We start from the raw sequence: 57432 nt of genomic DNA, 5'->3' as shown, positions 1-57432 counted from the left end.
TCTGCGGAAAACTATGTTCACCAGAACGTCGACCCGTCTCCAGCGCAAATACACCTGGTCAGCCATTGAGTTGACGTAAACGTCTCTGTTCGGGTTGACTTTGACCGGTAAAAAATTGTTTCCCTGGCCTTCAGCCAGGGAGGCGAAGTCGGCGGGATTGGCGTCGCCTACGGCGACCCGATAGCCTTTTTCTATAAATGAGCGCGCCAAACAAAGACCAACAGGATTTGACGCGCCTATCAAGACACAGACTTTTTCCCCAGGAGAAATGTTGGCGTCACTGTCACGTTCAACCAGTACCTCGGTCGATGGAGTATGACACGCCTTGTGAGTCAGAGACGCTTGTATCACGCGCCGGTCGCCGCTTCCGGCAGATTAAGAAGGTCGACAATTTGTGCATTTTTGGCCAAGTTTAGCACTTATAACTCCCGGTCCGTCGCTGCGTCTCCCGCGAACAAGCAATGCGCGGGCGATATAGTAAAATTTTTGTCCGACAATCTGTCAATTCCTTTTTTGCGATTTTCGGCGGACACATGTCGAGACCGGCGTCATTTTGAGGCCTCATGCACGCAATGCCGTAAGCATCGGTATTCCGACACCCGGTTGAGTTTGATGTGGTCTTTCCTGTTAGTCTTCTCTCGCCGCCACGTTCCGATTTGATCGCGCTTTTCGCGTTCGCGCGGCACAGACAACAGCACGCCTATGGCAGCACAAGCTGTTTGACCATCATCAGGTTTCGTCCTTAAGCTCTTCTTTTGCCCAATCAGACGCCCGGAGTCCGTACCCGCTAAGAAGAGCGCAAAGTCAACTCAATGCGACGAGGCGCGGCTTACGCATTGATATTTGCCGCGACCGCCTCGCTTAGTAGGCCAAAAGAACTCGTCGACGTCTTTGCGTCTCCGAGTGTTGAGCCTGGAGCGTGCCTCTCTTATACGTCATAACCGAAGTATGCTGATGCGCAGGTTAAGAGGACCAGCGCGTGGCGAAATCGTGGGGCCATCCTACAGCACAATCATTTTTCTCCGTGTCGACTCAACGGCCTCCAAGGTCGGTTGGCGTAGGTTCTCTCCCACTCATAGCACTCCCACCCTTCCCGTGACGGGCTGCGATCGAAAGCAGCCCGTCACCCCTCGCCTTGGGAGGCATCTTTAGATTGATTTGCCGTGCGGGAACTCCACTAGAACCGTGGCAGATTTCCCTGATGCGTAAACGGCAAGCTGAGACCGTTCAGCGCGCGTAATTCCACGGCATGAGTGCATCGAGATCGCTGCTCGGCCAGCCGTTGGCGATCCGCTCAAGTGTTTGGGTGAGCCAAGCCTGCGGGTCCACGTTGTTCATCTTCGCCGTCTGAAGGAGCGTGGCGATAGTCGCCCAGGTCCTTCCACCGCCATCGCTGCCGGCGAAGAGACTGTTCTTTCTCGTGATCGTCTGGGGCCTGATGGCACGCTCAACGATGTTGCTGTCGAGCTCGATGCGGCCGTCGGTAAGGAAGCGTTCGAAGATGGAGCGACGCGAGGTGGCATAGCGGATCGCTTCTGCGAGCTTCGACTTGCCGGAGATCCGCGGCAGGGTCTTTTGCCACAGGGCGAAGAGCTCAGTGACAACTGCAGCAGATGTCGCCTGACGTGCCGCGACACGCGCGTCAGGGCTCTGCCCCCGGGCCGCCGCTTCCACCTCCCAGAGCTTTGCCATCAATTCCACCGTCTCGCTGGCTATCTTGGAGCTGTCCGAGGCGTGGAGTTCGTAGAACTTGCGCCTGCTATGGGACCAGCAGCCGGCCAGCATCACGCCGTCATTGCCGCCGTCAGATCGGGCAAGCTTGTTGTAGGCACCATGCCCGTCCACCTGAAGGATACCGCGATAGCCATTCAGATGCCGGGCGACGCGATCGCCAGCGCGGCTATCTTCGAAGCGATAGGCGACCATCGGCGGGCCACTACCGCCAAAGGGTCTATCATCCCTCGCATAAGCCCATAGCCAGGCTGTCTTTGCCGATCCGGATCCGGGCGCGAGCGTTGGCAATGTCGTCTCGTCCGCAAAGATGCGCTCAGCCTTCTTGATCTCGGCGAGGATGTAGTCGGCCAGGATATCGAGCTCGTAGCCGAGCTTGCCCATCCATTGGGCCATCAGCTTCCGGTCAAGCTCAACCTTGTCGCGTGCATAGATTGCCTCCTGTCGATAGAGCGGAAGGCCATCTGCATACTTCGAGACAGCGATCTGGGCGAGAAGCGCTTCCGTTGGAATGCCACCCTCGATGATGTGCGCGGGCGCGGCTGCCTGGATGACGCCGTCTTCGTTCTTGAAGGCATACTTCGGCCGCCGGGTGACGATGACGCGGAACTTCGCCGGCACGACGTCCAGTCGCTCCGAGACGTCTTCTCCGATCAGCACCTTCTGTTTGCCGATGTGTTCGTGCAGTTCATCCGGCTCGATCACCACTTCGACTCGTTCCAGATGAGGTGCAAAGCCCTTGCGCGGCCGGGGTGCACGTTTCGCATCGGGATCAGCGGCACCCTTGTTTACCTTGGCTCGGATTGCCGAGATACCGGTCTCGATTTCCTCGAAGACAAAAGCCTGCTGCTCATCATCGATGCCCGGAGAGCCGAGCTTTTCCGATTGCCGGCCGAAGCGGGCGCGATCGAAGGCTTTCAGGATCTGGGTCAGTCGCTCGATGCGTTCGTCGGCATCGGCGTTTCTGGCTTTCAGGTCTGCGACCTCGCTCTCGAGAGCATCGGTGCGCGCTGCCTTCTCGGCCATGGCAAGGACCATGGCTTTCAGGGTCTCTACATCATCCGGGAGCTGTAGATCGGGCGGCGTCATGAGGCCTACCAGAGCACAATTTGCTCCGGTTTTCCTGCCTTTTCAGGCGGTTGATTCACTTCGCCGCAGCCCTTTACCCAACAATCTCCGGCGGCTTCACCGCCACTGAGCGCACCCGTTTCCAGTCCATGCCGTCAACGAGCGCCATGAGCTGAGCGTGATTGAGCTGCACCCGGTTGTGGCCGATCCGCGGCCAGCAGAACTGCGCCTTCTCCAACCGCTTGGAATAGAGGCAGACCCCTGATCCATCCCACCAGACGATCTTGACCCGGTCCGCCCGCTTCGCCCGGAAGACATAAAGCGAGCCATTGAACGGATCACTGCCGGCGTCGCGCACCAGCGACAGCAAACTGTCCGGCCCTTTACGAAAGTCGATGGGGTGACTGGCGAGGAAGACCTTTACACCTGCGGGGATCATGCTGAGCGAACTGCCCGGATGACACGCTGCAGATGAGCTTCGTCCACATCGGCGGGAGCGCGCACGACGACATCGCCAATCAGAACTTCGATTATCGCGCCGTCGGCAGATGGCGTGACTGCCTTATGACCGATCGGCGCTATGTTCTCCTTGTGAGAGCCCAGGGCGGCGCGACGCCAGCCAAACAGTTGTGACGGATGGATATCAAGCCGACGTGCGATCGCTGACACGCTCGAGCCAGGCTCGAGTGCCTCTGCAACTGCACGCGCTTTAAAATCGTCCGACCAGCGCCGCCGAAGCTGCCGAGGCGCGCCCTCAAATCGGTCCGCAACAGCCTCGATCATATGAAAAGTTCTAGTTCCAGAGCTAGGCGCAGACATAGAAGCTCACAGCAGTTCATCGTGTCCGCTACCGATAGCCGACCGCTAAGCTGCTTCGCCAGATGGGGTCTGCTTGTCGCTTACCCTGATGCTGCCTTGCCTTTGATCAGGAATAGCATTAACGTATATCAGACAATCTGTCAATCTGTTCGAGGCTTGTGGAAGCCAGTCATCGCATCATTAGAGGCTTCCCAACTGCAGCGCTGAAAAACTAGGAGGCCATCTCGAGCGGGAGAACGTGGATGTCGGTGCTGGTGATGATCCGCCATGACGAAAGCCTAGGGAATGAGAGATTCAACCGGCCTCCACAAAGGTCCGAATCGGTCATGTACGCGATCAAAATCGCTCGCACGCCATCCGGTCTCGAGCTTTGAAGGTTTGGAAAACTAGTCCCGGCATGTGCGAGTTGGTGTTCATAGATAGGTTTATATTGGATGACCGAAAGTTTGTTCAGCAAGCCCGATGAAGGGACCTTAGTGAAAGACAACTTTATCGAGGGCTCCGATCCCGAACGTCTTTTGCCTTTGATATCATCGCCCCTGGCGTCCTCTGACCTTGCTCAACACGACAGTAGATCGCTTAACTCTCGCTGCAGTCGAATTTCCCTTGATGGTTTTGGCGTTGCGGATGCCCATCATGAAGGGGCGTTCTCGGTCATGATAGATTCCCCAGTTGACGTCGTAACGGTCTTCCTGCCGGCGTCCGGGAATGCAGTCTTTCATTGGTCTGGGCAACAGGTAGAGTCGCCGCATGTTGCAAATGCTCCGCTGAATGCCCGACAAGATGGCATAAGATCTCAACTGTCATTGACGATCGATACGCAATCCTTGCGTGACAAGCTTTCTCGCATGCTCGATCGGACGATCAGCGGAAATCTGCAAATTCAGCCGACCCTTGATCTTGCATCGAGCGCGGGAACGCTCATGCGAGAACTAGCCCTGTCTGCCCATCGCGGCCTCAGTGCCGGGGGGGCTCTGCGACAATGCCCGTCGGCCTATAGCTCGCTCCTCGACGCGATAGAGTACCTTTTGATCGAAAGCTGTATGCATCGCTATACCGATGAACTTCGTCGTCCGTCTCCGTCTCCCACGCCTCGCCACGTGAAACGGGCAATGGAGTTTATGGAAGAGCATATGGCTCAACCCATTTCCCTTAACGATATCGCCGCTGCGGCCAAGGTCAGCGTGCGGACTTTGCAGCACGGCTTCCGACAATTTCGTAATACCAGCCCCACAATGCACCTCCGAGACTTGCGTATGTGCGCAGCTCGACAGGAACTGCTGCAAAACGGCGCTAAAATCAGCGTTTCGGAAATAGCGCTTAAGTGGGGCTTCACACACCTCGGCCGTTTTGCTGCAGAGTACAAGAGACGTTACGGCGAACTGCCATCTAAAACAGTGCATATGAGCGATGTTCTGCCGCATAGGCGATCTATGTGTGCTTCGCAGGCCTCTCCGCCCGAAAGCTGACCCGGAAATAGCCCTTCGCGATGGCGCTGTGGTTCGCAGCGCTCCACCGGGCTATACCATCGCTGCGCCCTTAATTTTTCGGTCTGTCGCCACAGACGGTCAGCAGCCGAGCGTACAGTGCTTCAAGGTGATTGGTGATTTGGATCATTTGCAGCCGCTCTTGCTCCAGGCGCTGCGACTGTGCATCTTCGTGGCTTTCTAAGTGGGTATCTGTCTTAGCCTGTTGCCCGAAATTGATTGCGATAACTTTGGACATCTTCGAACTCTCGTTGAATTTCGTTAATACTCCGCGTCTTGAAGGAAGACAGTCGCGGAAGGTGAAAAAGCAAAAGTCTGCTAGGCAGCTGCGATGCGTCCTGATTGGTGCCAAACCTTTGCTCAAAACTAAGGAAGCATTCCATCCCTTGTTCAAGCGGAGTGATTCCGTAGCTGAAGGTTGGGTCGAAGTCGCGCCTAAGTCCGAACCGGTTGGATCCGATCGCCGTTGATCGATAGAATGCCAGAGACCTGATCGACGACCGGGCCGATGATACCATCTGCTACCTCAACGACGACAATGGCGCTGTGGCTAGACCGATGGGATTGGTTATCTCGGCAGCAAGCTCTATCACCGGAATGACAGAACCGGCAGATCCCTGAACCGAGAACATGCGTTAGGGGCAGCGGCGTCGCCTCTGCTAACCCCCGGATTTCCGGGATCAACGTCGTCTTCATGCAGAACTGCTGGCTGCCAGATGGAAACCGATAATATCCTGCGGTGAATTATGACATGATTCATTAAAACTCTTCCCATTCCTTAGTCGCGACAGCGGCTGTAGTACGTCCGCCGAAGGCGCCGGCAAGCTTCTGGGAGAGGGCACGCGCTGGCGAGGCGGCCGGCTTACCGTTCTGGTGGGCAACACGCCGTACAACAGTCGAACCGTCGAGCCTGAAGCGCGCAATAAGCCGCGCCAGATTGGAAGCCTCATCCGCCAACCGGTTGGTGGCCGCCGTCGATTCTTCCACCATCGCCGCATTCTGCTGGGTCGTCTGATCCATCTGGTTGACCGCAGTGCTGACTTCCGCCAGCCCGGTCGATTGCTCTCGTGCCGCCGTCGAGATCGTATGAACGTGCTCGTTCACCTTGATCACGTGGCCTCGGATTAGACCAAGGGCATCGCCTGTGGCCGTTACCAGCCTGACCCCAGTTTTGACCTCGTCGCCGGACCGGTTGATCAGCGCCTTGATATCCTTGGCGGCAGTGGCGGAGCGCTGTGCCAGTTCACGCACCTCCTGAGCCACAACGGCGAAACCCTTTCCAGCGTCACCCGCACGCGCCGCCTCGACGCCGGCGTTAAGGGCCAAAAGATTGGTCTGGAAGGCGATCTCGTCAATGACGTTAATGATCTGGCCGATTTCATCCGAGGCCTGCTCGATGCGGCCCATGGCGGCGACCGCGTCTTTGACAACCGCGCTCGACTGCTCGGTGCTTCTGCGTGCCTCATCGACCATATGGCTGGCTTCCGTGGCTCTTTCTGTCGAGCTTTTTACCGCCACCGTGATTTCCTCAAGCGCCGAAGAGGTCTCCTCCAGGGCCGCGGCTTGCTGTTCCGTGCGCTTTGAAAGGTCGCCTGAGGCGATGCGCATCTCGCCGGCTCCGCCGTTGATCGTGTCGACGGCGGAGCGAACCTCGCCTAATACGGATCGAAGGGCTGCCATGGTGGCGTTGACATTACTCTTCAGTTCACCAAAGGCTCCCTGAAACTCGCCGCACATGTTTTCCGTCAGATCCCCATCGGCAAGCGCTGAGATAACTCGGCGAGTTTCGGCGATGCCCCGGTCAACAGAGGTGACCAGCTCGTTGACGCTTCCTGCAAAACGGTCGAGAGCCGCATCGCCGTATTTCTTGGTGATGCGATGGGTGAAGTCACCGGCTACGGCGGCTGACACCACCTCGGCAATGCTCGACTGCAAGTCGGCGCTCTTGGCCTGCAACGCGGCCTCCTGCGCGTTCAGATCGCGGGCCTTGATGCTGTTTTGCTTGAATACCTCAACGGCTCTCGACATCTTGCCGATTTCGTCGGCGCGCATTGCGAAAGGAACCTCAGTGTCGAGATTACCATCTGCCAGTACGCCCATCGTGGTAGTCAACCGCGAGATCGGATCGGTAATCTTCCGGATGCAGTAAAGCAGGGCTATAATGCCCGTCGTAGTTGCCAGCGCCATGGCAAGAATGGTGACCAAAACCGTCGATGAAACGGCGCCCATCGTGTTTCCGACGGCCGCGACTCCACCACGCTTGTTAACTGCGACATCCTGGTCAAGGAGCGCTCCGCTATCATTATACAGTTTCGTCGTGGCGTCACTCGTTAGAAGAGCAAATGCTTCATCCTTCTTGCCTGCCTGCATTAGTTTAACAATCCGCTCGCCATCCTCCTGATATTGCGTCCACAAAGCGGAGAACGCGTCATAGGCCTGACGCTCCTCGCCGGATGTCACCATCGGCTCATATTCACCACGGGCATTCGCGAGATCCTCCATCTTCTGGCGGAAGGTGGTGATATTATGCGCAAGGCTCGTCGAATCTGATGAGTTTGTCACCAGCCTGAACTGCAGGATGCGGTAGTCCGCGGTGATCGTATTGATCCGATTTATCACATCGATCGATGGCAGCCAGTTGCTGGCAACTTCGGATATATTGCTCCTAATGGACAGCAGCTTGACGATACTCACGATGCCCTGGCCCGCCGCGAGAAGAGAGAGCAGAACAAATATCAAAGATAAAGCGAGTCTAATGGACTTGGGCATAAAGGCAAACCTTTTAGGTGAGGTGGACGATCGACTTGTCTACTCAAATCTTCCAATTGCCGTTTCATTCATTCGAACGGCAGATCAATCTTGTGGGTCTGTGACATAGCTGAGAATACCTATTGGTTGCGTTGGTTAATGAAGCCTTTCCTGCCCGTCTCGAATGCAAAAAGACGACGTTTTAAGGATAGTCAGGCGTCCAATGGATCGTCCGCGCTTACAAGGAGGATGCAGCCGGCAAAATTTTATTTGGCGCCGTTCGAAGAGCATCATCGTTTTCAGCAACCGAGTTTCGCCCCGCCACGAGCGACCTAGAGCCTTTCATGTTTTGACGGAAGCGTAGCCAGCATTTGAGAAGTAGTTGGCGCATTCCTCTGGCTTGATAGTGTCGGCGAGTATGCCCAGATAGCGCCAGGTTTCCTCGATGGTTCGCTTTTGGGCCTGGCGCATCCAGTGCTTGATCTTGGCGAAGGCCTGCTCGATCGGGTTAAGGTCGGGGGAATATTTCGGCAGGAACCAGAGCCTGGCGCCGACGGCCCTGATGGCATCGCGGATGGCCTTGGCTTTGTGAGAGCCGAGATTATCGAGGATGACGATGTCGCCAGGTTTGAGGGTCGGGATCAACTGCTGGCGGACATAGGCGTGAAAGCATTCGCCATTGATGGGACCGTCGAAGACGCAGGGTGCAGTGAGCTTGTCGCAGCGTAGGGCGCCGAGGAAGGTGAGGGTGCGCCAGCGGCCATGCGGGGCAAAGCCGCGTAATCTTTTGCCCCTCGGCCCCCAGCCGCGTAACGGCGCCATGTTGGTGCGGATCCAGGTCTCGTCAATAAAGACGAGCCGCTTCGGATCGAAGCGGTCTTGCCAGGCTTTCCAGCGAGCTCTGCGGCGGGCAATGTCGGCGCGGCCCTGCTCAAGGGCGAACAGCGTTTTTTTTAAAGCTCAAGCCCTCGCGGCGCATGAATTGCCAGATGGCATTGTGGGAGACGCTCACACCGCGGGCGGCTAACTCATCCTTCAGCCGATGTAGCGTCAGATGTGATGTCTGCTCGATCTGCTCGACAATGAAGGCGCGGTGCGGCTCCAGCACACGTCGGCGATGGCCGCCCATCTTACCGGGCGACACACTACCGGTGGCCCGATAACGCTGCGACCACTTCACCACGGATGAGATAGCTATGTTGAACCGCTCCGCCACCACCCGGCAGCTCTGACCGTCCACAACCGCTGCAATGACTCGCTCGCGAAGATCATTCGAATAGGGTCGCGTCATGGATGCTGGCCTCCATTCCAGCATCCATCATGAATCACAAATCTGCTGATTTGGGAATCCCGCACCGATTCCGATAAGAAATGATCCGCTCTAGAGCAAGTCCTGCGATCGATGAATCGATTGTGATGTGACGGCGTCCATCGAAGCTGATTCAACTCCACAGAGAAGAGGTGGATGATGGGACAGGCCCTGAGCGATGATCTTCGAATACGGGTTTTGAAAGCGTCTGCGGCGGGCATGTCGGCTCGACAGGCTGCGGCTCGTTTCGGAGTTGGGATTTCGACGGCGATCCGCTGGATTGCAAGAGCGAAAGAGGGTGAGCTGACTGCTCGGCCACAGGGCTGGAGACGACCTTCGGCAGTGGATGCACACGAGGAATTCGTTGTCGCGTTGATCAACGAGCGTAGGGATGTGACGCTCGATGAGATGGTTGAGCGCTTGTCCGTCGAGCGGCAGGTGAAGATCAGCCGCAGCGCACTTGGCGCTTGGCTTCGAAGCCGTGGGTGGACCTTTAAAAAAGACCGCACACGCACTGGAGCAGGACCGACCGGACGTCCTGAAGCGCCGGCGCGCCTGGTTCGATGGTCAATTGGACCTCGATCCGGAGAAACTGATCTTCATCGACGAAAGTGTGCTGCAGAGGCACGGAAGGAGTTCAGTGTGAGCTAACCCCGTAACGTGAAGCTGCGTGAATGATGGAGGATGGCCCTCCGGGATCGGCTTTCAGGAGCGGGTCTCAAACCAGTCCGAGCTGCTGCGGTAAAGAGCCGTGGTGGTGAGCGCCGGATGAAAAGTTCGGACGAGATCCGAGCAGGTGCGTGTCCGAAGACGAACGAAAGTGAACCCTCCGAAGACGCGCCGTTATGAATATAAGCGTCGTCGAAACCAGGACTGTTTCGTCATCCTGGGACAAGTCCGCCGGGTGCCTGATGATTGGGCGGGCGGCGACCGGCGTAGAGGGGGCGTGAGTTGGACACAGGCTTTCACCCGGAACTGCAGGAACCAGGCTCCTGATGCCAAGGGAGAAGCCCAAGCGGAGAAACCGTAAGGCGAGAGTACCGATGCAGGAGACTGGGGCGGACCGATCCGTATGAGCGTTGAGGGCCCTGTAATGGGGCAGGAGCAAAGGGATCGGATCAGGTGGTCGTATTGTTTGGAACAACTGGAAACAGGATGACTTCGATAGGTACGACAGACAAGCCGTTTCGGATTGAGAAGCGGCAAGTGTACGAAGCTTACAAAGCGGTCAAAGCCAACCGTGGTGCAGCCGGGTGGACGGTGAGACCCTGGAGATGTTTGACAAAGACCTTGCGAGAAATCTCTACAAGATCTGGAACCGGCGGTCAGTGATCGGATCGCGCAGATGGTGGTCAAGCAGATGATTGATCCGGAATCCGACATCAAAGCTGTTCGACAATCTTCCGCATGATCTCTTGCTGAAGACGGTCAGAAAAGACGTTAAATGCAACTGGGCTCTGCTCTACATCGAAAGATGGTTGACCGCGCCTATGGAAAAGAACGGAGAAGTCATTGAGCGGATGCGTGGTACCCCGCAAGGGGGCGTGGTCAGCCCGATCCTATCGAATCTCTTCCTGCATTACGCGTTTGACGTCTGGATGACCCGGACGCATCCGGATCTACCATAAAGGCCTGGCGCCGGCGAAGATCGGCGGCTACGTCAAACCGACACTGAGGGTGCGGCCGCCGACAACTACACCTTGACGCGTCGCTGGTTGACGCGAATGGCTTTCGCTTGACCCTCCACGCTGGCACGTGCAGCATCGTCGGCCTGATCGATTTCAGGACGAACGCGTGCATCGATCGGGTGGTGATCATGCTCCTGCTCAGGACTCCGATACGTTGAAACGACAACGCCACGGTGCAACAGCTCGTTCATGTCGTGTTACCTCTTCGAAGGCTACAAGCTATCTGGGAAAGACTTACCTTGTAGGGCATTGGCGGAAGGATCGACAATCGAAAAGACAGGCAGAAATCTCGTCTGCAAGGCCGGCCCCAGAAGGGGTCGGAAGGGAAGATCCGTAGGACAGCTCCCGCGAAACCTCTAGAAAAGTCCAGCCTTTTGAGACCTCGCAACCGGCGGAGAGGATGTTGCTGTCCTGCCTCTATTCAACAGACCTCTCCCCCTTTAAGTTCAGTCGGCGAGCGACCCTTGGGCGATCGCTATGCGCCGATCCCGCCCATGCAGACGTATTTCATGGATAAGAAGTCATCCATTCCGTACTTTGAGCCCTCTCGGCCGAAGCCGGATTGCTTGACGCCGCCGAATGGCGCTAATTCGGTGGAAATCAGACCCGTGTTCACGCCAACCATGCCGTATTCCAGCGCCTCTGTGACCTTCCAAACGTTCCTGAGGTCGTTGGCGAAAAAGTAGGCTGCCAAGCCGAATTCCGTATCGTTCGCGAGTTCGATGACTTCCTCGACAGTATCGAACTTGAACACCGGAGCCAGAGGCGCGAAGGTTTCCTCACGCGCAACCTTCATATCCTTTGTGGCACCCGAGAGAAGCGTTGGTTGGACGAACGTGCCTCCGCGAGCATCGCGGTCACCACCAACCACGACAGTCGCACCCTTGGTCACAGCGTCATCGATATGACCATAGAGCTTTGCTACCGCTTCATCGTTGATCAACGGGCCGATCGTCGCCCCGCTCTCAAACCCGTCAAGAACCTGCAAGGCACTCACGCGCATTGCCAGCTTCTCGACGAACCTGTCATGGATCCCGCTCTGTACGTAAATACGGTTCGCGCACACGCAGGTTTGACCCGCGTTACGAAACTTAGAAAGCATAGCCCCCTCGACCGCCTGGTCGAGATCTGCATCGTCGAAAACGATAAACGGCGCATTGCCGCCGAGTTCCAGGCTCAGCTTCATGATCTTCTGGGCGCCTTGCGCCATCAAGATACGGCCAACTTCGGTCGAACCGGTGAAGGTCAGTTTCTTGACGACCGGGTTGGAGCAGACCTCCTCGCCAAACATTCTTGCATTATCCGTCGGGAGGACGCTGAACAAGCCATCGGGTATTCCGGCACGCTCCGCGAGGATCGCCAATGCAAGCGCCGATAACGGAGTCTCGGCAGCAGGCTTGAATACGATCGCGCAGCCGGACGCGAGCGCCGGCGCGATCTTGCGGCACACCATCGCCGACGGAAAGTTCCAAGGAGCGATGGCGGCCACAACGCCAACCGGCTGCTTGATGACAAGCAGTCGCTTGTCGGCCTGGTGACCTGGAATGGTGTCACCATAGACACGCTTGGCTTCCTCACCGAACCATTCGATGTAGGAAGCGCCGTAAGCAATCTCGCCACGCGCTTCCGCCAGTGGCTTGCCCATTTCCGATGTCAGAATTACGGCCAGGTCTTCAGCGTTAGCTACCACCTCTTCGTAGAACTTCCGCATGATCAGCGAGCGTTCCTTCGCCGAAACCTTAGCCCACTTCTTCTGTGCAGCCTTTGCAGCATCGATAGAGGCTCGCACTTCAGCAAGGCCAGCGCTAGGCAAAGAGGCAAGGACGTCCATCGTGGAGGGGTTTAGCACGTTGATGCGTGTGCCGTTTACCCCTTCGCTCGACCACTTTCCTCCAACCAGCATCTGCTCGCGAACGAGAGTCTGGTCCTTTAAACGGCCTAGCAGGGTGCTGGAGATTGCCATGGATCTTCCTTTCTATGCATTGATCATATCTGATTTCGAATGTGTGGTGACCGTGCGTATATCGCGACCATCGGAACGATGAGCAGACCGACGACAGCCTGCTGCGCCGGAAAGTTCAGTCCGAGGCCAACTAGAAGCGAGGTCAGTACAGTCAGGACAAGAACACCGAGCACTGTCGCGCCATAGCCGCCCGCCCCACCAAGAAGCGACGTCCCTCCAATCACCACCGCTGCTACGGTGGTGAAAAGATAAGGGTCGCCCACGCCGACGAAGCCACCACCGGAAAACCCTAGTAGCAGCATGCCCGTGATTGCAGACATGGCACCGCTGACGCTATGGATGACGGTCCAGACCTTGAATTCGGAGATTCCGAGGCGGGCGGCCGCCGTCCGGCTTCCGCCGACGGCGTAAATGCTGCGGCCAAACCAGGTGTTGTACATGAACCATCCAAGCGCGATGGCGACGATAGCCCAGATCACGATGACCGGAGGCAGCGACAGGCCGAAAAACTTTCCGTTGAACGCCGAAATGTTCCTCAGCCATTCGGGTACCGGAGCAAACACTGTACCACCAAACGCCGAGCCGAGTGAGGTGTAGATCTGGACCGCACCGACGGCCGCGAAGCCAACTCCGAGCGACATGATCAGCGCTTGCCCTTGGAGACGGAAGCTCAGGGCGCCATTGGCGGCCCCGACAAGCGCACCGAGGAGCATGACAACCAGCATCGCGAGGGGAGCGGGAATACCTGCGACCATAAGGCTGGGAAGGAGGATGTTCGCGCCTCCAATAATATATGGTATCGAAAGATCGAGCGCACCGACCAGAGCGCACAGGGTCTGGCCAATGGAGGCAAGCCCCAGAAACGCTGCGAGAAGAAGGATTGAACGCGCGTTTTGGGATGATACGAAGCCGGGGACCAGCAATGCACCGAGTGCTAAGAGAGAGGCCAGAAGAACAAAGCCAATGACGATGCTCCGATGAGCCTTGAGCGGGTTAGACTTCTGAGCCGATTTGATTTCGGAATTCATAACTGTCGCGACCATTATCTTGCTCCTTACACAACCGCGCGGCGACTGATGACAAAGACGTTCACGAGAAGTGATCCGACGAGGATTAAGCCGAATGCCATCTGGGTAACGAACCCCGAAACCGTGCCGAAGTTGAAGGTGGAGAGGAGATAGGAGATGAGGAACATGTTGATCGCGCCAAGCGTAGATCCAAGTGCTCCACCACGACCACCGGAGAGGCTCGCACCTCCGAGAACCAGGGCCGTAACAGCCTGAAGGGTGTAGGTGCTGCCCTGCGTCGGATCACCAGAGGAGATCAGCGCCGTGTAGCTGAGGGCGGCAAGTCCAGCGAATGCTCCACCAACAACGTGGGCGATGATGCGGACTGCGTCCACTCGAACGCCGCTCGTATACGCCATGCGCTCATCCGCACCCGTCATGCGAAGGTTGCGGTAAAACATCGTCCCCCTGAGAAGGAGCCATAATGCATACGCTGCAACCAGCAACAGCAAAACAGGTGACATGATGTCGGTCCCCGCCCCCCAGCTAAGCATCCAGTCGGGCGCGACTCCACCCGGTCGGGACATCACCATCAGGTTCAACCCGGAGAGGACAAGAAAACCCGACAGCGTAACGATTATCGGAGCGACACGCACATAAATGATAACCAGCGCCTGGAGTAGCTGGAATGCCGCTCCCAGGCCGACTGCCCATACTATCACTGCGATAGGGTTGGTAATTCCGTTACCCACAAGCCAGGTAATAAGGGTAACGTTGATGAACCCCATCAAGGGGCCAACTGAAAGGTCCACTGCTCCACGACCCGCCATGACAATGGGGGTGAGGGCAAGCGCCGTTAGAATCAAGGGCGTGGCGACAAGGATTGCACCTGCGAGGCCGTTGTTCGTGAATAGCCCGTGTCCGCGTAGGGCAACGGCGACCAAAAGGACAATGAATAGGCCGGCCGGCACGAAGAGGGAACGGTCCTGGGTGATTTGACGGAATGCGATTCCAGACATCATGCAGTCCTTTCCAGATCGAACTCGATGGAGGCGTTTGGCGATTTTCCAAACATTGCGGCCAAGATTGGCTCTTCCGCTATGTCCTCGCCTGCTAGCGACCGGAAAAGCCTTCCAGCAAAGAAGACGTCGACGCGGTCCGCAAAGCCGATGAACTCTTCGATTTCGCTTGATAGATAAATCACGCTGCCACCCTTCTCCGTGAACAGGCGCAGTTCGCGGTAGAGATCGCGCTTCGTTCCGAGGTCGACACCGCGAGCGGGATCGTTAAGGACGATGACGGACGGTTCGTTTGCAAAGGCACGGCCGATCAAAACTTTTTGCTGATTTCCGCCCGACAGTGAGGTGATCTTGTTCGCCGGACTTCCAATCTTAATCCGGAGCCGATCCACCTCGCGTTTGAACATGGGTTTGAGGCCGGCCTTATTGATTATACCAAGAGGACCGAGGTTCTTGCGATAGACGCCGATGGCAAGATTTTCGAAGATGCTCTGCTGAGGGAAGATACCTTCACGCTTGCGGTCGCCGGAAATATACGAGATTCCTGCTTTGGTAGCGTCTTCGAGCGATGCGACCTTTTTCATTCTCTCGGTGCTGGATGACCAGACTTGGACATTACCACCAAAAGGCTGGATGATACCCGCAACGGCGCGTACGAAAGCGTCCTGCCCCTGCCCGTCGAGTCCTGCAACACCGATGATCGCTCCTTTCGGTAGATCGAAATCGAAGGGCGCTGCCGCGCTGTGAGTAACGAGGTCTCTTACCGCTACCACGGCCGGCGCGGCGGCGCCTACTTGCTTTGATTTGAACGCCTTCGCGTCGTATGCGTTTCGGTCCGCGGGCGTCATCATTGAAAGCAGGTTCTCTTCAGTTATTTCATGCTTCTCGAGCGTACCAATCGTGACGCCGTCGCGAAGGATCGTGGCTCGATCGGCGATGCGGACAAGTTCAGCGATCCGATGCGTTACGATCAGCACGGTCGCACCTTCCCTACGGAGACGATCAATTTCCTCGTGGAGGCGGATCGTGGAATCGAGGTCTAATGCCGCAGACGATTCATCGAGGATGAGGACCTTCGGCCTGCGCAAGACCGCTCGCGCAATAACTATCCATTGCTTGACGCTCAGAGGCAATGCCCCAACGTTCTGATCGAGATCCACGGGCTTGCCGACGAGGCGTTTCAGGATCTCCTCAGCCTCGGTACGCCGACCACTGCCGCCCTGCGAGCGGAAGATGCCGTCGCGCCCGACATACAGGTTTTCCAATACACTGGCCTCGTCGGCCACCAGCACTTCCTGGAAGATCGTTGTCAGCCCGATGCGCTTGGCGTCAGTCGGAGTCGAAATCTCTTCTCCAAGGACCGAAACGCTCCCGGAATCTGGGTGCAACACTCCAGACATGATCTTCGCCATCGTGCTTTTGCCACTTCCATTCTCTCCGACGATGGCGTGCACTTCTCCGGCCCGGGCTTCAAAATCACACTTCTTTAAGGCCTTAGTCTCGCCGAAAGACTTGGCAACATTGATCAACTTGATCGTAGTTTGGTTTTGCATCGGAGATCCTCTAATCCCAACGGCCGCGCGAGGCGGTCCTCCCACAAGAGAAACTTCTGTCCGGTGGCAAGACCCACCGGGCAGAACAGTTTCACTTCGACACAGGCTTCCAGGGATCAGCCGGGCGTTCGAAGTAGTCTGCAGCAATCGCAGCAGGAAACCACCCGTCCGCCTTGGGCTCCACGAAGTCTGTCGAGTTCAAGTCGCAATCTTCTGGTATTGCCGCGCGGACTTCATCGATGGTGTAAGGCAAGACGGGTCGAAGGAAGGACTGAACCTTAGGGCCTTGTCCCTCCAATGTGCGGAGCATGATCTCCCACATCTGTTGCATCTCGCGACGCGGCGGCCAAATATGGAAACTCCTGTCCACAAACTCGGGGTTCTTGCGCCAGTAGCACGCGGCGGAAGCTTCCCCCCCGAGAGTAATCGGGATCATGTCTCGACCTGACTGCAGCATTGCGTTGAGAACGCCGTTCTCTTGGGCCCCCTGCGTGAGGATCCCATCAATCTTCGTCGGGTTCGTCGCAAGAAACTTCTGAACTTCGACCTGGGCCACCTGGTCGGTCCACTTCCCTGCAACTTCACCGACGATCTTTATGTCGGGGTACTTAGCAAGTGCTTCCTTAGCCGCTTTGTCAAAGCTGTCCGAAGAAGCGAAACCGGGAATACCAGAAACGAGAAGGATATTGCCCTTCTTTCCTATTTTTTCCGCCAGCCACGTCGCCATCTCGGCACCGCCCTGCGCGTGATTGGCCGCGCCATTGATGGCGTATGGCGACGTCACGTAGCCCGAAAATGAGAACACCGGCACACCGGCTTTGTAGGCATATTCGATCGTCTGATTAAGAGCCGTGACGTTCGAGCAGCAGATGATGATTGCATCGACGCCTTCGTCCACCATCTGACGCATCTGCTGGATCTGAACGGCGTCTTTAAGATCCGACTGGGTGACCACGACATCAGACACCAGGCCCGCAGCCTTTGATCGCGGTAAAAGATCGCTCATGACCGCATCGAGAGCTGCGGCTCGCCAGGTGTTGCCAGCGTAGCTGCTTGCATAGCCGATCTTCCACGGAGGACCCTTTTTGGGCTTGAAGTCTTTGTAGGCGCTCGCCCCCAATGGAATCTGCGGATCTACAGTTTCATAGATCTTCTTTTCTGTAGCCGGTAGCTGATCGACACCATCCGCGTAAGCGGTTGTCGCCAGGGCGCTAACCGAGATCAGCGCCCCAAGTGTGACATTCAGAATGCACCTCATTGAAGTTCTCCTCCCGAGAAAAGGATCAGGCAACCTTAGACCGAGCTGCTGATGACTGTTGGATCTCCTCAAGAATCGGCAACAGATACTTCCGGAACTCGCTATAGTCCTCAGTAACGGGAAAATGTCCGAGCTTTTCCATTGTCCAAAACTTGGAGCCTTTGACCAGGTCTGCAGCAATCTTGGTATCGGCCGGGGACGTGTTTGGATCGTATTCGCCCGTGAGGAAGTATAGCATACATTTCGACGTATCGATTTTGCTGGCTTCCTCTGGCGACACATCGTGGTCGTAGTAGTAGTAATAAAGATCACCCGCGAAGATTCCCGGTCCACCGCAGCTGTATTCCCACTGGATTTCACGGACATTCGCTTCTGGCGAGTACGGTGAGATATTCAGCATCATCGCCGCACCGATGGAGGTGCGATTGACGTTTGGATTGTCGAACTCCCTGCGGATGCCAGCCATACCGACGTCGACGTACTCCGCCGCCGAGCGCAACGCACCTTCGACCGAGATCGTGGCGCGGAAGTTGTCCGGATAGTTCGATGCCAGGTCGATCGCGAGATGGCCGCCCATGGAGCTGCCCAAATAAACGGGGCGGTCTAGGTCGAGCGCTTTTGAGAGTTCGAGCTGGAAGTCCATCATGAACTTCTTGGTCATGTTGTATTCCTTCTCCCACCAGCGAACGCCGTAGGGGGGAAGGGACTTGCCGTGATACGGCAGATCGAACGCGATGACGCGAAAATTTTTTGTCACGTCGGAATCGCAAAGCATATGACGGTATTGGCGACCGTCGGACCCTGCCGTATGACCGACGAGAAGCGGAATCCCCTGGCCCGCTTCTTCGTAATAGACGCGGTACTCGATACCTTCTACGGTGAGATAGAGATAACGGCCGATAATGGGGTCAAACTTGGTCATGCTGCTGCTCCTTCAGAACGGGCATTGCGCATCAGGGTGGTCATGCGGTTGAGAGCAGGCAGATACGCGAAGGTTTCGTTGTTACTGCTAAGGTAGAGGCCATGCTTGATGTTTGATGACTGCAAGCACTGATAAAACGGCAAGGGTTTGTGCTGAAGCAGCGCCTCCCACTGTGAACCGGTCCCGCGTATGACGATAGTGCACTTGTCGTCGTCGTATTCGGCCTCTTCCACCTTTAGCAACGTACCGTCCTCGAAATGAAGCGCTACACTGCGGGTAGGGAAATCGCATTTTAATATACCGTTAAGATAACGAGTTTCGCGCTTGAACTCGAAATCCTCCCGCACGAATTCTATGAATTTCTTGAGATCTATCGCCATTTTAGGCTCCTCCCTTGTTGATAAGCGCTGAGAACTCCGCGCATGTTGTACATGCCCCCTCACGGGACAGCACATTCTCAAATGCCCATTTCGGTGAATACTTCCTGGGCATGCCTGAAACTGTCGATGCCTGCTGGCACACCAACGTAGATAGCCACCTGAAGGAAGATCTCCTGGATCTCCTGTTTCGTAACACCGTTGTTGATGGCGCCGCGGATGTGGCCTCTGAGCTCGTGCGGTCGGTTTAAAACCGCTATCATTCCAAGGTTGAGGATCGATCGAGCGCGACGGTCGAGGCCAGGTCGGTTCCAGATATTGTCCCAACAATACTCGGTGACGAGTTCCTGCATCGGCCAGGTGAAGTCGGTCGCCTTTCCGAGGGCCGCATCAACGTAAGCGTCCCCCATCACCTGCCGACGAGTAGCAAGTCCGCGCTTGAACTGCTCCGATGGAGCTGTTCGCTCGCCGGCCTTAGACCCCTTATCTTTCCTGTCCAAAGTGGCCATTGGGTTTCGCTCCCTTCATCATATTTGACAGATTATCAGACAATTTTCAACTGTCAGTTTGGCGTAGTTTTTCGCGGTCAGGCCTGATCTTTCACGAACTGCGCAATTTTCGTATGGTCGACATCGGGGCCTAAAGCATGCCGAGCAGCATCCCAGGCATCAGCGGTACCGGCCAATGTCGGCAGCTGGAGATTGAGCGCCTTCGACAAGTCCGCTGCAATCCTAATGTCTTTCGCCATAAGCCCCAAAGCAAAACCAGAGCCAAAAGTCTCCGAGAGGATGAACTGCTTCATCTTCACTTCTGTTGCGTTGTTCTTGCCAGACGACGAGTTGAGAATATCGACGATCGTTCTAGGATCGAGACCAAACGTTCGGCCAAGAAGAACGCCTTCGATAGCTGCCAGAACCCCGGCTCCCGATACGAAATTGTTGATGGCTTTCATGGCGTGCCCTGAGCCGATCGGGCCTGTCCTAAAAATCTGGCCGCCCATGGCGCACAGGATGGGATCAGCTTGATCGATATCGTCAGAAGCACCGCCTGCCATGATAGTAAGAGAGCCTTCGACGGCTCGCTTCACTCCGCCTGACACGGGAGCATCGACCAGCCGCAAGCCCTTCTGATGCAAGCGCTCTGCGAGCTCACGAGTATCATTGGGCGCCGATGAGCTCATGTCGATGACAAGCGCGTCAGCACTCAGGGATTGCCAGGCCCCATCCTTGAAGAGCGCGTCTTGAACAATCTTGCCGTTGGGAAGCATGGTAACCGCAACATCGGCGCCATTGAATGCTTCCGCTACCGTCTCTGCCGGAACGCCGCCGACGGCCGCGAACCTTTCCCTAGCCTCGGCCGATAGATCAAAGCCAGTGACTTCGAATTGAGCCGACAACAGATGTTGTGCCATCGGCCCGCCCATTGCGCCGAGACCAATAAAGGCGACGCGCAGATTTTTTCGTGGTGACAACGTCCCGCTCCCGAATGTGAGGCAAGCACAATCAGCTACCTCCGTTAGTGAGGAGTAGTTAACGACCTATCAGACAATCTGTCAATCGGAAAATTCATGCTTGGGCCGGCCCTCCCTCGCTACGACGCCAATTTTGCCGTCGCTTCTTCAATCACCTCACTTAAAATGACCGTGCAAGCAGCACCCATCTTATCGTCCGATGGACACCAGAGAGGTTGTTGCGTTGTCAAAAGCACCGTGCCCTGAAGGATTTAATTACACCCGGCCACCTCCAGCATCAGACAATCTGTCAATTTTCGGAAAATCTTATGGCATCAGCCTGAGGTGTTGTTGCGCAGGTACTCGAGTGCGACTTTCGCAGCCATATCAATGTGGTGCTTACAAGCGGCCGCAGCCCTGGGTCCGTTGCGATTTTGGATCGCTTCGGCAATCTCTTTGATTTCTGCAATGCTATGTTTGAGGCGCCCCGGTTGTGTCATCGAAGTCATGCGCAGAAGATTGATCCGGTTGTGCAGCGATGTTAGCATTTGCCTGACGAAGACGTTTTTGCTGCCATCCATCAAGCAGTCATAGAAGGCGTTTTTGGCAGCGATGAGCCTGTGTCCCACGCCGCTTTCCGCCGACGCTTCGAATTCTCTAACGGCATCTTGCAAAGTGGCAATATCTTCCGCCGTTCCATTTTCGGCGAACTGCTGACCAGCAAACCCCTCGAGCAGCGCGCGGACGGTGTAGAGCTGAGCGGCCTCCTCATAGGTTATGATACTGACAACTGGACCCTTGTGGGGGAAGCTTGTGATCAATCCCTCTGCCTCAAGCTGCCGAAGCGCTTCACGGACGGACGTGCGACCCACGCCGATCATTTCGCAAAGCTCGCGCTCGACGAGCCTTTGCCCCGGCTTGAACTTGCCCGTCGCAATAGCCTGTCTGAGCCTTTCTTCGACTTGCACTCGAAGAGAGGCATTTTGCCGAGCGACCTGCAGCTCCACATCTACCATGATCAATGTCCTACGTAGCACTAATGAATTTGAGCTAAATATATGGCTGCTTCGCGGGGAACTTTCAATCAGATTGTCTGATGAGCGGTCATTAGCAACTATTCTAGAGGATTGAGCCCGCTGTGTAGAGGTCGGCTTCCCGATCCATGAGGAACCGATCGGTTGGCGCGCCATAAGTGGAAATTCTAGTCCAAATGGCCTAGTTCAATTGGTGTCCTGATGGCCGACAATGTCCGCCCGCCGATTTCTCAAAACCAGCCACGGTTGCGACCCTGATCGACGAGGTGTCCACGGTCACCGACACCACCGCATCTTCCAGGAGCACCCGTTCGACTAAGGGCCGGGTGCAGCTTGGCAATCGGCAAAAGCCGCATCAGCAGACGATAGTGGTTCCGATCGCGCTTCCAGTCCGGAGGCGGCATCGATCTTGAGCACCTCAAGATCCGCCATCTTTCTTCGCCTGCCAGCCTGGCTCGTACTTGCGCTATCGCTCCCGCGATTCCCATTCTAACCACTTTTCTCTCTGACCATCTCTCTTGAAAAATTGTAACCTTCGTGCTACATATCTAGTGCAATCTGTAGTGCGAAGGTGACAAATTCCGACTCCTCACAACGCTCCGGCCGCTGTGCGGCGCGCGCTGCGCAAACTGGGCGCAGACATCCACGACGCACGTCGACGTCGCCGCCTGCCTATGGCGGTAGTAGCCGAACGTGCCTTCACCTCACGCTCAACGCTTCAAAAGATCGAGGCCGGCGACACCAATGTCAGCATCGGCATCTATGCAGGCGTCCTCCAGGCACTCGGCCTGCTAGATGGGCTGAGCCAAGTCGCCGACATCCGTAACGACAGCGTCGGCCAGTCTCTGGCCAATGCAGAGTTGCCCAAGCACGCTCACCCAAGGCGATCACCGGGATCGTCACGCGATGGCTGATTTCGAAGTTCATCTCGACCTTCACGGCCGCACACGTCCCATCTGGCCCGGAGCAATCGCGCCCGTGGTGCCGAAACAATCGTGTTTGAGTATGATCGTGCCTGGCTCGAGGACCCCGGCCGCTTCTCGCTGCAGCCCGCTCTAGCTCTGAGCTGGGGAGAAAAATCACGGCTTTCTGTGGCTCAATAAAGCCAGCTGGTCGTTGTCCCCTGCCTATGACCTCAATCCAGTGCCTACGGATGTCAAGGCGCGCGCGCTGACGACAAACATTGATCTTGATGAAGGCACCTGCTCCCTTGACCTGCTGGAAGAAGCTGCAGGGCTCTACGCCCTAACGCTCGCCGAGGCTCGCGCGATCATTAAGGAAGTCGCGACACCGCAAGGTGGCGCGAGACCGCCAAGGCGGTCGGTGCGCGGTCAGCCGAGATCAACCGTATGGCCAGTGCGTTCGATCACGATGATTTGCAGCGAGCGCCAGCCCTATGACGAGAGCCTTCCTCCACAGTTTCAATCCGCCCTCTGCCGGCCCGATCACTGAACCGGATTACGGCATCGTTGCGTTGTAAAGGACGGATGTCCAATGGCAATTTTCCGATCTGCGGTCCTGGCTGAATTTGCGATGGAATTGTTTCAAGCGCCTCCGTGACCAACGAGCGAAAACCAATAATTATGTGATTCGGTGAGATCGAGACGCTACTCTACGAACAAACTATGTCACTGCCAGCGGATCCTCAATCACATCGACGATCGATGGCTGGCCAAGCACGTCCGCGAAGCGCTGTAGCATGGCAACAGTACTCGATGACATCTCCGCCCTGGAGCCCGGGATATAGCAAGCGGCTGCATAAGCGAGTTGCCGTTGCCTCGGTTCCGTTAGCAACAGCGGCAGCGTCTCCATTGCTTGCTCCGGCTCAAAGGTGACGATAGCCGTCTGCACGCGAGTGATTTCGGCCAAATGATCAGCGCTTAGTGAGCGGAAGGGCTCGTCCTCGGTCAGCACCCGTGACCAGCGCGCCAGGCGGTCGCGTCGGATCCCGCCACGATCGCTCACCAGGAGTACGACCATACGGATGATGGCATCGGCGAGTCCGCCGATCGCGATCCTCCTGAGCGCATTGGCGATGTCCGGCTGCCATCTCATATCGTCAAGTGTCGTCCCTTTGCGGTATGCTTCGTGGGGATTGTCAAAATATCGCTGCCAAGGGTTGTTCCAGATCATGTGAAACGCGAGCTCATAACCCATGTCGCGCCAGTCGCGCATGACCACGATCGCCTGTTCGACAGCCTTGAAATAGAGCGCTTCCGCAGCCAGGAAAGGATTTTCCGCTGCTGCGTTCGCCCGGGAGTTCCGTACCTGCTCTGAAATTGACTTATAGCCAACCATGATCGGATTCTGAGAAGACAGCAGCGATCGCTCCAGCCGCTTTGGATGGAACATTCGGCTGGCGTCTGCTGAGATGTCTGTGACCGCGGCCTGCACAAAGGGGCGGGCAACTGTGTGATAGATCTGCGCTTGCAGTTCAGAGACGCGGGCGACGGCAGCGAAGGGACCTCCATCGTCATGGCCATCGTTAAACTCACGGATATTCTCGAAGGTGCGCTCGATCAGTTCAACACTATAGCTCTTGTGTCCAGCATCTTCTTGAATGTCCGTGATGCGCATCTCGTAAAGGCCAGGCAACAACGCCTCAATTGCCTCGAGCGTGCTTGCAACCTCATTGTATTCTTTGTTGATTACTCTCGAGGAAACGAATGTACCGAGGTGACCGACGTCGTTGTGTACCATATAAATAATGTGCTGGCCGAGAAGGCGGATTTCCTCCTCGTTGTCATAGATTTCGGGGATCCAATTCAGCGCCTGCTGCGGCGGCGTGACATTGTCGCCATGACTGGCAAATATGATAATAGGCGCCCTGATCTTCTTAAGGTCGAAATGCCGCCGGTCCGGCTCCCCATACGCCTTGTTGTGCGCCAGTCGATTACCAACAAAGAGGTGCTCAACTATCCAGCGGATCTCGTCTCCCCGCATCAGGCAGAAGCCGCCCCACCACTTCTCAGCCTTAAGGAAGGCTTCGCTCGCCGCATCCACATCTCGGAACAGTTCGACATACTTCATGAATAACTGGCGCTCGGGATTGAGCGTTTCGAAATTCTGTACGAGATGGGCGCCGTCGAAGATGCCTCCGCCCAGATCTGACAAAAACATGGTTATCCAAGCTCCCCCGAAGAGGCCCGCCATGTAGCGGAGGGTATTTTCACCGATATTTCCCGAGGTAGGTGTCACCGGCGATCCGTTGAGGATGATCGGGCCAGCTAAGTCGAGATTTGTCGCAACCATCAGAAGGGTAGCCCAGCCAGCTTGGCAGTTGCCGACTACGACTGGAAGGCGGGCAAGCGGATGCAGGCGCATGACCTCACGAACAAAGGCCGCTTCCGCATACGTGACATTAGAGAGATACTGCCCCCCCTCTGGCTCTCGGCGGAAGGACACCAAATAAACCGGGTGACCTTCCCGGAACGCTACGCCGACCTGGCTGTCTTCTTTGTGGCCACCGACGCCGGGACTATGTCCGGCGCGCGGGCAAATGATTATGAAGGGGCGCTTCGTGTCATCGACGTTAACACCTTGGGGCGGGATCATTCGAAGTAACACGTAATTGGATTTCAAGGGCAGATCGTTTCCATCCATAACTGTCTCGTAGTCGCAGAAGAAAACCGGCGGACAGCCTGCCGCTTCATGTTCGAGGAAGATGTCGCCGCGCTGTCGGAGAAGATCCATGCACAATATGGCGCGCTCACTAGCGTCGCGCAGGTATTCCGCCCAAGCGTAGCCCAAATTCCCATTGCCGTGCACCTCGCGTAGACTCTCGGCAAGACGTTCGGCCTCAGTAAAGAGCTTTCCCTGGCGGGTAGAGTGGCTGTCGCACATGACTTGCACGCGGCGCAATAAGGCAACCTGCAGAATTTTAGCGGTTTCAGCGCCCGCTTCCGCCAAGCGTTGGAACATCGGGAATAGACTTTGGGTCACTTGGCTCTCCAGTTCCGTGGATGGCGCTTCAATCCACCGGAGCGGGTTTAGAGATGTAAGAATATCCGCCATCGTTTCAACTCCTCTATGGTTATGATCCCGTACGCATACATACGTGCCAGATCGATCGTGCTTCCGTCTGGCGAGGTGCTCGGTAGGCAATGCCGACGCCTAGGAAAGCAGTTTGACGACTTCCGACCCCAACGAGTTACCGCCGCATTCATCCCCTGCAATGTCTATGCCAAGCACTGGGTCAGCCAGCTACGCCGGGAGAGGGGCAGCAAGCTCGTCGCCAGGGAATGCCACACAAAGTCTTCATTCAGCCTGGATCAGCAGTTTCTCCCAGCTCGTTGGAGACTATCGGAGGACAGGAGGTGATGGATTCGCCTGCGGTGTGGGATCCCACCAACTAGGATGTTTCAGCGGCCGTCCGCGTGGCTTTGGTTGGGGCTAAGGCTGGTGGTGGCATGGTTTATAGACGATGCCTTCTGTCTGACGCTCACCGATGACGGCAGTCTTCATCCGGTCGCAAAGCACTCCCGCGGAGCGCCGCCGAGAGCCTCGAAGGCCGCGATGTGGAAACGCAGGCCGGTCATCTCATGCATGACGAAGCGTGCCCAGATGGGACGGCTATGACCCGGCACTATCGTGAACTGCCAGATGATCCTCGGCGCCAGTTAAAGTGCCGACCGCGTGACACCGCCATTTTCGCTGGCGTTAGTGTTGGTCAGGTTTACAGCAGATCACCGATAACAGTGGACAGGTTAAACGGAACGATTCCGATCTCACCACGCGGCATCCTGTCGAGCAAGTCGACCGTGCGGGCAAAGGTTTCGACTTGCTGAAAGGCGTAATCAGGGTCGAGCCGGTCCAAGCCTCCGCCCGGCAAGACCTGGCAAAGATAGTCCGGTATCGGACAGCTTGATATCGTCGGAATTCCTGATGCGTATAATGGCTGTCCTTCGCCCAACATCACCTGCGCCGCCGCTGGGGCGACTATCAGCGCGCGTACCTTTTTGCGCCCGCGTGCGGCAGCGATGTACACGCCACTCATCGACTTATTACTGGTATAGATCAAATCGAGTTCCGGCTTCCCGGTGGGCGCGGGGTGCCCTTTTGCAAAGTCATCTCGCCACTCGGTACATCCAAGATGCTCAATCGTAGCTCCTGCAACGGCTTTAGCATGGCCGGGTTTGCCGTCCCACAATTCTGGATGCATTTCGAGCCAGGTCGCCGTCGCCTGATTCCCGTGGCGGCCGAACTGGGCAAGCTGGAAATGACCCGTGACGAGTACGAAGACGAGGCTTCGGTTGCGGGCAGATTTCGGTAGCGAGGAGAAATAATGCGCCAGAGCGAGTACCCCAGCACCGCCGTTCTCTTCGCACGCATTAGGTCCATCGGTGTGGGTGTTGATGATGATTGTCTCAAGCAGGTTGCAGCCCGGCAAAACCGCATAAATCGTATCGGTCGCAACGTCTTCCAACGTGCCATCCAAGGTCAGGCGACCGCTCAAACCGTGCTTGATCGCGGCTTTGATCCGCTCTCCTTCAGATTGCGCCACCCATATTGCAGGTAAGCCCCAATACGGTGTGGTGAATGGCAGCACCTGCCCCTTCAACTGCACTTCCGAGACGCCTTCGAAAATGCAAACGACGGCTAAAACCCCTGCTTCACGCGCCTTGTCGATCGGTACGCCAAGCAAACCGGTGATAAGCGGCGTGGTTACGGCTTTGGGAAAGTCTATGCCTTCCGGCAGGCTGCCGCGTCGATTGGTCACCAGTTCGAGGAATGCCGCCAGATCCCGACGCTTTACCGTCACCACCGCAATTTTGCCGCGGGCTTTCTCAAACGCCTGAACCCGACCGTTGAAAAGAACCATCTTACCCGAGATACCGCCGGGAGGTGTAAGCCCGGAATACGGGAACGGCGCCGCTACCTCAATTACTTCACCATTTGACAGTTTGAACGCGGTGGTTCGTGGCATCCACCGGCGCATCGTGAGTTGATCGCGCTTCACCTCAAGGCCCATCCCTCTCAACTCACCAGCAAGATAATCGATTGCCCGTGCTTGCGCCGGGCTGCCGGTCAATCGGGGGCCGAAACTGTTGAGCCTTTTGATCCAACTCCAAAGTTTCCGCTGATCAGGGAGTGCGGGGATGGACGGCTTTCGCTGCTCACTGAATCCGGTGCTGGGAAAAGCCGGGAATACGATCCCGGCGAGAAGAGCAGTGAGCCCAACAGTCGAAAAATCTCTTCGTTTCAAGACTAACCTCCGCGCCTCTCTATCACGAATGGAAGCGATACCTATGGCCGCACGCCGCCCGTGTCCTTGCAAATCCAGTGCCATTAAAAGCACACGTCTAATCTTCAGTTTTGAATTGAACGCGCAGTCTGAATCGGTTTTGGACCGCGTGCGAAGTCAATGCAGCTTTCGGACAGACTCCGCGCAAGCATCTGAAGTGGTTGAAGAGTCACTTTACTGATCTAGGAACGCGTCGTTGGTTCAATGCCTTTAAGAGCGACTTTATCTTGAGCCTAGTCTCGGGTCGGCCAAAAACCTTTGCCTGCTTGCAGACGACCATCAGTCGCCGAATGCAGCGGCAAGACTGTAAACTGTTGACCACGATAGGCGCTGCGCGTTGGACCTTTGTCACAACAACCTATCAAAACCCTCTATTTTATCCGGCGGACTTTCATTGCCGCCAAGGTTCTGGAGCTAGCGGCAAATCAGCCCCGACTGCCAATCTATTCGATGCTTGCGTCGCTGATAGTGATGCTGGCGCCCGAACCGCCGCCTGTTTGAGGCTCCAGCCGGATAATGACGGTCTGTGGCTGACGGCAAGACGGGTCATCGGGCAAGGGAAACCCAAATCGTTGAGGCTTTGCCCCGTCCAATACCGAAAACGCCTTGTTCGGAAAAATACCAAACCTACCAATTTCGCGAACGTTACTGCCGCAGTCAAGCGAAACGACCGTCGTCACTGGTCCTGAAGTCGACGGTTCATAACCAGTGACAGTAAGGACGACCCGCGCACTGGTATCAACCGATGAGTGGACTGCTCTGCTCGATATGGTTATCGTCGCGGGCTTACTGGTCGTTGCCCGCATGTCGCTCTCGTTAGCTTGAACCGGGCTGACGATGCGCAGCATCGATAATGCCGCCGCACGAATAGCGATAAGCACCCAACGATGATAGCGCATCGATGTCTCCACAACCCAGCCAGTCCGGATGTTAGGCGGACACTATGGCTATTTCTAGCTTTGCGGGCTCTACGGCGCCGGGTTTGCCCGCTCCCGATCCGACAGGAATGAGCTGCAGGTCGATGGCCTCGCCATCCGTCTGCCCCCTTCCGCCGTAAACCCGCTGGATCGCGTCCGTCAGATCGAGGACGAAGGATGGTTTGCGATGATGGTCGCCGTCATGACCGAGAACGGCGAAAGAACCGACGTAATGGGGATCGGTGACGGGCGTATCGGCCTTAAGGTCGTTCTTGCCGAGAAACACCCGAACGCTGGTCGTGCTGGCACTGGTGATCTCGACATCGCGCAGGAATGCCAGCACACGAGGAGCGGAGGCCGCCTGCTCCTGTGCCGCGCCGAAATCCATTGTATCCATGCCGGATGGCAGAGGCGGTTGGCGGACGATCTCCTGCAATGCGCCCGCCGGGATCTTGATCGGCAGCGAAAGCGGCACGTTTTCCGTTGCCGCCTTGCTGTTGTCCGTGGAGGTGGTCGTCACGCCGGCGATTGCAGCATCGGTCGCCGTCGCCGCGATCACGGACGTGAGTTTATCGTTCAGGGCCAGCGTTTTGGCGCTCGCCGCCGCGACCTTGAAGTAGGTCCGGAAACCATAATTGTATCCGAGTTCCTCTGGAACATAAAGGTCAGAGACCTTCGGGGACCAGAAGTTGCCGTCGACATCGTAGAAATTGTCGGTGAACGGCATGTCGGCCCAGAGTCGATCCGTGCTGTTGGCGTTGCGCAAATTCCAGGTCGCCCAGATGCGGTCGATGTTGCAATGATGCATGAAGAAGATCGGATCGCGGGGCGACGACATTTCCGGCATCCAGCCACCGATATTGTTGTGCACCTGATTGTGCGGTGTGTATTCCAGCGCCCCCTGCGTGCCGCTGCTGGTGGTGACCCAGGAAGGATCGAGTGAGTTCTGTCCCTCGGGGCGGGTGGTGCCGAAGACCTCGTATGGCTTCGCCGTTAGGATGGTGTTGAGAACCTGTGGCCCAACTATATTGTCCGGCATCGGCTGCGTGATTGGCCAGGTGCGCGACGAAACATAAAGTGGATTGTCCTTGCCGTCGGGCGTCTTTTGCATTGTGAACACTTCGGGCAGGTACGGATTGTCGGTCCAGTCCCAGAACGGCATAGCGAAATCGTTGTTCTTGGTCACGTGCCGAACGATGCGCTCGTACATAGCCGTATAGGCCCTGTGCCACGGCAGGAAATACCAGTTGCCATGCGGGCAGTATTTGACGACGTCACCGCTGCCGTGAATTTTCGAGAGGTTGACCCAGTTGAATTTGTCGCTGGCGGGAAGGGCGTTGAGAAGGCGCACTGCGTCGCGATAGGTCTCGATGATCGGGTCGTTCCAGGCCAAGCCCTGCAGTGAGCGCCGCCAAGGGATTGACGGTATCTGCGCGAAGGCTTTTGTCCCCGGTAGGCCGCTGGCGAGCAGGCCTGCTGCAATGACGCCACCCTGAACGATGACATGTCTGCGTGTGATGCTCATCTTACTCTCCCTTGGATTTGAATTGTCCTTCGCCAAGATTAATGCCGCTTTTAGGCCGGTTCCGCGCCGTCTGGGCGCGGGAGCAGTGGGCAATTCGCACCACCATAGAGCTTGCGTTGGCTCTTTCTGAGTTTCGGTGAATCGGCGGCACGAGAAATGAAGCAAGCGACGTGCCACTCGAAAATGCAGCGTAAAATGCGAGCTAAAAACGCTACTACCGATCGTATTCCTGCATTCCAGTTGGAATCCAGATTCCGGAAAACTTAGTATCGCATTCCATGATCGTTCGAGCGACGGCTTGCCGACCAGCCACGGCAAGCACGTTCGGTTGCGAAAACCTCAAATGATCAAGCTGAAACAGTTGTTCAGACCGGTGAGAGGGCCCAAGATGCTGAAAACGCCCTGTGCGACGATAGAGAAGCACGCATCTCGAACAGGCTTTCCCTATCGGACCCCCAGCAATGACGGAGCCGTAGCCCGCTCGCTCTCAAATTCAAAGCTGCGAAGCAGGCACCACTCCGTGGCTTGACGGGTGCGTAGAGCAGAGCGGGACAAACCGATTGTCGTGATCTCGACAAATGCGACAAAGGGCGGCGGCTGTCCGACATTTGCGAGAATAGCGGCGGGAACTCCGCGCGGGAACAACGGGCTCACCAAGTGATCCCACTTTCAGTCCCATTGTGCCCACTCATTCGGGCTTACTGTCGGACCCTATCGAGACCTCGCCGCAGCTGCGAAGCCCCACTCATATCCGTTTGAATTTGGCATCAAGGCTTGACGCTTGCCGTCCACACGGGGCAATTCGGGCAGTGTATTAGCCTGCTGTCCCGCTCGTTTCCTGACCCGACATCACAGCGGGGCAGGCTGATTTGGGGATCATCGCTCATTTGGGCCATGGTCTCAAGCGTCATATACCTGGCGCGTTGAACGGCCCATTCATCATTCTGTTCGAGCAGCAATGCACCGACGAGACGGACGATGGCTTCGTCGTTCGGAAAGATGCCGACGACCTCGGTGCGTCGCTTGATTTCGCCGTTGAGACGCTCAATTGGATTCGTCGAGTGCAGCTTTGCCCGGTGCTCTTTGGGGAAGGTCATGTAGGCGAGCACGTCCTCTTCAGCGTCGTCCATGATGGTGGCAAGCTTCGGCACTTTCGGCCTGATTTGATCGGCGACACTGCGCCATTGTGCGCTTGCTGCCTCCGGGGTCTCCTGGGCAAAGGCCGTCGCGATGAAGGCGGATACGACCCGCCTGCCGCTCTTTCCAGCATGCGCGAGCACGTTCCTCATGAAGTGAACCCGGCACCTTTGCCAAGTGGCATTGAGAACCTTGGAAACGGCGGCCTTGATGCCCTCATGTGCATCAGAGACAACCAACTTCACCCCGCGTAGACCGCGGCGCGTTAGCCTGCGCAGGAATTCCGTCCAGATCGGTTCGGCCTCCGAGGTGCCAACTTCCATACCCAGGACCTCGCGCCGACCGTCGTTATTGACGCCGACCGCGATAATGACGGCGACTGAGACGATGCGGCCGCCACGCCGGACCTTGAGATAGGTCGCATCCACCACAGGTCGTCGACAGAACGAGTCGAGATTCCCTGGATATACGCTTCCTGGATAACGGCCGTCAGAGCTTTCTCTGCCATGCGGCGCGGTTCAAGGAAGCTCGGAAAGTAGCTGCCTTTGCGCAGCTTCGGAATGCGAAGCTCGACGGTGCCAGCCCGCGTCTCCCAATCGCGGTCACGGTAGCCATTGCGTTGAGTGAGCCGCATGGGGTTCTTCACACCGAAGTCAGCACCCGTGGCCGAGCCGACCTCCAACTCCATCAGCCGCTCGGCGGCAAAGCCAATCATCTCACGCAACAAATCTGCATCGGCACTCTTCTCAACAAGCGAACGCACGTTCATCATGTCATTGGTCATCGGTGATCTTTCCGTCAGGTTGGTCTTGAACAACCCGACCCTAGCGGAAAACACTGATGGCCGCCCGCAAAGCCGATCACCCGCTACAGCGCAACGAGAAGCGCGCGGGCGCTCGGCTTTACTCCCTACCGTCAGCTACACCAGGTGCTGGGACACGATCCGCGTTGCCGGTTGCTCACACCGCGCCACTTGGCGTATTCAAAACCGCCGAGGCTCTAATCGCCGCTGGATGAAAGTTCAGTGGCAGGTCACGCAGGCTCAAGACCCTCAAGGGCCTCACACTACGAGTTCGTCTGCAAGACATAGACTTCGCAGCCTGAACGTTTCACCCTCGATCCGCTCCATGAAAATGCCGGGACTGAACAACGACGGCTGAGTGCAGGCATCAAGACTTAAGTCTGTCGTAAAGCAGACAAAGCGAATACAAACGTGGTGCGAACTGTCGGCTATTGGCTGACACGAAGATGCAGAACCCTCGACGTGCTGGAGGTGCCCCAGGCACCTGCTATCATCGCAGGTTGGGGCCAAGGCTGGCCTGCTCTGATCCCCGGTAGTGGGCGGGGTACACCCTGCCGATTTCAATGAAGCTACGCCTTTTTTCCCGGCTGATCTCGTCCACCGTTCAAAGGCCCAACCGCCACGTCAGCAGCGTTTAGGCGAATATACGCTCCAGCATCTCTCTTAACTGCAGCGCTTCGCCGCCATCTGAGGTTTCGCGACCGCACGCGCTTGCCATGGCAGGTCCCGCAATCCGTCGCCCAAAGCCGTTATGGATGCAATACGAAATTTCCCGGCAATCTGGACATCTGCCGCGTGAGACCTGGAATGCAATATTCGAGTTCTGGTGCCTATTCAGCTCCCATTCGTGCTGCATGTCCGAGTGGCACGTCCCTTGCTTCACTTCATGCTACTGATTCACCGCAGAGAGCGAGGATGAACTGACGTAAACTCTATTTCTATCGCCCCAGTCGCTTTGTCGGAGATGGGTCACGAGCCGCATCGACGGGGCAGGAAGGCCTCAGATCGGGATTTAGCCCCAACGAAGCTGAAACCAGGGAGGCGCTCGGCCGTGCTGGCCTTCGCGCCAAGGGCCGGCGAATTCTCCTGCGATATCGTGGCGCGGATGCACTCTGAGCCTCGAGAGGTAAGTGCTACCCTGCTCGTCAACGAGACGCCAATGAGCGTGCGGCGTCACGGAAACATATGGCACGGATTTTTTCCACGGTAAACGTCCGTACTTTCGAAAGCTGGCAATGGTGAATCCTTCAACATACTCTGCGCAACTCGCCGACGGCACTATCTCGGTTCACGTGGATCGAAGCCTTGTACCCCCCATCGAGATGTTCGGCTTCGGGCAGCGAATCAACCCGAACCGCTCGTTTCTGTTTGTTTCCAAGGTTCTTGGTCGATTCCTGCCGATCCGCCCTTCGGTCATGGGAAATGCATTCGACCTCCTTGCACGTCAGATTCCTGCCGATATTCCTGGTCCGGTTTTGTTCATCGGAATAGCCGAAGCGGGCATTGGCCTTGGTGCGGGTGTCCATCGGCGGTTCCGCGAACTCACTGGTCGCGGCGATGCAATATATATCTGCTCCACTCGCCATGATCTTAAACTGCCGCTGCTGTGCGAATTTGAGGAAGAGCATAGCCATGCCCCGCGGCACCTCCTGCACGAACCATGCGAGGCAAGGCTCCGCGACTTGGTTCATGGTGCGACCGGCTTGGTACTCGTTGACGATGAGGCTTCGACAGGTAAGACATTTGCCAACATCTTCGCTGCCCTTCCTGCAAAAATTCGTTTGAAGCTGAAGCACACAGTCCTACTTACGCTTACCGACTGGTCAGAAGGCGCTGCCCGCGCGGAGATCACGGGAACAGTCAGTGAGGCTACTATCGTTTCCGGACGGTACAGTTGGACTCCGCGTGGGGATTTCACGGCAGCTACTCCGCAGGTCCCTTCCTGTGACCGTCCTAAGCGGCCCGAGGTCTGTCCCGACGTCGCTCGAGACTGGGCGCGTCTCGGCGTCGTCGATCACTTGCAGGGTCTCAATGCAAACGCTGCCGATGACGGGATTACCCTCGTACTCGGAACGGGCGAACACGTGTGGCAGCCCTTCCTGCTTGCGGAGCGCTTGGAAAAGGAGGGCGCTGAGGTTTTCTATTCATCCGTGACGCGTTCTCCCCTGTCGAAAGGCCACGCGATCGGTTCAGTACTTTCGTTCTCCGACAACTACGGCGGAACGGTTCCACATTACCTCTACAACGTCGATCCAGCGCTGTACTCGAAAATTATACTCTGCTCGGAGACAGGCCCGGAAAATGTCTGTGCCAGCCTGATGTCCGCACTGGGCGATCCCATTGTCCTTTCAGACGTAGAAGGTGAATGAAGCCGCCTTAGGCCATGCGGTCTGCCGCTTCGAAATCGGCTCACTCGATCGGACATTTCCGCCAGTCCACAGCGACACAACACTGCTGTCGCGTTACCTAAGGACATCACTCCCATGGGGGATACCTATGACAGCATCGCCTCCCCTGCCACACTAGGCTCCTACGCCGAATACGACGTGACGCTCCTTCTCAAGAGAGTGGATATTCAGCCTACTGACACGGCCACGAGGGAAGAGGCCATCCAATCCGGGCGGCGGCATTACTCGGAAATGATTTCCGCCGAGATGGCCCCGACCCGCGAATACATGGAGCTGTTTGCTAAGGCCATGGCCACTGGTGGCCCGCGCATGGGCGCCGAGACGGCACGCCTCGCCCTCGCGATCGTGCAGTCGGTCGAGGGTCCTATTACCCTTGTCAGTTTGGTCCGCGCCGGCGTGCCCTTCGGCATCCTTCTCAAGAGGGCCATCGCCTTACTCGGCCGGGACGTCGGACACTACGGGTTGTCGATCATTCGCGACAAGGGCGTTGACGACGAGGCTATGCGCCACATTCTTGCCAGGCGTCCTGTCGAGAGCATCGTCTTCGTAGATAGCTGGACGGGCAAAGGAGCAATTGCGAACCAACTCGAAAAGAGCTTCAAGGACTACTCAGACCGGCCTGCGCGGCTAGTTGTATTGGCCGACCCCTGCGGCTGCGCATGGCTCGCCGCATCGGGCGACGACTGGCTTATTCCCTCCGGAATGCTAGGATGCACCGTATCCGGGCTTATCAGCCGCTCGATCCTCAACGCTGCCCTCGTCGGTCCCGGTGACTTCCACGCCTGCGTCCAGTGGGATAATCTCGCGGAACACGATATTTCCCGATCATTCGTGGATGGTATGTGGAATGATGTCTCCACTGTGATTGCAACCGAAATCCCGAGCGTCTGGAGTATCGAGACCCGCCGGGCGCATCGCGATGCCGCCGCCGCTGCCGTCGCCTGGGTGATGGGGGAGGACGCCGTAACGAACATCAACCGAGTAAAGCCGGGCATTGCGGAGGCGACCAGGGCCATCCTGCGACGTGTGCCGGAAAAGGTGTACGTCTCGTCGCCAACCGATCCAGAACTCGCGGCCCTCATGTACCTGATCGACAACAAAGGCGTCCCGTATGTCGTCTCCCCTAGAAAGATCGCCCCCTACCGCGCCGTCACGCTGATCCGGCACGTCTCCTAATCTCCACGTATGTCTACTTACGAGCTCGGCGCGCAGGTCAAGGAAACTGAGATGTGACAAATTCCGTATCGTAAAATTCATTGCCAATGGAGAATCCGCGAAAGCTCACATCTGGCAATCGATCAGATATTTAACCAGTCGCATTTTGGAGTACGCATATGAAGCCCATTGCTCTGGTGGACCTCGACGACACCTTGTTTCAAACCAAGAAAAAGATACCGGAGATTGCGGAAGCCGATCTGGTATTGGCGTCCAAATCCATTAATGGAAGCAACTCCTATATGACGAAGATTCAAGCTGCCTTTGTCGAGTGGCTGCTCGTCTCCACGGAGGCCATCCCGGTTACGGCGCGCGGCTCTGAGGCTCTTTCGCGCGTTACGATCGCGTTTGAAAGCTACTCAATCGTATCGAACGGTGCCGTCATCCTCAAAAAGGACGGCAAGCCTGACGCCGAATGGCATGAGGTCGTCGCAAGGGAGCTCCGGCCGCTTGCCGGCTTTTTCGATAAGCTCCTCGATGAGGGCAGGACCAAGGCGAGGGAACTTGGCGTCCACATCCGGTGCTGGTCGGTGATGGAAGCTGATCTCGCGACATATGTTGTCTTCAAAGAGATTGACGGAGACGGCTCACGCCTTGAAGAGATTGTGCCGATCATTCGAGAAAAACGGGGTTGGGTTCGACACCACAACGGCAATAACCTTGCGCTAGTTCCGCCTGCGATCTCAAAACGGGTGGCCTCACAATTTCTGCTCAAAAAGCTTCGGACGGAGCATCCAGGTCGCCCAGTGATCGGCTACGGTGACAGTGTGAGCGACTTCTCCTACCTGTCCCTCTGCGACTGGTGGGGCGCTCCGGGTAACTCTCAAATGACAGACCTTGTCGTTTCCGCTGTTGCGCGTGAGAGATAGGTGACACGCGTACTGCGAACGTGGTGATATGTGAGGAGGGTGCAGGAATGATCCTGCACCTCCAGTCTTTTAGTAGAAACTTCCTATGGGTAAAACGCCGCGCCATATCGCGGTAAGAACCATGGCAAGCGCGGCGAGGATCGCGAGATTCCCGTCGGCTTTTACCACGAGTACGTAGAGCTTGTATTTCAGCATGATATGACCTTTCGATGAGCTCATTAGGAACTGCCGTCTCGACGGTTCGTGCCTTACTTGCGCAGAGCGAAATTTCGCGCCCATGATCCTCTCGGCGTCGATCCGCCGGAAATGGTCGACGATGGGTTGATCGTCATAGACCATGGCCGCGCTCTTGACGCAGCCGAACATCATGGCCTTCAAAGACGCGACCGGGCCCTCGCCCGCAGCCGGCGCTGGAGATAGGAAAACTTGGTTGCTTGCCACACGCGTCCTGTCGATCTTATAAAAACGCAACGTTAGCCGAAGCGGGATCCATTTGGGATCCACGGCAACCAGCCGCCGGTCTCCCGCTCGAAACAGCAGCACATCGGCGCGCATGTCCGGCGTGAACCGTTTGCCGAACCAGCCAAGATCTTCGAGCACACCATCGAACGATGCCCCGTCGATTGGCGACTGTCTATCCATTCAAGCGGCCAGTGCGGCTGCTCGGCGTCACGCTTTCAACGCTGACGACCTCCGATCGGCAATGCACGACCCCAGTCCCAACTTGATCTCGGGCTCTGACGGCCCATCGCCCCGAAATAGAAAAGCCTGCCGCGGGAGGAGGTGCGGCAGGCTTTCCTAAAAGAACCGAACGGCGACCTGGGAGGAGGAGTGCCGCTGTTCCCACAGACGTCCCTTTGGGAGGAGGAGTGGGCCGTCTAAACTTCGAAGCGTTGCGGGAGGAAGCATCGCTTCGATGAAAATAGCAATACTCGGGCCAGCGCCATGAAGCCAGCGTCTATGTTGCACTGCAGCTATGCACCCGCCGCAACAATCGGCAGGACATCGAGCATTCCTACCCCTGATTTTGTCGGCGGCTCTGCCGCTGTTACAGAGTGGAACCGCTACAACGTCAATTTCGATATCGAAAGCCCCAAGAAGGCCGTGACAGTTCGCGGCGGCCCTGCCGTCATGGAAAGTAGCGCCGCTGGAGACGGTGGCCGGCAGCTAAGCTGGATCGGTGCGGTTCGCGACAGTCATTAGGGGACACCCGGTGACAGACAGTATGAAGTGGCAGTCGCTCCCAGAAGCGCAAGATGTTCTGCGGGTATGTTTTCACCGTTAAGACCCGGCTGTACAATCCCGATCCGGTACTCGATGAACTTGCGTCGGGCAGCCTTTCGAAGCGTGGCCAAGTCATTCAGGCTGCCTCGAATGAAACGGGCCCGGCCCTTAAGATGTGATGTTTCTCTCACGGTCAGGTGGTTGATGAGGTTCTTCAAGCTCCATGTCCCCTTCACCCCCTTCTGTGCTTGACCGCAAACGAGGTAAAGATCGTCCGCCCGGCGCCCCATTACTGCCTGCGAGTATTTCAGATGCCAGAGAAGTACGGTGACGGTATCGTCCGTCTCCTCGATCGCCACGACGTCCGCGCTCTCCCAGGTGTCATCGTCATCTCTTCCGGGAGAGTGGGCAGACAATCCTCGCAATGGGCGTTCCGCTGATCGCACCTCCTTTGGTTTTCTGACCACTTTACCGCCCGAAGCGTGACCTCTCGCTTTTGAGGCAAGTGTCCGAGCGTAAAGCGAAGCTATTGAATCTTGTAAAGAATTCGGTTGCGCAGCGGGCGGATTCCCGCTATCTTTTTCGATAGGGCAGTACGCGCTGCCCTGGGGTGTGGAAACCCCTACACGTGGTTGATGCCGGCCGTAACGGCATCACACTCCTTGACCTTCGGTCGAGGAGCCTGTGGCGTATGTCCAGGTTCCTCGGAACTAAAGGCCACAGGACCGTCGTGTACGGTTTCCAACTCCCCGATCAGTGGGTTTAGCGAGTTTTCAGCGGGGGCGCACCGCGTGAAACTCTCCATCGGGGTGTCCACCATGAAGCGCTATGCAGCAGCACAGGTCCGGACTTCGAGGCCTGCGCAAGCCGAACAGTCGAATGTAGCGCGCGAGTTGGTGCATCCAGTTGATCGGCATGTCGGACAGCAAATCCGTATCCGCCGAATGCAGTCGAATGTATCCCTAGGGGATCTCGGCGCCGGCATCGGGGTCAGTTTGCAGCAGGTACAAAAATATGAAAGCGGTAAGAACCGCGTCAGCGCTTCGATGCTCTACGAGCTTGCCAATTGCCTCAAGATCCCTGTTTCGAGGTTTTTCGAAGGTCTTCCAGATCCCGAAACCACTCAGGGCCAGCAAATCATAACAGAGATCGATGAGAAGATTGCCTACATTTCCACGGCGGAGGGACGGCGTCTGATAGACGACGTTTTGCTCCTTTCTCCGCGTGTGCGCAGCCGGGTCGTTGCCCTCGTCAGCTCGATTGTCGATGAAGAGATGGAAGAACAGAAGCCGGTTGGTTCATCTGCTGGTTCTTAGCTCCCTACCGGTCGATTTTCTCCGCTGCTTCAAGCGAAAATTCGACGCGCAATACCGCCTTCTGTGCTCGCGAAAAATCGGCGGCGACGTGTTCTGCCCGCTCTTGCGCGGCGCGCCGGGCGGCTTTGTGTTGCGCAAGCGATAGGCCGGCATCGGCTTCATGGCTGCGCAATACGGATTGTCGCATCAGCGCGTCCTGAAGCTCGGCGGCGGCGATGACACCACTCTTGCGCAATACGTCGACGACAGGATTGCCGGCGGCCCGGCTTGCCGCGATGTCGAGCGCTTCGGAGGCTTTCGTTTCCCGCTCCCGCGCGCTTTCGGCATCCGCCCGCGCCTCGGAGAGGCTGCGGGAAAGATTGTCCGCCCGCAGGCTGCGGATCTGCAGCAACTGCCTGAGAGATTTCATCGCCTTCATATCAGCCGCTCAGGCACCGTTGTTCGTCGTCAGGATTTCCAGCTGGCCGCCCTTGATGACCTTGATGCTGTCGGCTTGCTGCCGGCTCAGCACGTCTTCGACGGCCTTGGTGAAGACGGCGGGCCCGCGCACCAGCACCAAGCCGCTGGCGGGATCTTCACGCAGCGCATCGTCCGGCAGCAGCGGGAACAGCGCGCGAATGGCGTTTTGCTCGGTCTTCCAGCTGCGGCCGCCGCGATCGAGGACAACGGTGGAGACCTCCTGCTTCGGCGCGATGATGATGCGGCTGCCGTCATAGGCGACGAAGAGATTGCTGGCATCGCCAAGCTTGACAAAGGCCTTGGCTCCGCTTTCCCGGACGGACCAGTGCTCGACCTTGCCGCTCAGCGTCCCGACTGTCGTGACCGGGATGCCGGACATGAAGGACAGCGTCTGGACGACATCGCCAAGCGGCAGGGAGACGACATCCAGGCGCACCTCCCGCTCGCTGGCGCCGGCCGGTGGAGGAAAGGAGGCCAGCAGTCCGATAGCGGCCATGTAAACAAAACGCGCAAACATCTGAGTTTACCTCACGATCCGGATATCGCCCGACAACTAATGAACGAATGAAGGCAGGGCTGCGAAATCCAATCTATTAATAATTATCTGATCTACTGTTGCAGATCATCGGTCCGCTGGGAACAGGACGGATATCCATTTCGCGCATTTGTTGTACATATCGCGAATTAATAACTTTTTAACATAAGCTATTGAATTCGATCTTGAATTCTGCAAGGCTCTGGCCGCCAAAACCATGCAAGGAGTTCAAGACATGGCTAGTACTTCGACACTTGATGCGGGCATCGGCTCGGCGATTTCCGCCTTCAAGTCGGCCCAGAACGAAGCGACCGAGCAGAGCCTGAAGGTTGCAACCGAAATCACCAAGATCAACGGCGTCGCAAACGCCATCAAGAAGATCGGCCCAGGCTGATTGAAACAATGGCGAGACGGGTTCGCCCGTCTCGCTTCCCCGCTCTCGAAGACAATAAAAGCCGCTCGACGGACGGTTCGGGAACAAGATGGTTATGGATCTAGATTCCTCTTCGCCGACATTCAGAGGTAACGCCGGCAACGCTGCGTCAGGCAGCGGCGGACCGGTCTTGCGCATCACGCGTGCCGGGCGCAGCTCCAATCTGCCGCTGACGGCGGAGCGGCAGGTGGTCGGCGGCAGCGCCGATTGCGACCTGATCATCCTCGGCGCCAAACCAGAACCCGCCTTTGCCATCAGTTTGCAGCGCTCCCGCGGCTCCGACACGGTGTCGTTGACCGCGCTGCGGGATGACGTCGTGATCAACGGTCGTTCCATCCCACGCGATCGGACGATGACCCTTACGAAGAGGCAGACCATCTCCTTCGACGGCACGGCCTGCGAACTCGAAGGTCTCGGCGCCGGGCGCGTGCGGTTCGCGCCACGCCGGATTGCGGCTGCCGGCCTTCTCGGGCTGGCGGCGTTGCTTTTGCTGGCCGGGCTTTACAACAGCGATGCGCCGGCTCACGAAGCCCCGCTCGTCAGGGTTTCCGCCGCGCCGGAACCGGCGCCGTCATCGGCGGCAATTGCTGCCGAAATCCGCCAGGTCATTCGTATGGCTCAGCTTCCCCAAGATCTGAGCATCGTCGCCACCGCCGACGAGATTCGCATCGGCGAAGGATCGCGCCCTCTCTGCCTGCCCGACAAGGCCAAGCTGCGCAGCATCATCGCCTCGATGAGCCGGCGCGGTTCCGTTTCCATCGTCGATCTCACCGCCCTCTCTTCCGGTCTCGACGGCTTCGTCGCCGCCGCCGGCTATACGCCCGTCAGATTCATCATCGGCTCCGACGGCCGCCGCTACGAGGAAGGCGATGTCGTTTCGAGCGGCTGGCGGATCAAGGAGATCGGCAAAGACCAGATGACCGTTTCCCGCGACAGTGAGGACGATACGGTCAATTTCGCCCCCGCCGGCAGTGCCGAGCCGAAGCTCGCCGAAATTTCCAGCAGCGAACAAGAATAGGCGATGGCGTCGGAAGCCGGATCATGAAGGTAAGGTCATCCGCCATCGCCATGCTTGCGCAACGCACCGATATGCTGCTTGCGGTGTTTTTCGCCTCCGTCGTGACGATGCTGGTGCTGCCGCTTCCGACAATCGTTCTGGACGTGCTGATCGCTTTCAATCTCTCCTTCGCTTTCGTGGTGCTGATCACCACGACCTATCTGAAGAGCGTGCTTGAAATCTCGACCTTTCCCGCGGTCATTCTGATCGGCACGCTGTTCCGCCTGGCCTTGACGATTTCCTCGACCCGGCTCGTGCTGGCGGACGCCGATGCCGGCGAGATCATCATGGCCTTCGGCGATTTCGTCGTTGCGGGAAATGTCGTCGTCGGGCTGATCATTTTCCTGATCGTGGCGCTGGTGCAGTTCATCGTGGTGACGAAGGGCGCCGAGCGCATCGCCGAGGTCGGCGCGCGTTTCACGCTCGACGCCATGCCCGGCAAGCAGCTCGCCATCGACAGCGACCTGCGTAACGGCCATATCACCACGGAAGCCGCGCAGAAGCGCCGGTCGCGCCTCGAACAGGAGAGCCAGTTCTTCGGGGCGATGGACGGCGCGATGCGCTTCGTCAAGGGCGATGCGGTCGCAGGATTGGTGATCGTCGCCGTCAATCTCATCGGCGGCCTGGCGATCGGTATCTTCCAGAAGGGCCTGAGCTTCGCCGAGGCCGCCCATCTCTATACGCTGCTGTCGATCGGCGACGGTCTGGTGTCGCAGATTCCGTCCATTCTGATGGCAGTCTCGGCCGGTATCGTCGTGACCCGCGTGTCCGATGACGGCAACGGCAGTCTCGGCAGCGATATCGGCCGCGAACTCTTCCGGGAGCCCCGTGCATTGGCGATTGCGGCGGCGCTGACGATCTGCGCGGGCTTCGTGCCGGGATTTCCCACAGGCGTGCTCGGCGCGATCGGCCTGTGTCTGGCGGGCCTTGCCTTCATGGTGCATCGCCGGCGCGCCGGCCCAGCCGCGGCCGCATCGGCGAATGCCGTGGAAAGCGCCAATTCCTATCCGCTCGACAGGACGAAATATGGCGATCCCGTCATCGCCACCGTCGCGGTGGAAACGCTGGCGCGGCTTGAGGCGATGCGACTCGGCGAAATGCTGGACGGGCGGATCCGCATGGCGGCGCGCGCCGTCGGCGTCTCCGTGACGGTGCCGACGTTCAACGCCGATCCCCGCATGGCCGAGGATCTGATCCACCTTCAGGTCGAAAACGTGCCCGCCGGTCTCGTCAGCTGCGGTCCCGAACGGACGGCCGAACAGATTGCCGACGGCATCGTGCGCATCGTCCGCCGCCATATCGGCGCCCTGTTCAGCGTCGACGACGCGGCACAATGGCTGGGCAGCCTCGAACCGCGTCTCGGCAAACTGGCGATCGACGTCGCCACCCAGGTGCCGCTGATGCTGACGGTCGCGGTCGTCAGACGCCTGCTGGATTCCGGCGTGACGCTTTCCCAGCCGCGCGGACTGCTGGAAGTGATGCTGCACGCCGGCACCGATCACGCGCCGGATGCCCTGGCCGAAATGGCGCGCGCCGCGCTGGTCAAGCAGATCGCCTTCGGGCTTCTCGACCGGCGCGGATTGCTGCCGGCGCTGGTGCTTCCCACCGAATGGGACCACTTCATCCGCTCCTATGACGCCGCTGGAGCGACCGAGAAGATCGAGATAGCCGAAAGGCTGCGCCTGCTGGCCGAGAAAGCCAGGCAGGCTCTCGAGGACGCCAACGAGCGGGGATACGATCCCATCATCATCGTGCCGGGCGAGTGGCGCCTGCTCACCCAGACGCTGATGATCCACCACAACTGCCGCATTCCGGTGCTGGCGGCGGAGGAGATCGACAGGGATATAACGATCGAAACCATCGGAGAGATCGGGCAAATCCGGAACGCTGCCGGCTCCAAACAAAGGCCGGGCTGATAGAGCAAGTGAAGTAGACGAGACCAACTGGGGATGAATGCAATGTGTGGCGTAGATGGACAAAGGCCCATAGACTTCGACAGAACCTCCCGTTTCGACCTTGAGTCCGATTGCCTTGGCGGCAGCAATAGGGCCGACACGGATTTCACCACCATCCGAACCCGCAAGGTCTCGCCCTTCGAAGATTTCTCCGGCAACCCGCCGACACTGACCTCCTATGTGCCGAATTCGCGGGAAACGTCGGAAAACGGCATGGATTCCGACCCCAAGGATCTGCTGCGCAAGCACATCAACTGGCAATCCGACTCCAAGAAGGTGGATCCATCCGACGAGAAACAGGCCACGACTTTGCAGACCACGACGGAAAAACCCGACCTCTCGAAAGAGGGCAGCGTCATCGTCGTCAACGAGCCGATCGTCGTGGATGGCGGCGTGTTCGACGGCAAGGGCGCGACCTATACGGCCTCGTCCAAGCTCGGCGATGGCGGCCAGTCCGAAACCCAATCGCCGCTGTTCATTCTCAAGAACGGCGCGACGCTCAAGAATGTCGATCTCGGCGAGAATGGCGCCGACGGAATCCACGTCTATGACGGCGCGACGCTCGAAAACGTCAATTGGCAGAATGTCGGCGAGGATGCGCTGACGGTAAAAAGCGCCGGCGACATCACTATTATCGGTGGCTCCGCCAAGGGCGCGACCGACAAGATCTTCCAGATCAATGCCGACACGAGGTTCTATCTGAAGGATTTCGTCGCTGACGGCTTTACCACGCTCGTGCGCACCAACGGCGGCAAGCAGATCGACGCCGACGTCACCATCGATGGCGGGGCGTTCTCCCACGGCAGCAACGTCTTCCGCACCGACAGCTCACTTGCCAGCGTGACGTTCCTCTCCGATATCACGCTGGACGATGTGAAGAACTGGACGCGTGTAGGTGACAACCAATCGGGCGTCTGAGACGCCCGACCACCGGAACCGCAAAGCGAAGATCAAGCGGGCGGCTTAGGCTCCCGCTTTTCATTGCCGGCCTGATCCTTGCCTGCGCGGCGGGCTGCTGCGCATTTCCGCGCCGATTTGCCGGCGCGCCGATTTCAGCTTCGGGTCGCCCTGGGTATCCTTGTATTCGCGCCGCGCCTCGGTCTTGGTCATGCGGTGTTCGTGCCTGAACAACGCGCGCGAAATGCGGATATCGAAAAACGCCGCCGCCACCATGATGCCGGCGGCAATGACGAGGATCGAGCCGAGGAGATGGGCTGTCGTGGAGAGCGTGCATGCTTCTCCGCAAAGAGGCGACCAGAAGATGCTGTTGAGGAAATAGAGGATCGCACCGCCGCCGGCGGTTGCGAGCAGGACAAACTTGACGAGCCCCTTGACGAACTCGGCGATGCTCGCGAGCGAAAAAAGCCTCTTGATGCCCTCGAACGGATTGAGCCGGGTGAAATCGAAGCTCATATGTTTGAACGATACGGGAAACCCCTGCCCGTCGAGGATCGACACCAGGATGGTCGCGGCAAGACCCATGGCAAGCGGCAGCCAGATGAGATCGAGCAGCGCCACGCCGGTTTCGCTCAAGCCGACAGTGACGGCGTCGGAGACGTCGGCTCGCGCGGCGGACTGAAGGCCGGCATCGAAACTGCGGGTGAAATCCTCGAGGATATCAGGCAAGCCCCAGGTGACGTAGACGGCGATGGCAAGGACGGAGATCGCAACCGGGATTTCCTTCGAGCGGGGAACCTGGCCCTCGCGGCGGAGCCGATCGAGCTTCACCCGGCTCGGCGGCAGGGTTTTTTCCTCGGTATCGTCATTTTTGGCCATGGGTCACCTCCAGCATGGCTTTCACCTCGTTGAATCCGTCGATCCAGAGATCGTGGAAATAGCTGGAGATAAAGGCCGTGTAGATGACGAGAATGACCACGACCGCGAAGTTCTTGATGGCCGGCAGGCTATCGTTCAGCGGGAATTGTTTCGACGAGCGGCCAACGAAGGCCAGCGACAATTCGAGCGCGCAGGTGACGATCATGAACGGGGCGGCAAGCAATCCGGCCGCTTTGAACAGCCGGCCGAATACACCGAGGATCATGTCGAGCGGATCGTCGGGCATGGCGGGCATGAGCTTGAAGAGCGGCCAGAACTCGAACGACTTGTAGAAAATCGCGACCAGATCGATGATGCCGCCGGCGCTGACGAAAATCACCAGGGCGATCGACATCATCAGCGAGCCGAGCGGCGCGGTTTCCAGCGCGTTGATCTGGTCGAAGAGATTGGCGGCATTGGCCCCGCGATAGACATCGGTCATATCACCCGCCGCCTGGGCCGCCCAGAAGGGAATGCCGAGCCCCATGCCGATGAGCGCCCCGAAGCAAAGTTCCTTCATCGAAAGGGCGGCCAGATCGAACCAGGACGTATCTCCGATAGCCAGCACCGAATAGGCGAAGGCGACGGAGGGCGCCGAAAGGCCGATTGCCAGGCCGAAACGCAGAATGCCGACGATGCTGAACAGCGAGAAGATCGGGAAGATCAGCAGGATCCCGAGCGCGCGGGCGGCGCCGAGCATGGCTGCGGCCGGTGCCGCGACCTCGATGCCGACGAGCGGAAGATGATCCGGCCCCATCCGCCCCGCCTCACTGAACCATGGTCGGGAAGTCGTTCAGGATATGAACGGAATGTTCGATCAGCGGCGTTGCCAGCACCCGGCCGAACAGCAGCAGGGTGATGGAGATCACGAAAATCTTGACGATCTGCGCGATGGTCTGTTCCTGGATTTGCGTTGCAGCCTGGAAAATGGCGATGATCAGCCCGAGAAGCGCGGCCAGGCCCAGAATGGGGCCGGCCAAGGCGAAGGTCGCCATGACGGACATGCCGATTTCAGCTGCGACCTGGTCTTCACCCATGGTGGCAGGCCTTTCGCGTGGGCGCGGCAGGCGCTCGAACCGGGGCTTTCGTCAAGGCGCGATGCTCACTGCGCATAGGACAGCACCAGACCTTCCAGCAATCGCCGCCAGCCGTCGATCGAGACGAACAGCAGCAGCTTCAGCGGTGTCGACACCACGGTCGGGGACATCATCTGCATGCCGAGCGCCACCAGAATGGCGGAGACGGCGAAGTCGATCATCAGGAAGGGCAGATAAATCAGAAATCCGATTTCAAAGGCCCGCGTCAGTTCCGAAACGAGGAAGCTTGGCGTCAGCACGGTGATATCGTCGGAGGCAATGGGGGTTGCCGGCGCGTTTGCCCAGATCTTCTGCGACGCCTGCACGAAAAAGTCGCGCACCTCGGCGTCGGAAAATTTCAGCATGAAATCCTTCAGCGGCGCTGCCACTTTGATCATGCCGTCCGCCATGCCACTGACCGTGCCGAAATCGCCGCTATGGGCGAGCAGCAATTGCCAGCTGTTTTGCAGCACCGGGTTCATCACGAAGGCCGAGAGCACGATGGCAATCGCAAAGACCAGGAGATTCGGCGGCGTCTGCTGGATGCCGATCGCATTGCGCACGATCAGCAGGACGACTGAAATCTTGGTGAAGGAGGTTGCGATCACGGCAATGACCGGCAGCATCGAGATCGCCGCCATTGCCGCGAGGCTCTGGGCAAGAGGAAAGCTCTGTTCCATCAGTCGTGCAGCGCCGTGACGCGAACGGCGCTCAACCCATCCACGGAAATGATTTCGCCCCGTCCGATAATGCGGCCCTGGGCGATGATATCGACGGCGTCCGACAATGGCCTGTCGAGGTTGAACACATAGCCCTCGCCGATCGTCTCGAGTGTGCGCAGCGGCAACTCCAGCCGTCCGGCATCGAAGACCAGCTTGATCGGGATGCTGTCGACAGGCGACGGACGCGGCTCGCCCTGCAATTCCTGATCGACGGTGTCATTCGTCATGAAATGCCTCATTGGTCCGGTTGGCGTCGACAGGAGCGGCTCGGTGAGGACCGCGCCTTTGTCCGAGCGCATGCAGGTTGCAAGGTAACGTTCACCCGTGATCGCGACCACGGTCTCCGGTGCCCCCCCATCGATGACGATGCCGTCCCCCAATCGCAGGGATTTGATCTGACCGACCGACAGCACGGCATAACCGCGCCGGATGTTGACCGCCGTCGTCAGGGCATTGAGCGTGCGGCGCGGTAGGCGGCTTGCCCAGCCGACGAGGCCGGCAAGGAAGGTTTCATCGAAACGGCCGCTCAAGGGCAGGCTCATGCCGCTCCAGCCGATTTCGAAGCCGAAATTGCCGCTAAAATCCGGCTCCGGCTGCGCGCCGATCTCCAGCAGCGAAAGGCCGATGCCGATCTTGTTCTCGATTGCCTCGAAGGCCTCGGCGAACTGATGTTCCACCACCGCCGCCTTTTCATGCGGTGACAGTTTTTCCCAGAGCAGCAGCGGTTCCAGCCTTTCGGCCAGCAGCCGCAATGCTCCGGCCGAAGCAATCAGCATCTGATCCTGCTCGCCGACGCGGCAGAGAATGCCGACAGGATCGGCGATCCGCGTGGCCGCGATATCGGGGGACAGCGGGCGAACGGAAAGCGTCTGCTCCCGGACCGGAATTTGCCAGGCGGCGCGCATCGTCGTGCCGGAACGGGAAAAGAAGCTCCCGGCCATCGATGAGTCGGGCCATGCGGGCGCGGCGATATTCATCGGACAAGCTCCTCGAGCGCTTCGACGATCGCGCCGAACGGCTGCGGCTTGCCCTGGCCGTCAAACAGGAAGCGCTGGATGAGCCCGTGTTTGGCGACGGCCTCGTCGACGGCGGCATCGCGCCCCTGGCGATATTCGCCGACGCGGATCAGCAGTTCCACCTCGTCATAGAGGGCCAGCAGGGCGCGCAGCCTGTCGGCTGCCTGGCGATGGCTCTCGCTCACCACCGCGCTCATCGTCCGGCTTCGGCTGGCCAGCACATCGATCGCCGGAAAATTGCCCGCCCTGGCAATCTTGTCAGAGAGCACGATATGGCCGTCCAGCAGCGACCTGGTTTCTTCGGCGATCGGATCGTCCTGCTCTTCGCCTTCGACGAGGACCGTATAGAAAGCCGTCATCGTGCCGTTTGCGCTGTTGCCGGCGCGCTCGAAGATCTGCGGCAAGACGGCGAATACGGAAGGCGGAAAGCCGCGCCGCACCGGCGGTTCGCCGGCAGCAAGCCCGACTTCGCGCAAGGCGCGGGCCATGCGGGTGACGCTGTCGATGACGAGCAGCACATGTTTTCCCTGCTCGCGAAAATATTCGGCGATCGCCGTTGCCGTCATCACCGCCTTGAACCGCTCCAGCGCCGGGCGATCCGATGTCGCCAGAACCAGCGCCACATTCGAGGCAACGCCTTCCGGCATGTTGTCGGCAACGAATTCGCCGACCTCGCGTCCGCGTTCCCCCACCAGCGCGCAGACGATCACATCGGCCTTGTTGTTGGCGACGATCTGGGACACCAACGTCGACTTGCCGGCGCCGGGCGCGCCGAAAATACCGATGCGCTGGCCCTGCCCGCAGGTCAGCAATCCGTCCAGGGCGGCAATCCCCGAGGTGAACGGCTGGCGGATGGGACGGCGCGACAAGGGGTTGACCGGCTGGCCGTAGAGCGGCTGCAGGAAACGCGCGTCATCGCCGGCCGGATTGGCGGAGGGACGCAGGACGTTGCCGTGCGCATCGACGACCGCGCCGAGCAGGAAGTTGCCGACAGAGATCGCCGGCTCCCGGCCGGTCGGGACGATTTCCGTGCGCTGGGAGATGCCGCGGGTTTCGCCGTGAAGCGAGAGAAGTGCCGTCTCGCCGTCGATACCGACGACATCGGCGAGGCCGATGCGGCCCCTGCCCGGCTCATGCAGTTCGCAGAGCTCGCCGATCCGAACCGAGGGGATGAGCGCCCGCACCAGCAGGCCCGAAACACTCGTCACGCGGCCGCTCTGCCGCCGCACGTCCGTCTGTTCGAGCGTCCGCTCCATGCGAAGCAATGCGTCAGCCATGGACGAGGGCCTCGATCACGGTGGCGAGCTGGTCTTTCAAGCCGATCTGGCTTCGTCCCGCCGATGTCTCCAGGACGATCTCGCCGGCAGACATCAGCGGATCCGTTTCGATAGTGATGCGATGATCGATATCCGCAATTGCCTGGGCGATCATGGCGGCATCCTCGGGGGCGACATGGAGGGCGATCTCCTGGGCCTCTGCGGTCTGGGATATGGCGTGGCGGACCAATCGCCTGGTGCGTTCGTCGGCCTCCATCGATCCGAGGATCAATCCGACCGATTTCAGAACCACCGCCTCGACCCAGCTGTCGAGATTGGCAATCTCCTGTTCGGCTTTTCCGAGCGAGGCGGCAAGCCGTGCGGCGGCATCACGAACGCCCTGTTCGAACCCGTCGCGATAGCCGTATTGGGCGGCCTGCTCGCTGGCGGCTGCAAGTGTGGCCTGGGATTGGGCGGCGTCCTGGCGGGCAGCCGCCAGAATTTGCGCCGCCTCCCTGATCTGGCCGAAGTTTTCCGCCGGAATGATGCGGTCGTGGCGTGCAAATCCCGAGCTCATCGTCCGGCGCCTTCCTGTGTGGAGGCGACCTCGTCGACGGCGGCCGTCGCCAGAACGAGCGCCGGGCTCTTCAACAGGGAAGCCGAGCCGTTTTCGGCCATGTCGCGCCAGCCCGCCCACCGCCATGCCGCAGAGATCCGATATTCGTCTGCCAGAAGCGTCAGCATCGACCAGCCATCGGCCTCGACGACATGCCTTGCCTGCTCGCTCAACAGATCAAGCGGCGGCGTTGCCGTGGAAAGATTGATGTGGCCGAGGGCGAATGCGACCGCTTCCTCGCCGTAGGCGGCCCTGAGCCTCGCAAGGGTCGGGCGATCGACCGCGGGGCAGAAGGCTGCGAGATGATAGGCGAAGCCCGCCCGGAACGCGGCCTTTGAGAGTCCGTCCGCGTCCATGGAAATCAGGCGGCGGGCGCCGTCGGTAAATGTGGCGGGGTCGCCATGGGCTTCTGCGATCTCCGTGAAAAGCCGCCGGTGCAGCCGCCGCGACAGGGTAGACCCATCGGCAAGGAGCGGCGCGGTCCCATCCCATCGGGCGGCCGTCAGCATATCCGCGGAAAGCAGCGCTGCCCTGCGGATCCTCGCCGCATCCGAGATCGCCTCGCCGTCCGAACGCGGCGTGCGCATGCTCAGCGCTCCTTCCGCTGCGGCAACAGCAGCAGCAGGCATGCCCCGATGGCGAGGATAATTGCGCCGATCACGGCCAGATTGGGGGCCTTGAAAGCCGAGAGAGCGCTTTGCACCATCGAGAATGGCGCTGCGGCGGGTGCCGGCGTCACGGTTGCCGCCGGGGCCGATGCTGCCGTTGCCGGCGGGGCCGCCGGCGCGCCGACCTCCGACCAGGGGCTGACCACCACCGAGACATCTTCGTAAGAGAGATCACGGATGCTGTTGACCAGAACGGACCGGCTTTTCATGTCGATCTCGTTGAGATTGGCGCCGGGGCGATATTGCAACACGGCCGCCGCCCTCGCCTTTTCCTTGATGAGCCCGCGGCCGTTTTCCTCCGGCAGCACCACATGGACGCGCGCCGTCGCCACGCCGTCAAGCCCCGAAAGCGTTTCGGCAAGCTGCTGCTCGATGGCGTAGCTCATCCGGGCTTTTTGTTCGTAAGGCGTCACAAGGAAGCCGTTGCCGGGAAAGAGTTCGGCGACATTTCCGAACGACTGACGCGGCAGACCGGCGCCCGCCAGCAACTCGATCGCCCGGGCATGATCGGCTGATTCAGCGGCGATCGCATAGGTCCCGCCCTTTTCGCTCCTCATGGTGACGGAGATGCCGGCGCGTTCGAGCAGGACCTGAGCATCCAGCGCATCGCGCTGATCGAGTCCCGTCAGCACGTCCTGGCTGCAGGCGGCGAGGAACAGGCAGAAAGCGAGCATGGCGGCCTTCGGAAGGACTTTGCGCGCGGGCGAAGTGATCGGTGATCTCGCAAGGGCCGATGTGATCATGATATTCACTGGCCCTGCGTCAGCCGTTTGGACGACGACATCACCGACTGGGTGAGTGACGACAGCAGCGTCGTGCCGGTCGCGAATTGCTGTGATTTCTCCAGCCGGTCGATCGATGTCGTGATGTCTTCGATCTTCGGGCCGCTGTGATCCTTGTCCGCGGCAAATCGCACCAGCGGCGTCTCCGGCTGGCCGTTCCCGGCCACCGGCATGAAGAATGCCGACAGCCGGTCGAGAATGCTGGAGGGCCTGGTATTGCCTTCCGGTGAATAGGAGGGCGGGACGGCGTCGGACTCAGGCGCGATCTTGCGGCCCTGGATGTTGGGAATGGAGGTGAGTTCGGTTGGCCGAAGGCCGGCGAAATCCGCCGGCTGCAGCCCGATCCGCTCCGCCACGATCTCCGAGGTCTTCAGCACATTGCCTGTCGATACGCCATCAACGGGCGGCGTAAAGGCGCGGCCGGTAAGTTCTTCTCCGCTCATTGCAATTCCTCAACTCGGTACACGTCAACTGCAAACGATGAACGGGAACGCTACTCGTCGCTGCCTTCGTCGATCGCCTCCTTGGCGAAATTGAAAAGCGAATTGTTCAGCATCAGGGTGTTGGAAATCATGCCTGGCAGAAACGCGTCCACGGCAGCGGAGAGTATCTCGCTCTCGCTGTTCGGATCGACCTTTTTCGTCGTGCTGCCGGTGGTGTCCTTGGAATCTGTCTTATCAGTCGTCAGCTCCACCGAGACAGGGTTTGCAGGCGCCAGGTTCAGGTCGGAATTCACTGCATCTACGGCCATATGAGCACTTCCATCAAGGAGTTATCAAAATGAATGCATGATTTGATATGGATAAAAAAACGGCCGGTCAATTGTTTAAACTTAACCGATGGTTAATTTTCGGAAATTACAATCGCTTTGACAACTTTCTCGACCTTTATATTAAAATTGAACGTTTTTATCCATAAAGCGCAGCAGATATCCAGATTGCGCATGAAATTCATACTTAAATTTATTGCTATCAAATATTCACAGGCCCGACCGCCTCTACGCCAACCGGGCCTGTGAGTACCCAGATATTTGGTGTTGCGAAAGCGTCCCGGATCAGCCCACCGCCGTACCGCGGCGCTTCTCGATATCGGCGATGATCGCGTCCCAGTTCTCAGGGGTCAGCTCGCGCTGTTCCGGGTCGCGGGGCGCGGGGGCGACGCCGCCCTTGGCGCCGACGCGCTGACCTGTTTTGGCGTAGATGCCGACCGTGTCGTTGACAGTGCGCTTAAGCATGTCGTTCATCATGTCGGTCTGCTTGTGGAAGGCTTTTTCCTGCTTGATGCTCTGGTAGATGGCAAAGCCCGCCCAGGCCGCCCAGGACACCGCGCCGGCGATCGCGAAGGCGAGCGAGAAGCCGCCGGAGACGAGCGCTACCGTTGCGCCCGTGCGCCCGAGGAAGGTGGAATTCACCAGCATATTGGCAACGCCTGCGATGCCCTCGATCGCGCCGACCGTGTCCGCCGCGGTTCCGATACCCATGAAGATGAGATCGACCGGATCGCCCTTGCCACTGGTGAGCCCCTGCAGGAACTGGTAATATTCCACCGGCAGCCAAGCGACGCCGGCAACGGCGCCAACCGTCGTCCCGGTATTCTTGAAAAAGGCGGAGAGCACGCTGCGCTGCGCCCGCGCCAGCTCGTCGGAAACGCCGACGAGTGAACTGATCCCATCCAGCAGCGAAAAATTCGAGGCTTTGATCGCCGAGCCGAGCGCACTGCCCATGTGCGCGAGAGCGCCAAGGGCGTGCAGAACCACGATGCCGATGCTGTCCCAGGTCGGGCTCGTCATGTTGAGGCCGGCATAGATGGAGCGGGATGCGGTAAGCACCGACATCACGCCGGAAGAGAGCGCCGCCTTGTATTTGACAGGATCGACCCCTGCCGGCGCCGCCGTCGCGGTCTTGTCGATCAGCTTGGCAAGGTCGGCCTTGATCGTTTCGACGCTGCCGCCCGGTCGCATCGTCGCCCAAAGCGCGGTGAAGATCGTCGTGAAATTGGTCTTGTATTGCGCCATGGCATCGGCATTGCCCTTGAACAGGGTTTCCGCCAGCGCGTCGAGGCTCGGGGCGATGATCCTCTTGATCGCCTCTTCGGCGGTCTTGCCGTCGACGATGATTGGATCGATCACATCCGTGCCGGGCATCAGCGTCTTCATCAGGCCTGACATGGAAAGTCCCATGTCCTTGAGGCTCGATGTCAGATATTCGCTGTCGATATAGGGCAGATCGAGACTTTGGATGGTCTTGCTCCAGCCATTGTCCTTGGTGGCGAACATGCGCTCGGCGATCCAGGCGTCGCCCCCGCTGCCGGCGAAGAAGCGCCCGCCGTCTGAGCCGTTGGCGGCAATGCCCTTGCCGGCCAGCCCGGTGCCGATCATGATTGCCGCCATGACGTCGTTGAACGAATAGCTGGCGAGATTGCTGGAGGGCAGCGGCGAGACGCTCTTGTCCCACTCGGCATTGGCCGGCAACTTCGAGACCAGGCTGGCGCCCATGACGAGCCCTTCCAGCGCGGTCTGCACCGCATGGCGGTAGCCCAAGACCTCCTTGCCGCCGGGTGCGCTCAGGCGCGACGTCAGGCGCTCCAGATTGCCGGCGAGATCGCCGATGCCGATTTCTCCGGCGCCTACCTTGTCGAGCAGCGGACCGAGAAGCGCCTTGACGTCGGCCTTGAACTGATCGCGCACCTCGGGGCTGTCTGACCCGTAAAACTGGTTGGCCATCGCCTGGATGGTCGGGTTGAACAGGTGGGTGATATTGTTGGGAACGGTGCTGCCGAATTCGGAAGCGGCAACCTTTTTCAAACCGTCGAGGTCGATCTTGAGATCGGGGAACAGGCTCCCGCCGAGCCCGAGCGACTGGTCGAAATCCACAACCGGCAGGATGGAGCCGAGCCCCTTCAGTTCCCGCTCGGTCTTGTTGCCGGCCAGTCCCATGCGGATCAGGCCATCGAGCGCCGTCGTCGGATCGGAGATCGTCGGCAGCACGTTCTTGTCGAAGAATTCGGCATAGGTCTTGTCGGCAATCGCCGAGCGCTGCTTTACGAAATCGTCGGGAAGCACCATGGAATAGAAGCCGAGGGCGGCATTATATTCCTTGAGAATGGTGGTGACGTCCTTGCCGGATTTGAGACCGTCATTCAGCAGGCCGCCATTGACGATGTCGCGCTCAAAGGCATCCTCGACCTTCGTACGCAGGTCCTTCATCTTCTCGTCACGCGTTATCGTGTCGTTGATGATCTCGGAAGCGTCCTTGTTCGTATCGGCCGGCGCCACGCGATAACCGGAGAAGATCAGCTTGAAGGCCTTCAGCGCCTTCTCCGTCATCAGCGAGTTGACGTCGGGGTCCGAGCCCAGGATGGCGATCGACTTGTCGAGATCCTTCAGGATCTCCTGGTCGTTGTAGATGCCGCGCTGGTTGTCGCCGAGGCTGTCCTTGTATTGGCCGAAGGTCGCCTTGGTCTGAAGCAGATCGAGATACATGATCAGTTTCTGCTCGGCAGTGTAATTGTGAGGGTTTTTGACGACGTCGATGCTCTCGAAGGATTTGTCCTTGTCCTTCAGCCCTTCCATGAAGCCCTGATTGATCTCGCTCATGAAATCGGAATTGAACAGGAGATCGATGACCGGCTGGATCGGCGCGGTAGGGCGGGACGTGCCATTCGACGTGGCGGCCAGCGAAACGAACTTCGGACTGCTCGTCTGCGCCGATATAGAGGAGAAAATCGTCAGGGCTGCCGTCGTGGTCCCGTCAGAGGCAAAAGGCGATGCCTTCTTGACCGTGGTGCTCGTGGTTTTGCCCTGGCTCGTGGAATTTTCGGACTTTGGATCGGAATTGGCGTTTAGCCGGAGAAATGAAACCGTATCGATATCCGAAGATGCTGGTGCGATCGATGACATGCGTTCCCTTTGATTTTCTTTTTCCGCTTTTCGCGGATGACGTCGTTTACCTTACGTTAGGCATAAGATCGACCTTTGCCTGATAATTCAAGCCCGATCGGACATCGCGGTTGCATAAAATGCAGCGGCCTCGCGCCTGGAGATCAAAAATCACATTTTTACCGAGGGGTCGCAGGGTATTTCCCAGGCTGTGGCGGTCATCGTTGCCGCCCCTCTGCCTCTACCAGATGAATGACGGGTCTGGCCCAAATTCGAGATGCACGGACTCGCCGGTGTAGCGTTCAAGCTTCTCGTTCAGCTGCTTTTCCATTTTGTCGAGCTTCTTCACGCCATTGGCCATATCCCACAGACCAAGCGCCAGCCCGACGGCCGAGGCAACGAGGCCGGTGACCAGTCCGGCCGCGGCAAGGCCGGTTTTGGCGGCGCTGCTGAAGATGGTCACGACTTCCGGCGCCACCGTTCCGAGTCCGGAAAAGGCACGGGACATGGCATTGGTCAGATAAAGCATCGCCTCGGAGAAACCGATCAGCGCGTTGCCGGTACCGGCAATGCCGCCGATTATTTCGAGCGCGCCCTTGGCGCGGTCGCCGGCCTTCATCGACCGCGACGCCGAATAGAAGCCGAGGCCGGCCATGGCGAGGCCGCCGGCCGCGCCGAGGATCTTGCCTGCCGCTTCCATCGTCTTCGGCGAGAAGTTCATCGAGATCCCCTTGCCCCAGCTGCCAGGCTGATTGCCGAAGGCGCTGAACGGTTTGCCGGCAACGTCGAGGTTCTTGCCGAGCCCCTCCATCGTCATGCCGACGATCTGTGTCGCCGAGCCGACCGCAGCGGCGATATCGGCCGGCGTCCACTTGCCGCCGACACCGAGGCCGTGCGCCACCAGCACGCTCGACATCGTCAGCATCTGCACGGCGTGCATCAGACCGGCCTTGTACACTTCGGCATCGATGCCGGCAGGTGTACGGGTCTGGCGCGGCAGGTCGAGCGAATCCTTGAAGGAGGCAAGCGCGTCGTCGAGCTTCATACCGCCGCGCACCATGCGCAGAACGCCGTCGACGTCGCGCGCTATATCCTGCGCCAGGTTCTGCTTCAGCGTCTCGCCGCCATCTGCCGGGCCGTTTTTGCTGATGAAATCCTCGGCGAAGGTGTTTGCCAACTGGCTGATGGCGTCATTCGTTGCGCCGGGCACAAATGTGTCATCCGGACCCGACAGCAGCGGCTCGAGATCGACACCCTGGCCGTCGCCGATATAATGTTCCTTGACGATGTTCGAGAAGGTGACGTTCGCGGCGTCGAGATGCGCGTCGATATAATCCTGGGGCAGGAGATCGACGAGCGTGTTGAGTTCGGAATAATAATCCTTCAGGGCATCTTCGAAGCTCTTGCCGGCGCTCAGCGCCCGGTCGATCGCCTTGCCGCCGCCGATATCGATCAGATAGGCGTCTTCGATGTTGGTGAGCAGATCGGAATTCTCCGGGCTTTGCAGATATTCCTTCATGCCGCTCGCGAAGATATCCGAGAGATGCTGCTGCGTCGCCGGATCGGCCGTCAGCTTTTCGATCCGCGCATCGAGGTCCTTGCCGACGCGCTCGCCATCGGGCACGCTGTCGCCATACTGGTTCATATAGCCATTGAACTGCTGTTTGATCTCGATGAGATCGTAGAGCACCGTCGCCTTCTGTTCCGGCGTCAGCTGGTCGAGGTGGTCCATGTTGTCGGGCGCGACGAAATTCCGGTTCACGTCCTTCACGGCGTCGCCGAGAATGCCGTATTTGAGTTCGTCGAGCTTCTTCAGCGTCGGCTCATAGGCGGTCGACGGAGCGTAGCCGCGCAGCACCTTGCTTTCCAGGATGTCGTTCTCGTCGATCGGGCGCTCCACGACCGGCTCGATGGCATCCGAGCCCGACATGACAAGGTCCATCTTCTTGAGGCTCGATGTCAGATAGTCGCTGTCGATATAGGGCAGATCGAGATTTTGGACGGTCTTGCTCCAGCCATTGTCCGTGGTGGCGAACATACGCTCGGCGATCCAGGCGTCACCGCCGCTGCCGGCG

Annotated in this window: 50 protein-coding genes and 7 pseudogenes (2 of these 57 running past the window's edge); 16 read left to right on the top strand and 41 right to left on the bottom strand. The window is 58.4% G+C overall.

Going from position 1 to position 57432, the window contains the following annotated elements; all coding sequences use genetic code 11:
* From RHE_RS29940 to RHE_RS32560, 4 genes are all read right to left on the bottom strand, one after another.
* Positions 1-243 carry the 5' end (the start) of an SDR family oxidoreductase gene (locus RHE_RS29940; RefSeq protein WP_010031458.1) on the bottom strand. It extends 399 nt beyond the left edge of the window, so only the first 243 of its 642 coding nucleotides appear in the window; it begins with the start codon at positions 241-243; its stop codon lies off the left edge, out of view.
* Between the two features lie 984 nt (positions 244-1227).
* A complete protein-coding gene (locus RHE_RS29935; protein WP_011053350.1) occupies positions 1228-2820 on the bottom strand; it encodes an IS66-like element ISRel15 family transposase in 1593 nt (530 codons plus the stop codon).
* Positions 2821-2893: 73 nt separating this feature from the next.
* Positions 2894-3238, bottom strand: a complete 345-nt coding sequence (gene tnpB / locus RHE_RS29930; RefSeq protein WP_011053349.1) for an IS66 family insertion sequence element accessory protein TnpB — start codon at positions 3236-3238, stop codon at positions 2894-2896.
* The gene (locus tag RHE_RS32560; RefSeq protein ID WP_092755364.1) at positions 3235-3582 is read right to left on the bottom strand and encodes a transposase; all 348 of its coding nucleotides are present in this window, start codon (positions 3580-3582) and stop codon (positions 3235-3237) included. Before RHE_RS32560 ends, tnpB begins: the two co-directional genes overlap by 4 nt.
* Before the next feature lie 470 nt (positions 3583-4052).
* Between RHE_RS32560 and RHE_RS32555 the strand changes: the two genes are divergently transcribed.
* Positions 4053-5087 carry an AraC family transcriptional regulator gene (locus RHE_RS32555; protein WP_008534360.1) on the top strand — a complete coding sequence of 345 codons (1035 nt, stop codon included), beginning with the start codon at positions 4053-4055 and terminating at the stop codon, positions 5085-5087.
* Between the two features lie 70 nt (positions 5088-5157).
* Here RHE_RS32555 and RHE_RS29920 read toward each other — a convergent pair whose 3' ends face one another.
* The 3 genes from RHE_RS29920 to RHE_RS33080 form a co-directional block, all read right to left on the bottom strand.
* Entirely contained in the window at positions 5158-5343 is a 186-nt protein-coding gene (locus RHE_RS29920) for a hypothetical protein (protein ID WP_004673279.1), read from the bottom strand.
* Positions 5344-5864: 521 nt separating this feature from the next.
* On the bottom strand, positions 5865-7874 hold the full coding sequence (locus tag RHE_RS29915; RefSeq protein ID WP_011053346.1) for a HAMP domain-containing methyl-accepting chemotaxis protein: 2010 nt from the start codon (positions 7872-7874) through the stop codon (positions 5865-5867).
* Between the two features lie 321 nt (positions 7875-8195).
* A protein-coding gene (locus RHE_RS33080) for an IS630-like element ISRel6 family transposase (RefSeq protein ID WP_076612137.1) occupies positions 8196-9144 on the bottom strand; the annotation gives its coding sequence in 2 pieces (ribosomal slippage) (positions 8196-8807 and positions 8809-9144; 948 coding nt in all).
* 177 nt (positions 9145-9321) lie between these two features.
* Here RHE_RS33080 and RHE_RS32545 point away from each other — a divergent pair.
* Positions 9322-9781: pseudogene (locus RHE_RS32545) on the top strand (helix-turn-helix domain-containing protein); the annotation flags it as partial.
* Positions 9782-10317: 536 nt separating this feature from the next.
* Positions 10318-10787 (top strand): annotated as a pseudogene (locus tag RHE_RS35030) (reverse transcriptase domain-containing protein); the annotation flags it as partial.
* Between the two features lie 68 nt (positions 10788-10855).
* On the opposite strand, the gene RHE_RS29890 reads toward RHE_RS35030, so the two are convergent.
* The 11 genes from RHE_RS29890 to RHE_RS29840 all read right to left on the bottom strand — a co-directional run bounded on the left by RHE_RS29890 (position 10856) and on the right by RHE_RS29840 (position 21415).
* A complete protein-coding gene (locus RHE_RS29890) occupies positions 10856-11041 on the bottom strand; it encodes a hypothetical protein (protein WP_004668636.1) in 186 nt (61 codons plus the stop codon).
* A gap of 284 nt (positions 11042-11325) precedes the next feature.
* Positions 11326-12813 carry an NAD-dependent succinate-semialdehyde dehydrogenase gene (locus RHE_RS29885; RefSeq protein WP_008534338.1) on the bottom strand — a complete coding sequence of 496 codons (1488 nt, stop codon included), beginning with the start codon at positions 12811-12813 and terminating at the stop codon, positions 11326-11328.
* Positions 12814-12836: 23 nt separating this feature from the next.
* Positions 12837-13856, bottom strand: coding sequence for an ABC transporter permease (locus tag RHE_RS29880; RefSeq protein ID WP_004668632.1), 1020 nt, complete (start codon positions 13854-13856; stop codon positions 12837-12839).
* 11 nt (positions 13857-13867) lie between these two features.
* Positions 13868-14842, bottom strand: a complete 975-nt coding sequence (locus tag RHE_RS29875; RefSeq protein ID WP_008534336.1) for an ABC transporter permease — start codon at positions 14840-14842, stop codon at positions 13868-13870.
* Entirely contained in the window at positions 14839-16392 is a 1554-nt protein-coding gene (locus RHE_RS29870) for a sugar ABC transporter ATP-binding protein (RefSeq protein WP_011053341.1), read from the bottom strand. Before RHE_RS29870 ends, RHE_RS29875 begins: the two co-directional genes overlap by 4 nt.
* Positions 16393-16483: 91 nt before the next feature.
* Positions 16484-17650 (bottom strand): ABC transporter substrate-binding protein, encoded by a 1167-nt coding sequence (locus tag RHE_RS29865; protein WP_008534334.1) that lies wholly within the window; start codon positions 17648-17650, stop codon positions 16484-16486.
* 25 nt (positions 17651-17675) lie between these two features.
* Positions 17676-18572: an alpha/beta fold hydrolase gene (locus RHE_RS29860; RefSeq protein WP_004668623.1), complete on the bottom strand. Its 897-nt coding sequence runs from the start codon at positions 18570-18572 to the stop codon at positions 17676-17678.
* Positions 18569-18952, bottom strand: a complete 384-nt coding sequence (locus RHE_RS29855) for a hypothetical protein (protein ID WP_004668622.1) — start codon at positions 18950-18952, stop codon at positions 18569-18571. The genes RHE_RS29860 and RHE_RS29855 overlap by 4 nt, the downstream gene beginning before the upstream one ends.
* 77 nt (positions 18953-19029) lie before the next feature.
* Complete coding sequence (locus RHE_RS29850; protein ID WP_004668619.1) at positions 19030-19458, bottom strand: carboxymuconolactone decarboxylase family protein; 429 nt, start codon at positions 19456-19458, stop codon at positions 19030-19032.
* Between the two features lie 77 nt (positions 19459-19535).
* Positions 19536-20420, bottom strand: coding sequence for an NAD(P)-dependent oxidoreductase (locus tag RHE_RS29845; RefSeq protein WP_011053340.1), 885 nt, complete (start codon positions 20418-20420; stop codon positions 19536-19538).
* Between the two features lie 314 nt (positions 20421-20734).
* Positions 20735-21415 carry a GntR family transcriptional regulator gene (locus RHE_RS29840; protein ID WP_004668612.1) on the bottom strand — a complete coding sequence of 227 codons (681 nt, stop codon included), beginning with the start codon at positions 21413-21415 and terminating at the stop codon, positions 20735-20737.
* 596 nt (positions 21416-22011) lie between these two features.
* Here RHE_RS29840 and RHE_RS29835 point away from each other — a divergent pair.
* Positions 22012-22347 (top strand): helix-turn-helix domain-containing protein, encoded by a 336-nt coding sequence (locus RHE_RS29835; RefSeq protein ID WP_026188835.1) that lies wholly within the window; start codon positions 22012-22014, stop codon positions 22345-22347.
* Positions 22348-22507: 160 nt separating this feature from the next.
* Positions 22508-22833, top strand: a pseudogene (locus RHE_RS34705) (HipA domain-containing protein); the annotation flags it as partial.
* A gap of 223 nt (positions 22834-23056) precedes the next feature.
* On the opposite strand, the gene RHE_RS29830 reads toward RHE_RS34705, so the two are convergent.
* From RHE_RS29830 to RHE_RS29815, 6 genes and pseudogenes are all read right to left on the bottom strand, one after another.
* A complete protein-coding gene (locus tag RHE_RS29830; RefSeq protein WP_011053336.1) occupies positions 23057-25447 on the bottom strand; it encodes a DUF3141 domain-containing protein in 2391 nt (796 codons plus the stop codon).
* Between the two features lie 402 nt (positions 25448-25849).
* Positions 25850-26043 (bottom strand): annotated as a pseudogene (locus tag RHE_RS33960) (IS21 family transposase); the annotation flags it as partial.
* A gap of 65 nt (positions 26044-26108) precedes the next feature.
* Entirely contained in the window at positions 26109-27638 is a 1530-nt protein-coding gene (locus tag RHE_RS29825) for a zinc-binding metallopeptidase family protein (protein ID WP_004668604.1), read from the bottom strand.
* A 482-nt stretch (positions 27639-28120) separates the two neighbouring features.
* On the bottom strand, positions 28121-28576 hold the full coding sequence (locus tag RHE_RS32525) for a hypothetical protein (protein ID WP_011053334.1): 456 nt from the start codon (positions 28574-28576) through the stop codon (positions 28121-28123).
* A 31-nt stretch (positions 28577-28607) separates the two neighbouring features.
* Entirely contained in the window at positions 28608-30119 is a 1512-nt protein-coding gene (locus RHE_RS29820; RefSeq protein WP_029875549.1) for a tyrosinase family protein, read from the bottom strand.
* Between the two features lie 767 nt (positions 30120-30886).
* Positions 30887-32040, bottom strand: a pseudogene (locus tag RHE_RS29815) (IS256 family transposase).
* Positions 32041-32291: 251 nt separating this feature from the next.
* Here RHE_RS29815 and RHE_RS35225 point away from each other — a divergent pair.
* The 4 genes and pseudogenes from RHE_RS35225 to RHE_RS29795 form a co-directional block, all read left to right on the top strand.
* Positions 32292-32416: pseudogene (locus tag RHE_RS35225) on the top strand (IS481 family transposase); the annotation flags it as partial.
* Between the two features lie 877 nt (positions 32417-33293).
* A complete protein-coding gene (locus RHE_RS34695) occupies positions 33294-34427 on the top strand; it encodes a phosphoribosyltransferase domain-containing protein (protein WP_011053330.1) in 1134 nt (377 codons plus the stop codon).
* A gap of 114 nt (positions 34428-34541) precedes the next feature.
* Positions 34542-35642 (top strand): cysteine protease StiP domain-containing protein, encoded by a 1101-nt coding sequence (locus RHE_RS29800; protein WP_004675992.1) that lies wholly within the window; start codon positions 34542-34544, stop codon positions 35640-35642.
* A 158-nt stretch (positions 35643-35800) separates the two neighbouring features.
* Positions 35801-36550: an HAD family hydrolase gene (locus tag RHE_RS29795; protein WP_004675991.1), complete on the top strand. Its 750-nt coding sequence runs from the start codon at positions 35801-35803 to the stop codon at positions 36548-36550.
* Between the two features lie 270 nt (positions 36551-36820).
* Here RHE_RS29795 and RHE_RS35025 read toward each other — a convergent pair.
* Positions 36821-37168: pseudogene (locus RHE_RS35025) on the bottom strand (DUF4334 domain-containing protein); the annotation flags it as partial.
* A gap of 327 nt (positions 37169-37495) precedes the next feature.
* On the opposite strand from RHE_RS35025, the gene RHE_RS29785 reads away from it, so the two are divergent.
* Positions 37496-37753 carry a hypothetical protein gene (locus RHE_RS29785; protein ID WP_018447059.1) on the top strand — a complete coding sequence of 86 codons (258 nt, stop codon included), beginning with the start codon at positions 37496-37498 and terminating at the stop codon, positions 37751-37753.
* Here RHE_RS29785 and RHE_RS29780 read toward each other — a convergent pair.
* A complete protein-coding gene (locus RHE_RS29780) occupies positions 37750-38133 on the bottom strand; it encodes a hypothetical protein (RefSeq protein WP_008534295.1) in 384 nt (127 codons plus the stop codon). The genes RHE_RS29785 and RHE_RS29780 overlap by 4 nt on opposite strands.
* A 459-nt stretch (positions 38134-38592) precedes the next feature.
* On the opposite strand from RHE_RS29780, the gene RHE_RS29775 reads away from it, so the two are divergent.
* A complete protein-coding gene (locus tag RHE_RS29775; RefSeq protein ID WP_029875506.1) occupies positions 38593-39090 on the top strand; it encodes a helix-turn-helix domain-containing protein in 498 nt (165 codons plus the stop codon).
* 4 nt (positions 39091-39094) lie between these two features.
* On the opposite strand, the gene RHE_RS29770 is transcribed toward RHE_RS29775, so the two are convergent.
* Positions 39095-39499, bottom strand: coding sequence for a hypothetical protein (locus RHE_RS29770; RefSeq protein WP_244425861.1), 405 nt, complete (start codon positions 39497-39499; stop codon positions 39095-39097).
* Between the two features lie 18 nt (positions 39500-39517).
* Positions 39518-40066, bottom strand: coding sequence for a hypothetical protein (locus RHE_RS29765; protein ID WP_008534289.1), 549 nt, complete (start codon positions 40064-40066; stop codon positions 39518-39520).
* 253 nt (positions 40067-40319) lie between these two features.
* Here RHE_RS29765 and RHE_RS33950 point away from each other — a divergent pair, with 253 nt between their 5' ends.
* The 4 genes from RHE_RS33950 (at position 40320) to RHE_RS29750 (ending at position 44447) form a co-directional block, all read left to right on the top strand.
* On the top strand, positions 40320-40478 hold the full coding sequence (locus tag RHE_RS33950; protein ID WP_004672595.1) for a hypothetical protein: 159 nt from the start codon (positions 40320-40322) through the stop codon (positions 40476-40478).
* 169 nt (positions 40479-40647) lie between these two features.
* Positions 40648-41535 carry a SctD/MshK family protein gene (locus RHE_RS29760; protein ID WP_225882925.1) on the top strand — a complete coding sequence of 296 codons (888 nt, stop codon included), beginning with the start codon at positions 40648-40650 and terminating at the stop codon, positions 41533-41535.
* A gap of 23 nt (positions 41536-41558) precedes the next feature.
* Entirely contained in the window at positions 41559-43490 is a 1932-nt protein-coding gene (locus tag RHE_RS29755) for a flagellar biosynthesis protein FlhA (RefSeq protein WP_011053326.1), read from the top strand.
* A 42-nt stretch (positions 43491-43532) separates the two neighbouring features.
* Complete coding sequence (locus RHE_RS29750) at positions 43533-44447, top strand: pectate lyase (protein WP_004672592.1); 915 nt, start codon at positions 43533-43535, stop codon at positions 44445-44447.
* 60 nt (positions 44448-44507) lie between these two features.
* Here the strand turns inward: RHE_RS29750 and RHE_RS29745 are convergent, their stop codons facing one another.
* The 12 genes from RHE_RS29745 to RHE_RS29690 form a co-directional block, all read right to left on the bottom strand.
* Positions 44508-45305 carry an EscU/YscU/HrcU family type III secretion system export apparatus switch protein gene (locus tag RHE_RS29745; RefSeq protein WP_011053325.1) on the bottom strand — a complete coding sequence of 266 codons (798 nt, stop codon included), beginning with the start codon at positions 45303-45305 and terminating at the stop codon, positions 44508-44510.
* Positions 45292-46101 carry an EscT/YscT/HrcT family type III secretion system export apparatus protein gene (locus RHE_RS29740; RefSeq protein ID WP_004672591.1) on the bottom strand — a complete coding sequence of 270 codons (810 nt, stop codon included), beginning with the start codon at positions 46099-46101 and terminating at the stop codon, positions 45292-45294. Before RHE_RS29740 ends, RHE_RS29745 begins: the two co-directional genes overlap by 14 nt.
* A gap of 10 nt (positions 46102-46111) precedes the next feature.
* On the bottom strand, positions 46112-46339 hold the full coding sequence (locus RHE_RS29735; RefSeq protein WP_225881834.1) for a flagellar biosynthetic protein FliQ: 228 nt from the start codon (positions 46337-46339) through the stop codon (positions 46112-46114).
* A 107-nt stretch (positions 46340-46446) separates the two neighbouring features.
* Entirely contained in the window at positions 46447-47100 is a 654-nt protein-coding gene (gene sctR / locus RHE_RS29730; RefSeq protein WP_008534263.1) for a type III secretion system export apparatus subunit SctR, read from the bottom strand.
* Positions 47100-48119, bottom strand: a complete 1020-nt coding sequence (locus RHE_RS29725) for a FliM/FliN family flagellar motor switch protein (RefSeq protein WP_011053324.1) — start codon at positions 48117-48119, stop codon at positions 47100-47102. Before RHE_RS29725 ends, sctR begins: the two co-directional genes overlap by 1 nt.
* Positions 48116-49435 carry a FliI/YscN family ATPase gene (locus RHE_RS29720; protein ID WP_004672587.1) on the bottom strand — a complete coding sequence of 440 codons (1320 nt, stop codon included), beginning with the start codon at positions 49433-49435 and terminating at the stop codon, positions 48116-48118. Before RHE_RS29720 ends, RHE_RS29725 begins: the two co-directional genes overlap by 4 nt.
* On the bottom strand, positions 49428-49991 hold the full coding sequence (gene sctL / locus RHE_RS29715; RefSeq protein WP_011053323.1) for a type III secretion system stator protein SctL: 564 nt from the start codon (positions 49989-49991) through the stop codon (positions 49428-49430). The genes RHE_RS29720 and sctL overlap by 8 nt, the downstream gene beginning before the upstream one ends.
* Positions 49988-50617, bottom strand: coding sequence for a hypothetical protein (locus tag RHE_RS29710; protein ID WP_011053322.1), 630 nt, complete (start codon positions 50615-50617; stop codon positions 49988-49990). The genes sctL and RHE_RS29710 overlap by 4 nt, the downstream gene beginning before the upstream one ends.
* Before the next feature lie 2 nt (positions 50618-50619).
* Positions 50620-51450 (bottom strand): type III secretion system inner membrane ring lipoprotein SctJ, encoded by an 831-nt coding sequence (gene sctJ / locus RHE_RS29705; RefSeq protein ID WP_042120090.1) that lies wholly within the window; start codon positions 51448-51450, stop codon positions 50620-50622.
* The gene (locus tag RHE_RS29700) at positions 51447-51923 is read right to left on the bottom strand and encodes a hypothetical protein (RefSeq protein WP_004672583.1); all 477 of its coding nucleotides are present in this window, start codon (positions 51921-51923) and stop codon (positions 51447-51449) included. The genes sctJ and RHE_RS29700 overlap by 4 nt, the downstream gene beginning before the upstream one ends.
* A gap of 50 nt (positions 51924-51973) precedes the next feature.
* Entirely contained in the window at positions 51974-52231 is a 258-nt protein-coding gene (locus RHE_RS29695) for a hypothetical protein (RefSeq protein WP_004672582.1), read from the bottom strand.
* 303 nt (positions 52232-52534) lie between these two features.
* Positions 52535-55075 (bottom strand): hypothetical protein, encoded by a 2541-nt coding sequence (locus tag RHE_RS29690; protein WP_004672581.1) that lies wholly within the window; start codon positions 55073-55075, stop codon positions 52535-52537.
* 25 nt (positions 55076-55100) lie between these two features.
* On the opposite strand from RHE_RS29690, the gene RHE_RS34685 reads away from it, so the two are divergent.
* A complete protein-coding gene (locus RHE_RS34685) occupies positions 55101-55391 on the top strand; it encodes a hypothetical protein (protein WP_004672580.1) in 291 nt (96 codons plus the stop codon).
* A 207-nt stretch (positions 55392-55598) separates the two neighbouring features.
* Here RHE_RS34685 and RHE_RS29685 read toward each other — a convergent pair whose 3' ends face one another.
* Positions 55599-57432: the 3' portion of a hypothetical protein gene (locus RHE_RS29685; RefSeq protein WP_011053319.1), read on the bottom strand. 776 nt of this gene lie beyond the right edge of the window; only the last 1834 of its 2610 coding nucleotides appear in the window; its start codon lies beyond the right edge, outside the window — the gene reads right to left on this strand; its stop codon occupies positions 55599-55601.

The sequence above is a fragment of the Rhizobium etli CFN 42 genome (assembly GCF_000092045.1).
Lineage (GTDB): Bacteria > Pseudomonadota > Alphaproteobacteria > Rhizobiales > Rhizobiaceae > Rhizobium > Rhizobium etli.
This window is presented reverse-complemented; position numbering and strand designations above follow the sequence as displayed.

Excerpts from the sequence above, each read along its gene's own strand:
- RHE_RS29915 (WP_011053346.1), bottom strand. The coding sequence starts at position 7,874 with ATGCCCAAGTCCATTAGACTCGCTTTATCTTTGATATTTGTTCTGCTC.
- RHE_RS29830 (WP_011053336.1), bottom strand. The coding sequence starts at position 25,447 with ATGGCGGATATTCTTACATCTCTAAACCCGCTCCGGTGGATTGAAGCG.
- RHE_RS29755 (WP_011053326.1), top strand. The coding sequence starts at position 41,559 with ATGAAGGTAAGGTCATCCGCCATCGCCATGCTTGCGCAACGCACCGAT.
- RHE_RS29820 (WP_029875549.1), bottom strand. The coding sequence starts at position 30,119 with ATGAGCATCACACGCAGACATGTCATCGTTCAGGGTGGCGTCATTGCA.
- RHE_RS29735 (WP_225881834.1), bottom strand. The coding sequence starts at position 46,339 with ATGGCGACCTTCGCCTTGGCCGGCCCCATTCTGGGCCTGGCCGCGCTT.
- RHE_RS29770 (WP_244425861.1), bottom strand. The coding sequence starts at position 39,499 with ATGAAATCTCTCAGGCAGTTGCTGCAGATCCGCAGCCTGCGGGCGGAC.
- RHE_RS29710 (WP_011053322.1), bottom strand. The coding sequence starts at position 50,617 with ATGCGCACGCCGCGTTCGGACGGCGAGGCGATCTCGGATGCGGCGAGG.
- RHE_RS34695 (WP_011053330.1), top strand. The coding sequence starts at position 33,294 with ATGGTGAATCCTTCAACATACTCTGCGCAACTCGCCGACGGCACTATC.
- RHE_RS29720 (WP_004672587.1), bottom strand. The coding sequence starts at position 49,435 with ATGGCTGACGCATTGCTTCGCATGGAGCGGACGCTCGAACAGACGGAC.
- RHE_RS29840 (WP_004668612.1), bottom strand. The coding sequence starts at position 21,415 with ATGGTAGATGTGGAGCTGCAGGTCGCTCGGCAAAATGCCTCTCTTCGA.
- RHE_RS29860 (WP_004668623.1), bottom strand. The coding sequence starts at position 18,572 with ATGACCAAGTTTGACCCCATTATCGGCCGTTATCTCTATCTCACCGTA.
- RHE_RS29850 (WP_004668619.1), bottom strand. The coding sequence starts at position 19,458 with ATGGCCACTTTGGACAGGAAAGATAAGGGGTCTAAGGCCGGCGAGCGA.
- RHE_RS29865 (WP_008534334.1), bottom strand. The coding sequence starts at position 17,650 with ATGAGGTGCATTCTGAATGTCACACTTGGGGCGCTGATCTCGGTTAGC.
- RHE_RS29935 (WP_011053350.1), bottom strand. The coding sequence starts at position 2,820 with ATGACGCCGCCCGATCTACAGCTCCCGGATGATGTAGAGACCCTGAAA.
- RHE_RS34685 (WP_004672580.1), top strand. The coding sequence starts at position 55,101 with ATGACCGGCTGGATCGGCGCGGTAGGGCGGGACGTGCCATTCGACGTG.
- RHE_RS29690 (WP_004672581.1), bottom strand. The coding sequence starts at position 55,075 with ATGAGCGAGATCAATCAGGGCTTCATGGAAGGGCTGAAGGACAAGGAC.
- RHE_RS29870 (WP_011053341.1), bottom strand. The coding sequence starts at position 16,392 with ATGCAAAACCAAACTACGATCAAGTTGATCAATGTTGCCAAGTCTTTC.
- RHE_RS29700 (WP_004672583.1), bottom strand. The coding sequence starts at position 51,923 with ATGAGCGGAGAAGAACTTACCGGCCGCGCCTTTACGCCGCCCGTTGAT.
- RHE_RS29775 (WP_029875506.1), top strand. The coding sequence starts at position 38,593 with ATGAAGCGCTATGCAGCAGCACAGGTCCGGACTTCGAGGCCTGCGCAA.
- RHE_RS29725 (WP_011053324.1), bottom strand. The coding sequence starts at position 48,119 with ATGAATATCGCCGCGCCCGCATGGCCCGACTCATCGATGGCCGGGAGC.
- RHE_RS29920 (WP_004673279.1), bottom strand. The coding sequence starts at position 5,343 with ATGTCCAAAGTTATCGCAATCAATTTCGGGCAACAGGCTAAGACAGAT.
- RHE_RS29885 (WP_008534338.1), bottom strand. The coding sequence starts at position 12,813 with ATGGCAATCTCCAGCACCCTGCTAGGCCGTTTAAAGGACCAGACTCTC.
- RHE_RS29745 (WP_011053325.1), bottom strand. The coding sequence starts at position 45,305 with ATGGCCAAAAATGACGATACCGAGGAAAAAACCCTGCCGCCGAGCCGG.
- RHE_RS29695 (WP_004672582.1), bottom strand. The coding sequence starts at position 52,231 with ATGGCCGTAGATGCAGTGAATTCCGACCTGAACCTGGCGCCTGCAAAC.
- RHE_RS29800 (WP_004675992.1), top strand. The coding sequence starts at position 34,542 with ATGGGGGATACCTATGACAGCATCGCCTCCCCTGCCACACTAGGCTCC.
- RHE_RS29750 (WP_004672592.1), top strand. The coding sequence starts at position 43,533 with ATGTGTGGCGTAGATGGACAAAGGCCCATAGACTTCGACAGAACCTCC.
- sctL (WP_011053323.1), bottom strand. The coding sequence starts at position 49,991 with ATGAGCTCGGGATTTGCACGCCACGACCGCATCATTCCGGCGGAAAAC.
- RHE_RS29875 (WP_008534336.1), bottom strand. The coding sequence starts at position 14,842 with ATGATGTCTGGAATCGCATTCCGTCAAATCACCCAGGACCGTTCCCTC.
- RHE_RS29785 (WP_018447059.1), top strand. The coding sequence starts at position 37,496 with ATGAAGCCAGCGTCTATGTTGCACTGCAGCTATGCACCCGCCGCAACA.
- RHE_RS29880 (WP_004668632.1), bottom strand. The coding sequence starts at position 13,856 with ATGGTCGCGACAGTTATGAATTCCGAAATCAAATCGGCTCAGAAGTCT.
- tnpB (WP_011053349.1), bottom strand. The coding sequence starts at position 3,238 with ATGATCCCCGCAGGTGTAAAGGTCTTCCTCGCCAGTCACCCCATCGAC.
- RHE_RS33950 (WP_004672595.1), top strand. The coding sequence starts at position 40,320 with ATGGCTAGTACTTCGACACTTGATGCGGGCATCGGCTCGGCGATTTCC.
- RHE_RS32525 (WP_011053334.1), bottom strand. The coding sequence starts at position 28,576 with ATGCGCTATCATCGTTGGGTGCTTATCGCTATTCGTGCGGCGGCATTA.
- RHE_RS29740 (WP_004672591.1), bottom strand. The coding sequence starts at position 46,101 with ATGGGGCCGGATCATCTTCCGCTCGTCGGCATCGAGGTCGCGGCACCG.
- RHE_RS32560 (WP_092755364.1), bottom strand. The coding sequence starts at position 3,582 with ATGATCGAGGCTGTTGCGGACCGATTTGAGGGCGCGCCTCGGCAGCTT.
- RHE_RS29765 (WP_008534289.1), bottom strand. The coding sequence starts at position 40,066 with ATGTTTGCGCGTTTTGTTTACATGGCCGCTATCGGACTGCTGGCCTCC.
- RHE_RS29795 (WP_004675991.1), top strand. The coding sequence starts at position 35,801 with ATGAAGCCCATTGCTCTGGTGGACCTCGACGACACCTTGTTTCAAACC.
- RHE_RS29890 (WP_004668636.1), bottom strand. The coding sequence starts at position 11,041 with ATGAACGAGCTGTTGCACCGTGGCGTTGTCGTTTCAACGTATCGGAGT.
- RHE_RS32555 (WP_008534360.1), top strand. The coding sequence starts at position 4,053 with ATGACCGAAAGTTTGTTCAGCAAGCCCGATGAAGGGACCTTAGTGAAA.
- RHE_RS29855 (WP_004668622.1), bottom strand. The coding sequence starts at position 18,952 with ATGGCGATAGATCTCAAGAAATTCATAGAATTCGTGCGGGAGGATTTC.
- sctR (WP_008534263.1), bottom strand. The coding sequence starts at position 47,100 with ATGGAACAGAGCTTTCCTCTTGCCCAGAGCCTCGCGGCAATGGCGGCG.